The sequence below is a fragment of the Hamadaea flava genome, from assembly GCF_024172085.1.
In the GTDB taxonomy this organism is placed as follows: domain Bacteria; phylum Actinomycetota; class Actinomycetes; order Mycobacteriales; family Micromonosporaceae; genus Hamadaea; species Hamadaea flava.
In genome coordinates, this window is the sequence record NZ_JAMZDZ010000001.1 from 8,799,597 (window position 1) to 8,855,615 (window position 56,019).

Annotated in this window: 54 protein-coding genes (2 of these 54 running past the window's edge); 21 read left to right on the forward strand and 33 right to left on the reverse strand. The window is 70.5% G+C overall.

From position 1 onward, the window contains the following. From HDA40_RS40890 to HDA40_RS40910, 5 genes are all read right to left on the reverse strand, one after another. A protein-coding gene (locus HDA40_RS40890; RefSeq protein WP_253763461.1) for a hypothetical protein crosses the window boundary here: on the reverse strand, nucleotides 1–759 show its 5' portion. Its footprint begins 381 nt before the window's first position; 759 of the gene's 1,140 nt are visible here — the first part of the coding sequence; the start codon lies at nucleotides 757–759; its stop codon lies beyond the left edge, outside the window. Between the two features lie 75 nt (nucleotides 760–834). Beyond that, nucleotides 835–1,278 (reverse strand): cytidine deaminase, encoded by a 444-nt coding sequence (locus tag HDA40_RS40895; protein WP_253763462.1) that lies wholly within the window; start codon nucleotides 1,276–1,278, stop codon nucleotides 835–837. A gap of 127 nt (nucleotides 1,279–1,405) precedes the next feature. Then, a complete protein-coding gene (locus HDA40_RS40900) occupies nucleotides 1,406–2,626 on the reverse strand; it encodes a hypothetical protein (protein ID WP_253763463.1) in 1,221 nt (406 codons plus the stop codon). Continuing rightward, nucleotides 2,623–3,903: a HesA/MoeB/ThiF family protein gene (locus HDA40_RS40905; protein ID WP_253763464.1), complete on the reverse strand. Its 1,281-nt coding sequence runs from the start codon at nucleotides 3,901–3,903 to the stop codon at nucleotides 2,623–2,625. The genes HDA40_RS40900 and HDA40_RS40905 overlap by 4 nt, the downstream gene beginning before the upstream one ends. 85 nt (nucleotides 3,904–3,988) lie before the next feature. After that, nucleotides 3,989–4,147, reverse strand: a complete 159-nt coding sequence (locus tag HDA40_RS40910) for a hypothetical protein (protein ID WP_253763465.1) — start codon at nucleotides 4,145–4,147, stop codon at nucleotides 3,989–3,991. A gap of 146 nt (nucleotides 4,148–4,293) precedes the next feature. On the opposite strand from HDA40_RS40910, the gene HDA40_RS40915 reads away from it, so the two are divergent. Together HDA40_RS40915 and HDA40_RS40920 are read left to right on the forward strand one after the other, a co-directional pair. Further along, complete coding sequence (locus HDA40_RS40915) at nucleotides 4,294–5,814, forward strand: GGDEF domain-containing protein (RefSeq protein ID WP_253763466.1); 1,521 nt, start codon at nucleotides 4,294–4,296, stop codon at nucleotides 5,812–5,814. Nucleotides 5,815–5,964: 150 nt separating this feature from the next. Next, the gene (locus HDA40_RS40920; RefSeq protein ID WP_253763467.1) at nucleotides 5,965–6,549 is read left to right on the forward strand and encodes a hypothetical protein; all 585 of its coding nucleotides are present in this window, start codon (nucleotides 5,965–5,967) and stop codon (nucleotides 6,547–6,549) included. A gap of 99 nt (nucleotides 6,550–6,648) precedes the next feature. Here HDA40_RS40920 and HDA40_RS40925 read toward each other — a convergent pair whose 3' ends face one another. The 8 genes from HDA40_RS40925 to HDA40_RS40960 all read right to left on the reverse strand — a co-directional run bounded on the left by HDA40_RS40925 (nucleotide 6,649) and on the right by HDA40_RS40960 (nucleotide 14,081). Next, complete coding sequence (locus HDA40_RS40925; RefSeq protein ID WP_253763468.1) at nucleotides 6,649–7,296, reverse strand: class I SAM-dependent methyltransferase; 648 nt, start codon at nucleotides 7,294–7,296, stop codon at nucleotides 6,649–6,651. A 69-nt stretch (nucleotides 7,297–7,365) separates the two neighbouring features. Then, nucleotides 7,366–8,148 carry a hypothetical protein gene (locus tag HDA40_RS40930; RefSeq protein ID WP_253763469.1) on the reverse strand — a complete coding sequence of 261 codons (783 nt, stop codon included), beginning with the start codon at nucleotides 8,146–8,148 and terminating at the stop codon, nucleotides 7,366–7,368. 161 nt (nucleotides 8,149–8,309) lie between these two features. Then, nucleotides 8,310–8,543 (reverse strand): DUF6518 family protein, encoded by a 234-nt coding sequence (locus HDA40_RS40935; protein ID WP_253763470.1) that lies wholly within the window; start codon nucleotides 8,541–8,543, stop codon nucleotides 8,310–8,312. A gap of 71 nt (nucleotides 8,544–8,614) precedes the next feature. Beyond that, nucleotides 8,615–10,189, reverse strand: coding sequence for a pectate lyase family protein (locus HDA40_RS40940; RefSeq protein WP_253763471.1), 1,575 nt, complete (start codon nucleotides 10,187–10,189; stop codon nucleotides 8,615–8,617). A 286-nt stretch (nucleotides 10,190–10,475) separates the two neighbouring features. Further along, a complete protein-coding gene (locus tag HDA40_RS40945) occupies nucleotides 10,476–11,987 on the reverse strand; it encodes a sulfatase family protein (RefSeq protein WP_253763472.1) in 1,512 nt (503 codons plus the stop codon). Between the two features lie 43 nt (nucleotides 11,988–12,030). Further along, nucleotides 12,031–12,669, reverse strand: a complete 639-nt coding sequence (locus HDA40_RS40950) for an SGNH/GDSL hydrolase family protein (protein WP_253763473.1) — start codon at nucleotides 12,667–12,669, stop codon at nucleotides 12,031–12,033. Between the two features lie 54 nt (nucleotides 12,670–12,723). Beyond that, nucleotides 12,724–13,209: a cupin domain-containing protein gene (locus tag HDA40_RS40955; RefSeq protein ID WP_253763474.1), complete on the reverse strand. Its 486-nt coding sequence runs from the start codon at nucleotides 13,207–13,209 to the stop codon at nucleotides 12,724–12,726. Then, entirely contained in the window at nucleotides 13,206–14,081 is an 876-nt protein-coding gene (locus HDA40_RS40960; RefSeq protein WP_253763475.1) for a LysR substrate-binding domain-containing protein, read from the reverse strand. The genes HDA40_RS40955 and HDA40_RS40960 overlap by 4 nt, the downstream gene beginning before the upstream one ends. A 336-nt stretch (nucleotides 14,082–14,417) precedes the next feature. Between HDA40_RS40960 and HDA40_RS40965 the strand changes: the two genes are divergently transcribed. The 9 genes from HDA40_RS40965 to HDA40_RS41005 are packed head-to-tail and all read left to right on the forward strand — an operon-like array spanning nucleotide 14,418 to nucleotide 24,736. Next, nucleotides 14,418–15,788 (forward strand): NtaA/DmoA family FMN-dependent monooxygenase, encoded by a 1,371-nt coding sequence (locus tag HDA40_RS40965; RefSeq protein ID WP_253763476.1) that lies wholly within the window; start codon nucleotides 14,418–14,420, stop codon nucleotides 15,786–15,788. An 11-nt stretch (nucleotides 15,789–15,799) separates the two neighbouring features. Further along, nucleotides 15,800–17,314 carry an ABC transporter substrate-binding protein gene (locus HDA40_RS40970; protein WP_253763477.1) on the forward strand — a complete coding sequence of 505 codons (1,515 nt, stop codon included), beginning with the start codon at nucleotides 15,800–15,802 and terminating at the stop codon, nucleotides 17,312–17,314. Then, the gene (locus HDA40_RS40975; protein WP_253763478.1) at nucleotides 17,311–18,303 is read left to right on the forward strand and encodes an ABC transporter permease; all 993 of its coding nucleotides are present in this window, start codon (nucleotides 17,311–17,313) and stop codon (nucleotides 18,301–18,303) included. The genes HDA40_RS40970 and HDA40_RS40975 overlap by 4 nt, the downstream gene beginning before the upstream one ends. A 2-nt stretch (nucleotides 18,304–18,305) precedes the next feature. Next, nucleotides 18,306–19,184, forward strand: a complete 879-nt coding sequence (locus HDA40_RS40980; protein WP_253763479.1) for an ABC transporter permease — start codon at nucleotides 18,306–18,308, stop codon at nucleotides 19,182–19,184. After that, nucleotides 19,181–20,014, forward strand: coding sequence for an ABC transporter ATP-binding protein (locus HDA40_RS40985; RefSeq protein WP_253763480.1), 834 nt, complete (start codon nucleotides 19,181–19,183; stop codon nucleotides 20,012–20,014). Before HDA40_RS40980 ends, HDA40_RS40985 begins: the two co-directional genes overlap by 4 nt. Continuing rightward, entirely contained in the window at nucleotides 20,004–20,843 is an 840-nt protein-coding gene (locus tag HDA40_RS40990) for an ABC transporter ATP-binding protein (protein ID WP_253763481.1), read from the forward strand. The genes HDA40_RS40985 and HDA40_RS40990 overlap by 11 nt, the downstream gene beginning before the upstream one ends. 16 nt (nucleotides 20,844–20,859) lie before the next feature. Continuing rightward, the gene (locus HDA40_RS40995; RefSeq protein ID WP_253763482.1) at nucleotides 20,860–23,550 is read left to right on the forward strand and encodes an FAD-dependent monooxygenase; all 2,691 of its coding nucleotides are present in this window, start codon (nucleotides 20,860–20,862) and stop codon (nucleotides 23,548–23,550) included. 11 nt (nucleotides 23,551–23,561) lie between these two features. Continuing rightward, nucleotides 23,562–24,113 (forward strand): flavin reductase family protein, encoded by a 552-nt coding sequence (locus HDA40_RS41000; RefSeq protein WP_253763483.1) that lies wholly within the window; start codon nucleotides 23,562–23,564, stop codon nucleotides 24,111–24,113. Then, nucleotides 24,110–24,736, forward strand: a complete 627-nt coding sequence (locus HDA40_RS41005; protein WP_253763484.1) for a malonic semialdehyde reductase — start codon at nucleotides 24,110–24,112, stop codon at nucleotides 24,734–24,736. Before HDA40_RS41000 ends, HDA40_RS41005 begins: the two co-directional genes overlap by 4 nt. A gap of 4 nt (nucleotides 24,737–24,740) precedes the next feature. Here HDA40_RS41005 and HDA40_RS41010 read toward each other — a convergent pair whose 3' ends face one another. After that, nucleotides 24,741–25,664, reverse strand: coding sequence for an NADP-dependent oxidoreductase (locus HDA40_RS41010; RefSeq protein ID WP_253763485.1), 924 nt, complete (start codon nucleotides 25,662–25,664; stop codon nucleotides 24,741–24,743). A 77-nt stretch (nucleotides 25,665–25,741) separates the two neighbouring features. Between HDA40_RS41010 and HDA40_RS41015 the strand changes: the two genes are divergently transcribed. Next, on the forward strand, nucleotides 25,742–26,212 hold the full coding sequence (locus tag HDA40_RS41015) for a winged helix-turn-helix transcriptional regulator (protein WP_253763486.1): 471 nt from the start codon (nucleotides 25,742–25,744) through the stop codon (nucleotides 26,210–26,212). Here the strand turns inward: HDA40_RS41015 and HDA40_RS41020 are convergent. Beyond that, complete coding sequence (locus HDA40_RS41020) at nucleotides 26,182–26,985, reverse strand: SGNH/GDSL hydrolase family protein (protein ID WP_253763487.1); 804 nt, start codon at nucleotides 26,983–26,985, stop codon at nucleotides 26,182–26,184. The genes HDA40_RS41015 and HDA40_RS41020 overlap by 31 nt on opposite strands. Before the next feature lie 300 nt (nucleotides 26,986–27,285). Between HDA40_RS41020 and HDA40_RS41025 the strand changes: the two genes are divergently transcribed. Then, nucleotides 27,286–30,099 (forward strand): AfsR/SARP family transcriptional regulator, encoded by a 2,814-nt coding sequence (locus HDA40_RS41025; protein ID WP_253763488.1) that lies wholly within the window; start codon nucleotides 27,286–27,288, stop codon nucleotides 30,097–30,099. A 48-nt stretch (nucleotides 30,100–30,147) separates the two neighbouring features. Here HDA40_RS41025 and HDA40_RS41030 read toward each other — a convergent pair whose 3' ends face one another. Genes HDA40_RS41030 through HDA40_RS41045 form a run of 4 tightly spaced genes read right to left on the reverse strand, consistent with a single transcriptional unit; the run spans nucleotide 30,148 to nucleotide 33,098 of the window. Next, nucleotides 30,148–30,354 (reverse strand): hypothetical protein, encoded by a 207-nt coding sequence (locus HDA40_RS41030; protein WP_253763489.1) that lies wholly within the window; start codon nucleotides 30,352–30,354, stop codon nucleotides 30,148–30,150. Then, on the reverse strand, nucleotides 30,329–30,835 hold the full coding sequence (locus tag HDA40_RS41035) for a S26 family signal peptidase (protein WP_253763490.1): 507 nt from the start codon (nucleotides 30,833–30,835) through the stop codon (nucleotides 30,329–30,331). Before HDA40_RS41035 ends, HDA40_RS41030 begins: the two co-directional genes overlap by 26 nt. Further along, nucleotides 30,832–32,583 carry an ABC transporter ATP-binding protein gene (locus HDA40_RS41040; RefSeq protein ID WP_253763491.1) on the reverse strand — a complete coding sequence of 584 codons (1,752 nt, stop codon included), beginning with the start codon at nucleotides 32,581–32,583 and terminating at the stop codon, nucleotides 30,832–30,834. Before HDA40_RS41040 ends, HDA40_RS41035 begins: the two co-directional genes overlap by 4 nt. Next, nucleotides 32,580–33,098, reverse strand: a complete 519-nt coding sequence (locus HDA40_RS41045) for a TlpA family protein disulfide reductase (RefSeq protein ID WP_253763492.1) — start codon at nucleotides 33,096–33,098, stop codon at nucleotides 32,580–32,582. Before HDA40_RS41045 ends, HDA40_RS41040 begins: the two co-directional genes overlap by 4 nt. Nucleotides 33,099–33,177: 79 nt before the next feature. Here HDA40_RS41045 and HDA40_RS41050 point away from each other — a divergent pair, with 79 nt between their 5' ends. After that, nucleotides 33,178–34,308 (forward strand): AI-2E family transporter, encoded by a 1,131-nt coding sequence (locus HDA40_RS41050; protein WP_253763493.1) that lies wholly within the window; start codon nucleotides 33,178–33,180, stop codon nucleotides 34,306–34,308. 10 nt (nucleotides 34,309–34,318) lie between these two features. On the opposite strand, the gene HDA40_RS41055 is transcribed toward HDA40_RS41050, so the two are convergent. After that, nucleotides 34,319–34,903 carry a DinB family protein gene (locus HDA40_RS41055; RefSeq protein ID WP_253763494.1) on the reverse strand — a complete coding sequence of 195 codons (585 nt, stop codon included), beginning with the start codon at nucleotides 34,901–34,903 and terminating at the stop codon, nucleotides 34,319–34,321. Between the two features lie 41 nt (nucleotides 34,904–34,944). Beyond that, nucleotides 34,945–36,705 (reverse strand): glycoside hydrolase family 15 protein, encoded by a 1,761-nt coding sequence (locus HDA40_RS41060; protein ID WP_253763495.1) that lies wholly within the window; start codon nucleotides 36,703–36,705, stop codon nucleotides 34,945–34,947. A 181-nt stretch (nucleotides 36,706–36,886) separates the two neighbouring features. On the opposite strand from HDA40_RS41060, the gene HDA40_RS41065 reads away from it, so the two are divergent. Then, nucleotides 36,887–37,366 (forward strand): ATP-binding protein, encoded by a 480-nt coding sequence (locus HDA40_RS41065; RefSeq protein WP_253763496.1) that lies wholly within the window; start codon nucleotides 36,887–36,889, stop codon nucleotides 37,364–37,366. Between the two features lie 31 nt (nucleotides 37,367–37,397). After that, complete coding sequence (locus HDA40_RS41070; protein ID WP_253763497.1) at nucleotides 37,398–37,697, forward strand: STAS domain-containing protein; 300 nt, start codon at nucleotides 37,398–37,400, stop codon at nucleotides 37,695–37,697. A gap of 1 nt (nucleotide 37,698) precedes the next feature. Here the strand turns inward: HDA40_RS41070 and HDA40_RS41075 are convergent, their stop codons facing one another. The 3 genes from HDA40_RS41075 to HDA40_RS41085 form a co-directional block, all read right to left on the reverse strand. Further along, nucleotides 37,699–38,517, reverse strand: coding sequence for an Fpg/Nei family DNA glycosylase (locus HDA40_RS41075; RefSeq protein WP_253763498.1), 819 nt, complete (start codon nucleotides 38,515–38,517; stop codon nucleotides 37,699–37,701). A 122-nt stretch (nucleotides 38,518–38,639) separates the two neighbouring features. Then, entirely contained in the window at nucleotides 38,640–40,808 is a 2,169-nt protein-coding gene (locus HDA40_RS42415) for an ATP-binding cassette domain-containing protein (RefSeq protein ID WP_253763499.1), read from the reverse strand. Nucleotides 40,809–40,956: 148 nt separating this feature from the next. Then, nucleotides 40,957–42,399 carry an MFS transporter gene (locus HDA40_RS41085; RefSeq protein WP_253763500.1) on the reverse strand — a complete coding sequence of 481 codons (1,443 nt, stop codon included), beginning with the start codon at nucleotides 42,397–42,399 and terminating at the stop codon, nucleotides 40,957–40,959. Nucleotides 42,400–42,549: 150 nt separating this feature from the next. Here HDA40_RS41085 and HDA40_RS41090 point away from each other — a divergent pair, with 150 nt between their 5' ends. Further along, nucleotides 42,550–43,464 carry a helix-turn-helix transcriptional regulator gene (locus HDA40_RS41090; protein WP_253763501.1) on the forward strand — a complete coding sequence of 305 codons (915 nt, stop codon included), beginning with the start codon at nucleotides 42,550–42,552 and terminating at the stop codon, nucleotides 43,462–43,464. On the opposite strand, the gene HDA40_RS41095 is transcribed toward HDA40_RS41090, so the two are convergent. Continuing rightward, nucleotides 43,404–43,814, reverse strand: coding sequence for a MerR family transcriptional regulator (locus HDA40_RS41095; protein WP_253763502.1), 411 nt, complete (start codon nucleotides 43,812–43,814; stop codon nucleotides 43,404–43,406). The genes HDA40_RS41090 and HDA40_RS41095 overlap by 61 nt on opposite strands. A 24-nt stretch (nucleotides 43,815–43,838) precedes the next feature. Between HDA40_RS41095 and HDA40_RS41100 the strand changes: the two genes are divergently transcribed. Continuing rightward, complete coding sequence (locus HDA40_RS41100; protein ID WP_253763503.1) at nucleotides 43,839–44,546, forward strand: SDR family NAD(P)-dependent oxidoreductase; 708 nt, start codon at nucleotides 43,839–43,841, stop codon at nucleotides 44,544–44,546. Here HDA40_RS41100 and HDA40_RS41105 read toward each other — a convergent pair. The 5 genes from HDA40_RS41105 to HDA40_RS41125 form a co-directional block, all read right to left on the reverse strand. After that, on the reverse strand, nucleotides 44,513–45,628 hold the full coding sequence (locus HDA40_RS41105; RefSeq protein WP_253763504.1) for a flavin-containing monooxygenase: 1,116 nt from the start codon (nucleotides 45,626–45,628) through the stop codon (nucleotides 44,513–44,515). The two genes, HDA40_RS41100 and HDA40_RS41105, sit on opposite strands and share 34 nt — an antisense overlap. Nucleotides 45,629–45,715: 87 nt before the next feature. Then, nucleotides 45,716–47,374: a response regulator transcription factor gene (locus HDA40_RS42420; RefSeq protein WP_253763505.1), complete on the reverse strand. Its 1,659-nt coding sequence runs from the start codon at nucleotides 47,372–47,374 to the stop codon at nucleotides 45,716–45,718. Nucleotides 47,375–47,467: 93 nt separating this feature from the next. After that, complete coding sequence (locus tag HDA40_RS41115; protein ID WP_253763506.1) at nucleotides 47,468–48,982, reverse strand: long-chain-fatty-acid--CoA ligase; 1,515 nt, start codon at nucleotides 48,980–48,982, stop codon at nucleotides 47,468–47,470. A gap of 13 nt (nucleotides 48,983–48,995) precedes the next feature. Then, on the reverse strand, nucleotides 48,996–49,862 hold the full coding sequence (locus HDA40_RS41120; protein WP_253763507.1) for an alpha/beta hydrolase: 867 nt from the start codon (nucleotides 49,860–49,862) through the stop codon (nucleotides 48,996–48,998). Between the two features lies 1 nt (nucleotide 49,863). Beyond that, entirely contained in the window at nucleotides 49,864–50,559 is a 696-nt protein-coding gene (locus HDA40_RS41125) for a TetR/AcrR family transcriptional regulator (RefSeq protein ID WP_253763508.1), read from the reverse strand. 111 nt (nucleotides 50,560–50,670) lie between these two features. Between HDA40_RS41125 and HDA40_RS41130 the strand changes: the two genes are divergently transcribed. Together HDA40_RS41130 and HDA40_RS41135 are read left to right on the forward strand one after the other, a co-directional pair. Then, the gene (locus tag HDA40_RS41130) at nucleotides 50,671–51,651 is read left to right on the forward strand and encodes an extracellular catalytic domain type 1 short-chain-length polyhydroxyalkanoate depolymerase (protein WP_253763509.1); all 981 of its coding nucleotides are present in this window, start codon (nucleotides 50,671–50,673) and stop codon (nucleotides 51,649–51,651) included. A gap of 170 nt (nucleotides 51,652–51,821) precedes the next feature. Next, entirely contained in the window at nucleotides 51,822–52,274 is a 453-nt protein-coding gene (locus tag HDA40_RS41135) for an iron chaperone (RefSeq protein WP_253763510.1), read from the forward strand. A gap of 8 nt (nucleotides 52,275–52,282) precedes the next feature. Here the strand turns inward: HDA40_RS41135 and HDA40_RS41140 are convergent, their stop codons facing one another. The 3 genes from HDA40_RS41140 to HDA40_RS41150 all read right to left on the reverse strand — a co-directional run bounded on the left by HDA40_RS41140 (nucleotide 52,283) and on the right by HDA40_RS41150 (nucleotide 55,855). Further along, nucleotides 52,283–53,038 (reverse strand): alpha/beta fold hydrolase, encoded by a 756-nt coding sequence (locus HDA40_RS41140; protein WP_253763511.1) that lies wholly within the window; start codon nucleotides 53,036–53,038, stop codon nucleotides 52,283–52,285. 32 nt (nucleotides 53,039–53,070) lie between these two features. After that, a complete protein-coding gene (locus HDA40_RS41145; RefSeq protein ID WP_253763512.1) occupies nucleotides 53,071–55,179 on the reverse strand; it encodes a transglycosylase domain-containing protein in 2,109 nt (702 codons plus the stop codon). A 196-nt stretch (nucleotides 55,180–55,375) separates the two neighbouring features. After that, a complete protein-coding gene (locus HDA40_RS41150) occupies nucleotides 55,376–55,855 on the reverse strand; it encodes a VOC family protein (protein WP_253763513.1) in 480 nt (159 codons plus the stop codon). Between the two features lie 147 nt (nucleotides 55,856–56,002). Between HDA40_RS41150 and HDA40_RS41155 the strand changes: the two genes are divergently transcribed. Continuing rightward, nucleotides 56,003–56,019, forward strand: the start of a protein-coding gene (locus HDA40_RS41155) for a helix-turn-helix transcriptional regulator (protein WP_308197813.1). Its footprint extends 772 nt past the window's final position; only the first 17 of its 789 coding nucleotides appear in the window; its start codon is at nucleotides 56,003–56,005; the stop codon falls past the right edge of the window.

Below are 56,019 nucleotides of genomic sequence, written 5' to 3' on the forward strand. Positions count from 1 at the left end.
GAGGCGGTAATCGCCGGCATCGGCGGCTGCGTGGTCGTAAGCCTCCAGCAGGTTGTCCAGGAGCCGCCGCAGCAGCTCGGGATGTGTCCGGTCGACACCCTCGCCCAGGTACATGGCCGGTCGTCGACGGATCACCATCCCGCCGTTCAGGACGATGAGATCAGCGGCATTGAAGTCCGGGCGCGGCCCGTTCGCCAATGCGTACCAGTCGGAACGCTCAGTGGGCAGCCCCAACGCGCTGAGCGTCCGAATGCGAGCGTCCTCCTCCGCATCCCATAGCTCGGCGCGCTCGGCGACGTCACCGGCGAGCATCAGCTGTGCGGAGGTGGGCACCGTGGAAGCGGCCGGCCAGCCATTCGGGAAGCCGGCGCGCAGATACGGACCAAGTTCCGGGCACGGCGCAATCCGGAACGCGTGCGGCAGCGCCATCCAGGCACTCGTCACGATGTCCCGGAAGTTGGGGATGCGCACGCAGGCCGCCTCGATCAAGGCCCACCGCGGTGGCCCGGCGAAATGGCATAGAGCAGGCGAAGCCGCGTCGAGGCCGTAACCCAGTGCTCGGTCGAACGCCCGTGGTGCGAGGCACAGCTCCGCCAACACCTTGTGCGCCTGCCGATCGTCGGCGAGCGTGGGTGCCAATGCGGCACATCCGCGTACGCCGGGATGCTCGTCGGTCAGCCACTCCCGTGGCTGACCGACGGCCGCGCCGAGGTCGAGCAGCGAGGCGCACAGCTCATGGGCCTCGGCGATCGAACGCATGCGGGGATCGTAGACGGACTGAACCGCAGACGAGGCCCGCGATGCTGAAGGATGCGGGCAATTGGTCGGCTTGACTCAGGGTGCGGTGTGCAGGCTCGTCGGCGGCCACTGACCGTCGGCGAACGCCTTCGCCCAGTAGAACGGGTGCACCTCGGCCAGGGTGCGAATCGACCACCCGTCCGGCGCGTCCGAATCGGGGACGGCGACCTGAACGTCCGGTCCCCAGATGGCCAGCCGCTCCTGGCAGATGCCGCAGGGGGCGAGCACCTTCGGCCGGCCGCCAGCCTCGCGGTAGACGTAGACCGAAGCGGTCACGCGCCGATCCAGCGTGTACGCCTGGCAGATCGCGCCGGTCTCGCCGCACAGCGTCACGCCACCGTTGAGATTGTCGAGCCCGACGCTCGTCACGATCTGGCCGTCGTCGAGGTACATGGCGGCCGCGCCGCCGGGCTCGTCGGCGGGCCAACGGCGTTCGAGTTGTGCGACGGCAGCGTCGAAGAGTTGTTGATCTAGAAGCACGCTGGGAGCATCGCAGCCGAGGGGATCGTCGGCAACGCCTTTTCGGCTGGCCGACTTTCGGCTGGGCCGTCATCCGGCTTGCTGGACGATCCGTCCACTGATCTGCGCCGCATGATCGCGCGAGCGTCTACGAACGGACCACGATCTGACGGACCAGCTGCATCGCGGCTCGTACCAGGCCGCGCAGCAGGATCGTCGTCGTCACTGCCATCAGGCACAGGGCTGCCACCCCAGCGGCCCCCGAAGCGCTGAGCACCCCGGCGTCGCGTACCGCATGGACGGCCATGGTCGCGATCCGGTACGTCGACGGCACCCCGTACGCCGAGAAGTACCACACCGTCCACGCGACCCCCGGGAAATACAGGAGCAGATAGATCCGGCCGCAGACGATGTCGCGCCGACCGACGGAGGCCAGCAGCGTCAGATCCGCCGCCGTCGCCCGGCCGATGGACCGCCGCGCCAGCGCACCCTTCGTGTCCCACAGGTTGCGGCATCGGGTCGCCACCACGAACAAGGCATACACGTCGGTACGCATGTAGACCTGAAGCTGCACGACGATGCCGGTGGCCTTCAAGAACAGCAGCGCCCGCAACAGATGTCCGGCCGGCGACGACAGGTCGCGTACCCACAGCAGTTGCACCACCGCGAGGACGCCAACCGTGGCGGCATCCGACAGCATTCCCGCCGACAGCGGCACGATGCGGTCCCGGCGAGGCAGCCCCCACAACGCCGTCAGATCCGTCTGGTACGCCAGACTGAGCAGCCGCCGGCTGATGGTCACCCGGCCCCGGACCCCTTTGGCCGCGGCGGCGAGCACATGCGCGCATTCGTGCACCAGGCCGGACGCCAACCCCAGCAACGTCACCGTGACCAGGCTGACCAGTGGCACCGGGCCTACGATGAGATCGGTGTACGCCAGACGCACCGATGGCACGAGCACCATCGCGACGACGGCGGTGACGGCGAGCCCCGCCTGCACCACGAGTCCCGCCCGGCCGAACAGGATCCGGCCGAGCCGAGCCTGCCAGCGGGCCGGTTCCTCGACATCGGGGACGGGGGCGTCCGCCGCGTCGGCCGGTTGGAGCACACCGGCGGCCACCAGCCCGTCGACGAAGCCCGCGACGTTCACCGGCTGCCCGGCGCGCTGCTCGGCCCGGTCGGCGCATTCGGCGACGTCGACACCGTCCTTGAGCCACAGCATCACCTGGCCGCCGATCTCCGGGACGATGACGTACTCGCCGGTGGCCGCATTGCCCAGCACGTAACCGTCGCCGTCGCGTACCACAGTGATCGCCGCGAATTGTGCCGCCGACGCGACGCGGCCGATCGGCTCCTCCGTCGTGGTCACCGCGCGCCTCCGCGTGCCGCCACGAGAGCACTATCGGGTGCCATAGTGGCGTCGGTGCCCGCGTGCGAGTCATCCAGCGATGTCGTGGCGTTCGTGCCCGCGTGCGAGTCATCCCGCGACGTCGTGGCGTTCGTGCCCGCGTGCGAGTCGTCCGGCGACGTCGCGGCCGCGGTGCCCGCGCCCAGTGGCACGGCCGAACCGGCGCACAGCCCGCATCGCGGATGCCGCGCCCACGACGATCGCGACGTGGTCATGCCGTCGGCCAGCTCGATGACGTTATAGGTGGCCGCGGCGATCGGCGCATCGGTGCGGGTGACGTACCGCATCGCCTCCATCGCCATCAGCCCGGAGATGATCTGCACCACTGGACCAGTGGCTCGGTTGACGCGGGGTGGATCGATGAACACCCCGTCGCGCTGCCACGCCGGCAACTCGGCGGCCTCGTCGGCACGGTTCAGCTCCAGGCACAGCCGGCATGGCGTATGCCCGGGTGAGACCGACCAGTAGGACAACGTCGAGTACGCCAGCCCACCGGCGACGAACGGGATGCCCACGGCGAAGCAGGCCTCGTTGACCAGCAGATGAAGGTCCGCCGGTGAGTCCGCTGCGCAGACGACGACATCGCATCCGGCCGCGAGATCCCGGATGGACGCCACGTCGGCCACGCGCCGCTGCACGGCCGTCACCCGAGTGCCGGGCGAATAGCCCTCGACCCAGTCGCGCGCCGCGTACACCTTGGGTTTGCCCAGTGCGGCCAGGCCGTAGACGAACTGGCGAGCGAGGTTTTTGACTTCTACGACGTCGTCGTCGACCAGGGTTATCTCTCCGACGCCCAACCCGACCAGGGCTTGCAGCACGCCGCTGCCCAGACCGCCGGCGCCCAGCAGCAGCACCCGCGACGTCGCCACCGCGGTGTGGATGTCGGCGCTGGTGCGGTCCATGCGGGCGAACAAGTCGTAGAACCGCAGATTGCTCGCATGGCGGAGCCGGGTCGCGTCGTCGAGCCGATCGTCGCCGCAGGCTTCTTCCAGGATTTCCAGCCCGTCCAAATGATCGAGTGCGGCTGCGATCTCAGCCTCGCTCACCACTGCGCCCCGCGCCGCCATCGCGGCCGGCAGGTCGTTGACCTCGTGACGTCCCTCGGCCAGGACCTGCAACAAAGTCGCGACCGCACCGGACGGATCGTCGAGGTAGATGCGTTCGAGCGCCCGCCGGCAGATCATCACCTGCGAACCGGAACTCTGCACGACGATCGCTTTGAGTCTGGGCCGTCGCATCACGTGCGTCCCTTCGGTGTCGTCCCGTCGAAGTCGCGTACCGGCGCTGTGGGTGACCCAGCCGCGGCCGGATCACCCACGATCGTCACGCCAGCTCGTCCTCGCGCTGGTGGATGAAGGTCGGCTCGATGCGCTCGGCCTTGATGATCGTGATCGTCATGAGGATGCACCTCCTTGCCTGTCGGCGGAATGTGGCGAAGCCCGGATCTACCGGCTCGAAGCGAGAATCGCGGAGCAGGTTCACAGCCGGGTCATGGTTAGTTCACTGCCGCAGTGGACGCCTCGGCGAAGGTTGCGTCGACGGGGATGCACGCCTCGATGTCACTGCGCGGCTTACCGACAACGCATCGGGTAATCATCAAGGCGATCACTTTTTGTAGAGTGGCTCGCATGGCGCGCCCGAATCCTGACCCGGTCGCCGCCGAGTGGGTCACGTTCCGGTGTCTGACCTCGGCCGGCCGCTCCGACGAAGTGTGCGCCCTGGCCGATCGGATCATCGCCGAGAGCGAGGATCCGCTGCGGGTCGGCCAAGCCTTGATCGAGAAACTGGCGGCGATGATCAACCTCGGCCAGGTCGACGATCGGCGCGTCAGCGCGGCCGTTCTCGACGCGATCCAGGGCGCCCTCGGCCGGGCCGCGCCGCACCCTCGGCTGACCGGCGAGTTCTACATCCTGTCGGGATTCGTGGCCTACGCCAACGGATCCATCAGCACGGCCGTCACGCACCTGGTGCGCGCGGAACGGCTCCTACGCCAGATGACCGAGTTGACCGTCGCCGCCGCCGACACGTGGCACGACCTGTCCGTCGCCTACTCGACCCTCGGCTTTCACGGCAAAGCCTTGAGCGCCATGCATCAGGGCCGCAGACTGTGCCGCCGAGCCGGGCTGCCCGAAGCGATCTGCGCCTGCCTGGAGACCACCGTCCGGGCCGCGCTGGCAGAGGATCATCAGGGACGCAGCGACCAGGCGATCGCCGGGCTCGAAGCCGTGCTCCGTTTCGGTCAGGCCCACACCGCCGACCTCAGCGCACTGGACACCGCGTTCTGGGCGTACGCGGCCGCCCGGCTGCCCACCCTGGGCGTACCGGCCACCGAGGTCGTCGTCGCCGAGCACAACGGCGATCCGACGCTGAGCCACCTGCGACACCTCGCCGCGATCTGCGCCGCGATCGCCGCGGGTGAGCCGGACGAGGCGTTGAACCTGCTGGCCGACCCGGCGAGCCCGCTGGACGTGTTCGGCGTGCCCGAGATCAGCCGCCTGCGCTCGCTCGCGTACGCCGCCCGTGGCGACTTCCGCGCCGCGCTGGCCGAGGAACGCGCGGCCAGAGCGGCCGTCGCCACCACCGACCGAGAACTCAAGCAGCGCTACCTCGGCTCGGTCGGCATGAGCCTGGACCAGGAGCGCCTGCGCAAGGTCGCGCAGCAGCACGCCGACGACGCCCGATCGGATCCGCTGACCGGTCTGCCGAACCGTCGCCACCTGGAGACGTTCGTCGCCGCCCTGGCCTCGACCGGCACGCCCGCCGTGATCGGCCTCCTCGACCTCGACCGGTTCAAGGCGGTCAACGACACCCACGGTCACCCCACTGGGGACCTGGTCCTTCAACAGGTCGCGGCCATCCTCGCCCGCAACACGCGCCCCGACGACCTGCTGTCCCGATTCGGCGGCGACGAGTTCGTCTTCATCCTTCCGCAGACCACCCTCGAGGAAGCCGTGCGGATCGGGCACCGCATCACCCAGGCCGTCGCGGCGCACGACTGGCAGACTCTCGCCCAGTCCACTCCGGTCACGGCCAGCGTCGGCTGGTCCCGCCTCGACGACGGTGACCTCGCCGCGGCGCTACGCGAAGCCGACCGGGAACTCTATCGGCACAAACACGCTCGGCAGCACACTGCCGACATCGACCGCTGACGACCGCTCATCCGCTGGTCGATGCGGCCAGCCGACGGATGATCTGCGGCAACTAAGTCGCGAATTCCTGTGTGGACTTTTTCGCTCGACTGGCGTGATCGGCCGGGAACATACACAATGTCCGACGTCCCTCGGCTTTGGAGCGAATCAATGCGCTTGAAGAACACCCTCATCGTCCTCGCCGCCGTCGCCTGCTCGACCCTCTTCATCCCGGGCCAGGCGTACGCGCACACGTCGGTCGTCAGCGGCACCGCGCCGTGCGACCAGGCCGGCAAGCGGACGGTGACCTGGACCATCAAGAACAACTGGAAGACTGAAGAGACGGTGAAGAACCTCTCGCTCAGCCCGAAACCGCTCGGCGAGACCTCTCCCGGCCTGCCGACGACCATCAAGAAGGACGGCAGCTACACCTTCTCCTACGAGGTGCCGGCTGACGCCACCAAGATCACGATCTCCTTCACGGCGCAGTGGCCCGACCACTACGAGGAAGGTGTCAAGGGCTCCATCGGCAACCTGCCGGCGTGCCCGAGCCCCAGCCCGAAGCCGAGCGCGAGCCCGTCGCCGAGCCCGCAGGAGAGCAGCCCGACCCCGGTTCCGCCGAGCCCGACTCCGAGCAAGCCGACCCTGCCGACCACGGGTGTCGCGCTGCCGGCCCTGCTGATCGGCGCGCTCGTGCTGATCGGTGGCGGCATCGCGTTCGCCCTCATCGGTCGTCGCCGCCGCCTGGAGGCGTAAGTGTCAAGCGTTGGCGGCCGGCTTCCCCAGCGGCCGCCAACGCCCCACCTCGCCACGATCAATGGTTGGCACTGTCCGCGCTCACGAAACAGGCCAGAGTCAAGGTTTGCGAGCCAGCAGTTGCACGGCCTTCGACTGATGACCGTTCATCGTGGTCACGCCGATCCGGCGTTCCTCGATCAGGTCGAGATCTTTCAGGAGGCTACGCAGCTCGGTGATGTCGTGATGTCGGCACACCACCCCGTCGTCCGCGGCGAACACTCCGTATGGTGTGCCGAACTGCCGGGCGTACGCGTTGTAGCGGCCCCGGTTCCGTTCGTCGTCCTGAAGGACCATGTCGCTGACATAGAGCAGCCCGCCAGGCGCCAGAACCCGGGTCAGCTCCGCGATGAGCGCCCGCTGAGCGTCGTCGTCTGCGATGCACGTCAGCACCGCGAACAGCAGCACGACATCAAAGCTCGCCGATGCGTACGCCAGCGCAGGCGGGCAATCCAGCACCTCGAACCGCAGTTCGGGCCTCAGCTGGTGACCGCGCGAGATCAGTGCCGGAGACGGGTCCACCCCGGAAACGTCAGAAAAGCCCTGGTCGCTCAGCTCGGCCATGACGCGGCCGTACCCGCAGCCGTAGTCGAGGATCCGGCCGTTCCGGCGCACGCCTGCCAACCATTCGAGGTTCACCGGATGTGTGAATGTCTTCGTGGCGCCGACGCTGTCCCAGTACGCGACCTGATTTCCAAGATCCTCCATACATACACAGCGTACGGACCGCGAAGCTGCCGGTTGGAGCCAGCTGACAGCGACTGGAGTACGACGCCCTCAAGACCAGCGGCAGACGATCGCTGTCGCGTCGTCGCTTACCTTCGCCCGGGGCCACCGGACCCGATCGGGGTCGGACGCCTCGGCTCGCCGGGTTTCGTCGATGACGGCCTGCGGACCGTCGGCGTACGCGGTCTGCAGGAACTGATCCCAGCCCCAGAGCCCGAAGTCGGTCACCAGCAGCGCGGCCCCGTCCGACGCGAGCACCGCGCCCCGCACGTCGTCGACGGTCGCGCGCAGCGCGTGGTAGCCCGCCTCCGGATGCACCTGCGCCACCCAGTAGCCGCCGTCGACGTTGCGATGCTTCTGCTGCTGGGCGATGAACTCCTTCAGCTGCTCGGGCGTCGTGTTCGGGGGGCGGCCGATCCGCGCCGACACTGCTTTCTCCGCCTCGTCGATGACGACTTCCGGCGTACCGCCGATGTCGAGGACCAGGGGCGAGTCGGCGAGCACGAGATAGTCGGTCAGCCGTCCGCGGCGGCGGATCATCGTCACCGTCGTGCACGGCGTCCCCGGATGCGACAGATCGCAGGTGTCCTCATGCAGCGCGCTGACCGCCGTGATCGCCTCTGCGAGGCATTCCGCCAGCTCACGGTCGGAGTTCGCGTACGCGAGCAGTCGCGTCCCCAACTGGCCGACGTACCAGGCGGTCCCGTGGGTGCAGCCGGTGGCCGGGCCTTCCGTCAGCCCGTCGAGGACGACCGCCGTGGTCGGCGTCGCGCCCGCCCAGTCGAGGTTGTCCCGAATCCGGCTGATCGGCTCGCTCGCCAGCTCCACACGCATCCGCCCACCCTACGTCCGCGGCTCGGCGGCGCTGTCCGCTGAAGCGGACGTCCGCAACGCAGGCCGCACGGCTCCGTCGGCGCGTGTGGGTGCAGGTGACAACCCAGGGCGCGCGGCTGACTAGGCCCGTGTGGGTGCAGGCGACAACCCAATGCGGCCGGTCAGCTCGAATGTGTGAAGGCGACGTCCAGGACCGAGTTCAGCACGAGATACCCGCCGAGCCCGAGCACCGCGATCAGCGCACCGGCCGCGTACGCGCCGACGACCCAGACCGCGCCGGAGTTGACCAGCCGGCTCCAGTCGCCGGGCAACACGTCGCGCAAGGCCAATGTGATCACGCCGAGGACCAGACCGCCGAGAGTGGCGAGGAGCACCGTGCGTACGCCGGAGGACATGCCGATCATTGTGCGGCCCGACAGCACCGAGCGGGGGCCGTCGAGTGACGGCCCCCGCCGAGGTGTGCTGGTCAGGAGGCGTACGTCTCGAATTCGCCGACCCGCGGTGTCGCGCTGGCGCTGGTGATCCGGAAGACGACCTTCGTCATCGAGGTCGCGGAGAAGGTGATGGTGCCCGCTCCGCTGCCGGACTTGAGGACCGCGCCGGTGTCGTTGTTGATGACCTGCCAGGAACCGATGGCGCCGACGGCGCCGGAGGACTCGCGGATGATGATCCGGGAGATGGTCTTGGCGGTGCTCCACTTGATCGCGATGTCGCCGGTCGTGCCGCTGGGCGACCAGTAGGTGGCCACGTCGCCGTCACGGACGTTGCCGTAGCTGGTGCCGTCGGCCTTGCTGGAGCCGTCGGAACCGGCGCCGATGCTGAGGTTCGTGCCGCTGGGCGAGCTGGTCGGCGACGAGGTGGGCGTCGGCGAGGTGGTCGGCGACGCTGTGGGGGATGCCGTCTTAGAGCTGGTCGGCGACGCGGTCGGCGACTGCGCCGAGCAGCTGCCGTTGGATTCCAGCAGGCCCTTGTTCGCGCCGGCCGTCTGGCTGACGGTCGACGGTACGCAGCTGGCCGCGTCGAGCTGGTACGAGTACGGGATGCTGACCGTGGTGGTGGACGGCATGCTCGGCCCGGCCGGGTTGGTCTCGCTGCCCGGGCTGGACCAGGTCACGTTGTCCAGAATGTTGCCGCTGGCCTGCCACGTGCCCGCGGCGCTGGTGTAGAACGTGCCCAGGACGTCGTGGGAGTCCTTGAAGTAGTTGTTCTCCACCTTGGCCTTCGCGCCGGCCCGCGAGTTGATGCCGGACTCGTTCAGGCTCACGTACGAGTTGTTGTAGATGTGCGCGATGCCGCCGCGCAGCAACGGCGTACGGGAGTCGATGTTGGTGTAGAGGTTGTGGTGGAAGGTGACGAAGCCGTTGGTGGTGTCGGTCTCGCTCGATCCGATGAGTCCGCCACGTCCGGAGTTGCGCAGGATGCTGTAGGACAACGTCACGTACTGCGTGTTGTCCTTCATGTCGAACAACCCGTCGAAGCCTTCGGCCTCGCCGCCGGACGCCTCCAGGGTGGCGTGGTCCACCCAGACGTTGCGGACGTCGGTCTCCATGCCGATCGCGTCGCCGCCGTTGGAGGTGGGGGAGCCCGACTTCTTGACATTGCGGACGGTCACGTTGCGGATGATGATGTTGCGGGACTCGCGGATGTGGATGCCGAGCTGGTCGAAGATCGCGCCGCCGCCGACGCCGATGATGGTGACGTTGCTGATCTGCTTCAGCTCGATCACGCCGTCGGCTGTGTTGCAGCTGCTGCCGGAGACCTTGGCGGTGTTGCCGTGGTTGATGGTCCCTTCGACCTCGATGATGATCGGGGTGCTGCTGCTGGCCCGGTTGCACAGGGCGGTGTGGATCGCGGTGCCGGTGGTCGCGCGTACGGTCTGGCCGCCTGCTCCGCCGGTGGTGCCACCGTTCTGGGTGGCGTAGCCCGTGGCGGCGCCGGTCGCGGCCGACGCCTGAAGCACCGGCAGGGCCACCCCGACCGCGGCGGCGGCCACTGAGGCGGCGGCGGCCGCGAACCAACGCCATGCGACTGGTCGATTCATCTCTGTCTCGCCTTCGTAGCGGGTGGACTGCGGAGGGGCACCCGGGCGGATGGTCATACCGCAGGGGGAAAGCGCTTTCCGGCAGCTGGACGATATCGGCGCATGTGAAAACGTGTCAACGAAAACCGTGAAACCTGCAACAAACCTGCACACGTGTGGGAGCCCAGTTGCCTAGGACGCTCTACGCGACGCGGCCCTGGTCACAAGATCGGGATTCGGCCTGGTCACAAGATCGGCGAGGCCGGTGGAACGGACCTCGCCGATCAGGCGGCTCAAGCCAGGTGGCTCACGCGGGCACGTGGCCGGCGGTCCAGCACCCTTCGTGGGTGTGGCAGGCCTGGTACGCCGTAAGCGCGTCATGCAACTGCGCCAGGCGGGCCGCCGACAGCTGTCCGGCGAGGTTGGTCAGCTGATACGGGTCGGCGACCCGGTCGTAGTACTCGCGGTCGCCGGTGGCGTATTCGACGTAGGTGTAGGTGGCCGTGCGCAGCGCCGCATAGGTCGTCGGCTTGCCGTTGCGTACGGTCTGCAGGTCGGGGTCGTCGGCGAGCTGATCCGGCCCGTGATGTTCGATCAGCGATCCGGTACGCCAGTTCGGCGCGTCCGCGCCTTGGGCCAGGCCGAGCAGGCTGCGTCCGTCGACGTCGGAGGCGACCGTCGCGCCGCCGATGCGCTGGAAGGTCGGGGCGAGGTCGATGTTCTGGACGATCTCGGGCCGGGTCGATCCGGCCGGTACGCCGGGTCCGGTGACGACCAGGGGTACGCGCACGTCGGTGTCGAAGGCGGTCTGCTTGCCGCCGGTGAGCCGGTATTCGCCCATGTGGAAGCCGTTGTCGGAGCTGAACACGAAGTACGTGTTCCCGGCTACGCCGCTGGTTTCGAGCTGTGCGCGTACGTTGCCGATGAGGCGGTCGACGGCTTGCACCGCCTGGGCGCGCTTGCGGAAGTTGGTGTCGAGGGTGGTCTTCTCGGTGTCGGTGAGCGGGGTGTTGGCCGCGAGCCAGGACGGCGCGCCGGTGGGGAGTTTGTTGTACGCGGGTGTGCGGGGCGCGGTCAGTCCGGGGAAGTCGTCGAGGTCCTGGTCGGCCGGGGTGAACGGACCGTGCGGCGCGAAGGTGGCGATCTCCAGCAGGAACGGCTGGCCGGCGGCGACGCTGCGCTGGATGAACGTCTTGCCTTTGCGGGCCAGCACGTTGGTCAGGTAGTCGGCCGGGTCGCTGCCGTAGTGCACGACGCTGTGGTTCTCGTTGAGGTCGTAGTTGTATTCGGGGTAGCCGTTGCCCGCGACGTGCCAGTCCGACCACCCCGGGGGCACATAGGGCTGGGTGCCGCCCTGGGTGTCGGCGGGTTGGTAGCCGTTGAGGTATTTGCCGAGGAATCCGGTGGCGTAGCCCTGGGCCTGGAGGGCGGTGGCGAAGGTGTGTTCCTCGTTGCCGCGGCCTTTGAAGACGGCGAAGCCGCCGTCCGTGCCGCCGTTGGTGAACACCCCGGTGTCGTGGGGGAACTTGCCGGTGAGGAGGGAGGAGCGCGACGGGCAGCACAGCGAGTCGGTGACGGTGTAGTTGGTGAAGGTCGCGCCGTCGGCTTGCAGCTGCTGGACCTGCGGCATGTATGGGACGAGGTTCCAGGCCAGGTCGTCGGTGAGGACGAAGACGATGTTGGGCGGAGCCGCCGCCGGTTGTGCCTCGGCGGCGAGCCGGGGATCGGGAGTGGTCGCTGACCAGGTGGCGACGATCCCGGCGGCGAGGAGGACGGCGGCGGCCCGGCGGGCGATGCGGGTCCGGTGGCTGGTACGCATACGCACCAGCCTCCAGGAAACTTATAATCTTGTATTTAGCAAATTATGAGGAGGTGATGTCCAGCGCCGCGAGGTAGGCCTCGGCGATGACCGCGTGGCCGGGCAGGTTCGGGTGGATCCGGTCGCGGGCCCAGTCCGCTGAGTCGGTCGACGCGAGCGCGCGGTCGAACGCTTGCTGGGTGCGTACGTGGAGGGCGGAGAACTCCTCGGCGAGGGCTTCGACGACCTTGCCGTAGCGTTCGGTCTCCACGCGCTGCGGTTCGGCCGCGTCGGCTTCGATGATGTACGGGTCGGCCAGGATCAGCCGGCAGCCGGTGGCGTCGACCGCCCGGCGCAGCAGCCCGCGCAGGGTCTGCTCGTATTCGTCGATCGGGACGGCTTCGTCGGCGCGGCCCGTGAAGAAGCGCCAGATGTCGTTGATGCCGATCATGACCGACAGCCAGTCCGGCTGGAGGGCGATCGCGTCGTCGTCCCAGCGGCCGGCCAGGTCGCGTACGGTGTTGCCGCTGATGCCCCGGTTGGTCCAGCGCAGGTGCAGCTCCGGGCGGCGGGCGGTGACGAAGGCCCGGACCAGGTTCACGTAGCCGTCGCCGTAGGGCTCGTGAAGGTCGCGGCGGCCGCAGTCGGTGATGCTGTCGCCGATGAACACTATGTGCTGGCCGGGCTGAAAGAGCTGGGTCATGATCTAGACCCTGCCAGAAGGCGATCCATCGATGCGTACCAGGCAGTGCCCGGTTCAGCCGATGGTCACCTGCGACCAGTCGAGGCCGTCGAGGTTCACCACGATCGCCTCCTGCGTCGTGCGGGCGATCAGCACCACAGCCGCCACGTCGGGGTCGGGGTTCTCCTCTCGGTGCGGCACGTACGGCGGGACGAAGATGTAGTCCCCGGGCGCGGTCTGCACCCGGGTCTCCACCGGTTCGTCGCCCTCGAGGTCGACGAAGACGAACACCGGGGTGCCGGACACGACGAAGATCGCGGTCTCGGACGCGCCGTGGTGGTGGTTGGCCGACTTCGTGTCACCCGGGACGTGGGTCTGGCCCATCCAGAGGTTGCGCGCGCCGACCGTCTTGCCGCTGACGGCTTCCAGTCGTTTCATGCCGGGCGTCTGCGTGGTGTGCGAGATCAGCCCGCTGGGCGCGATGCGGTGCAGCCGCCGGTGGAACGGGTCGATGTCGGCGGGCAGGATCACGCCGCTGGGAGTGCGGGACAGGTTGCTCATGGGGTTCCTTGCAGGGCGAGGGTCGGGGTCGGCAACAGACGGCGCAACGCGCCGGCCGCGCCGAGGGTCAGTTCGGTGCGCAGCCCGCGCCGCGCCCACACGGACAACGCGAGCGGCTGCGGCGGCGGCAGGTCGTCGCGGGGGACCAGCCCCGGTGGCGCCTGCCCGAGGGTCGCCATCAGGCCCACGCCCAGCCCTGCCTGCACCGCGGCCTGCACCCCGGCCAGGTGGGCGGCCTCGCAGCCGACTTCGGCCGGCAGTCCGTGGGCGGCCAAGGTGTCCAATGCTCTGGTACGCAGAGCGCAGGGGGCGTCGAAGGCGACGACGGGAATGGGGCGACCGCCGTGGGGCAGCTGCCATTCGGGTGCGGAGTACCAGGTCAGTTCCAGTTCGCCGACGGTCTGCGCGGCGGGGTCCTCGGCCGGGCCGAGCAGCAGCGCCAGGTCGATGCGTCCGTCGGCGAGTGTTGCTCGTAGTTGGGCGCCGCGGTCGATGCGGAATCGGACCCGCCAGTCGGGGAACGTTCCGGCCAGCGCCGAACTCAGTTCGGGTAGCAGTTGCGCGGCGGCGTGTTCGGTGGAGCCGATGACCAGCGCCTGTTCGGGTTCGACGCCGAAGGTGCGCAGGGTCTCGTCGTGCACGGCGAGCAGCCGCCGGGCTTGGCGCAGCAGTGTCTCGCCGTCGGTGGTGAACCGTGAGCCCCGGCCCTGCCGTTCCACGAGGACGCGGCCGACCGCCGCTTCGAGCCGGCGTACATGTTGGCTGACGGCGGCTTGGCTCAGGTAGAGGGCGGTGGCGGCGCGCTGGAAGCCGCCGCAGTCCGCGACAGCGACGAAGCTGCGCAGCGGGGCGATGTCCAGGACGCGGTTCATGCCTGCTGAGCGTAGGGCGTGAGTGCGGACGGAGTATGAACGATCTTTCACCGTTTTCGAACATCCATCAGGAATCGTGATGGGTCGTCATCACGAACCGTGGTTGGACATTCGCGCTGGTCGGGGGCAAGACTGTTGACCATGAGCCGCGCGACCTCCTGTTGTTGCTGACCCGCTAGAGCCGGGCGCCACCGCCTTCTTTCGCACCGTCGCGAGCACTCCCTTCCTTCGTCCGCTTGGCCTGCTGTGTCGCGGGCCGACGGCACGTCACCTCATCGCCTCCATGCCTCATCGCATCCATGCCTCATCGCATCCATGCCTCCGAAAGGCGTACCCATGACTTCGCGCACCCTGAAACTCGGCGCCGTGCTGCTCGGCGTCGGCGGGCCCGGCCAGCACAACACCTGGCTCAGCCCGGAGATCCCCGGCGACGCCAGCGTCGACATCCGCTGGTACATCGCCCGCGCCCAGCAGGCCGAGGCGGCCGGGTTCGACCTGGTGTTCATCGTGGACAGCCAGTTCATCACGCCCGACTCGCCCAACCACTACCTGAACCGGCTCGAGCCGCTGACGCTGTTGTCGGCGATCGCCGTGCACACCGCCAACATCGGCCTGGTCGGCACGCTGACCACGTCCTACAACGACCCGTTCAACCTCGCCCGCCGGCTGGCCTCGCTCGACCTGATCAGCGGCGGGCGGGCGGGGTGGAACGTGGTGGCCACGGGCGACGGCGGCACCGCCGGCAACTACGGGCGCAAGGAGCACTACGACTACGCCGAGCGGTACGGCCGGGCGTTGGAGCACGTACGCGTCGCGCAAGGGTTGTGGAACTCCTACGAGGACGACGCGTTCCCGCGTGACAAGGAACGCGGCGTCTTCTTCGACCGCAGCCGCCAGCATCCGCTCGACCACGTCGGCGAGCACTTCCAGGTCGTCGGGCCGCTGAACATCCAGCGGTCGCCGCAGGGTCAGCCGGTCATCTTCCAGGCCGGCGACTCGGGTGAGGGCCGCGACCTCGGGGCTGCCGTGGCCGATGCGATCTTCACCCACGCGCAGACCCTCGAGGAGGGCCAGGCGTTCGCCCGTGACATCCGCGCCCGTGCCGCGGCGCTCGGCCGCGATCCGGAGCAGATCATCATCTTCCCCGGGATCAGCCCGATCCTCGCCGACACCGACGAGCAGGCCCGGGAGAAGGAGCAGCAGATCCTCGGGGCGAAGAGCTTCGACCGGGCGCTGGCCGAGCTGGGGCGTCCGTTCGGCTGGCACGACTTCTCCCAGTACGACCTCGACGCGCCGTTCCCCGAGGTGGGCGACCTCGGCGACCGCAGTTTCAAGACGCACGCCAACCGGATCAAGAAACTGGCCCGCGACAACGGATTCACGTTGCGCCAGGTCGTGCAGCATCAGCTCGACGCGCGCCGGTCGCCGTTCGTCGGTTCGCCGCTGACCGTCGCGAACGAGATCGAACGCTGGTTCCGCGCCGGGGCGTTCGACGGCATCAACCTCACCGTCACGGTGCCGAGCGAGTTCGCCCGGTTCACCGACGAGGTCCTGCCGATCCTGCGCGAGCGTGGCGTCGTGCGTGACGCGTACGCGGCGACGACGTTGCGCGGCAACCTCGGCCTGCCCATCCCGGAGAACACCCACACCGTCGCCCGCCGTGCCGAAGAGCAGGCCGGCCGGCTCGAGCTGCCCGTCGCGGCCTGAGGAGACCACCGATGACCATCAGCCGATACAGACGCCTCGCCGCCGCGGCGGCCGCCCTGCTCGCCCTGGCCACCACCGCGTGCGCCGGAACGAACAGCGGCTCGGCCGGCGAAGCCACGTTGCGCTGGGCCGCCGCGCTGCCCGCGCACTGGGACCCCGTCGTCAGCGGCAGCGGCGCTCAGTTCCGCATCCTGTCATTGGCGTACGCGTCGCTGACCGAGATCGACGAGCAGGGCAAGGCGGCCCCGAGCCTGGCCCAGAGCTGGGACTACAACAGCACCGGCGACGAGGTGACCTTCCACCTGCGGCCGAACCTGACGTTCACCGACGGCGAACCGCTCAACGCCCAAGCCGTCAAGCAATACCTGGACCGGGCCAAGACGCAGCAGAACTCGGCCCTGTTCGGCGACCTGACCTCGATCAAGGAGATCGTCGCCGCGAACGACACCGACGTCGTGATCAAACTGACCCAGGTCGACTACCAGATCCCGCTGCTGCTCGGCGAGCGCGTCGCGCAGATCACCAGCCCGAAGGCCGCCCAGGACCCGGCCAAGCTCGACCAGAACCCGATCGGCGCCGGCCCGTTCGTGGTCACCGAATTCGTGCCCGGCTCCCACGTGTACTTCAAGAAGAACCCCGGCTACTGGGACGCGGCGAACATCCACATCGACCGGGTCGAGCTGCACGCCGCACCGGACGCCGCCACCATCGTCTCCAGCCTCCAGACCGGCGTGTACGACCTGGCGTACCTGGATCCGGCGCAGGTCAAGGCAGCCAAGGCCAGCGGCCTCGACGTGGTGTTCCAGCCGGGCTTCAACGCGGCCAACATCAGCGTCAACGTCAACAAGAAGCCGTTCGACAACCCGAAGGTCGTCGACGCGCTGCGGTACGCCGTCAACCGGCAGGAGTTCGTCGACAAGGTCACCTTCGGCTACGGCAAGGCGACCGACCAGCCGTTCCCGCCGGGATACGTGGCCTACGACGAGAAGTCGGCCAACCAGTACCCGTACGACGTGACCAAGGCCAAGCAGCTGCTCGGCGAGGCCGGCTATCAGCCGGGGCAGATCTCGGTCGACCTGGTGATCCCGGCCCAGTCCACCGCGGCCGAGATCGTCCAGTCGCAGCTGGCCGCGATCGGGGTGAAGGTCGCCATCAAGGTCGACCCGAACTGGTCCACGCCGTTCTTCGCCAAGGACCTCGCCCTGTCCCTCTACGGCACGACCGGCCGGGAGTCGCCGGTGCAGACGCTGACCGCGCACTTCGGACCCAACGGCCCGCTCAACCTCAGTACGCCCTACGAGCCGGAAGGCTTCGAAGCCGCCGTGTCGGCCGCCCGCCGGACCCCGTTGGAGTCGCCGGACTACGCGGCCACCCTCCAGGCGGCCACCCGGGCCGGGCTGGCCAGCCGGGCGCTGATCTTCACCTATTCGCAGCCGAACATCTTCGTCAAGAGCAGCAAGGTCTCCGCGCTGCCCGCCATCCCCGGCCAGATCCACTGGACCGGCGTCACCGTGGCCGCGTCATGAGCGCCGCCGGGCTGAGCCGGGTCAAGCGGGCCGGCGTACGCGTCGCGTCGGTCGCGGGCCGGTCGATCGCGATCTTCGTCCCCGTCTTCGCAGTGGCGACCTTCGTGACGTTCGCGCTGCGTACGCTGAGCGGGCTCAGCCCGGCGCACCTGCAACTGGGGGAGTCCGCGACCCCGGAGAACATCGCCCGCATCGAGCACCAGTGGGGCCTGGACAAGCCGTTCCTGACCCAATACCTCGACTGGTTCGGCAACCTGCTCTCCGGCGACCTCGGCACCAGCTGGTTCAACGGCGCCGACATCGCCCGACTGCTCACCGAGGGCGCGGTCATCAGCCTGTCGGTGGCCGGGTTCGCGCTGCTGATCGGCGTAGTGTTCGGCTTCGGCCTCGGCGTACTCGCCGCGTGGCGGCGCACGACCTGGGTCGACCGGGGGATCACCGGGTTCACCACGTTCATCTCGGTCATGCCGTCATTCGTCGTCGGCATCGCCCTGGTCGGGGTGTTCGCCGTCGGCCTCGGCTGGTTCCCCTCCGCCGGCTACGTCCCGGCCGACCGCGGGTTCGGCGTCTGGCTGGCCCACATCACGCTGCCCGCGATCGCGCTCAGCTTCGACACCGTCTCCGACGTCGCCCGGCAGCTACGGGCCGGGCTCGTGGCAGCGTACCGGGAGAACTATGTGACCGGCGCGGTCGTGCGCGGGCTCAGCCCTCGGCGGATCTTCTTCCGGCATGTGCTGCGCAACGGGATCGGCCCGGCGCTGACCGTGCTCGGGCTGAAGTTCCCGAACCTGCTCGGCGGGGCCGTGGTCACCGAGGCGATCTTCGGCATGCCGGGCTTCGGCCAGTTCGCCGCCCAATCGGCGCAACGCGGCGACGTCCCGGCCGTCCAAGGCGTCCTGGTCGTCTCGATCGTCCTGGTCGTGGTGTTCAACCTGCTGGTCAACATCATCCTCGCCCGGGTCACGCCCGCGTCGGCGAGAGGAGTCTGACAGTGGTACGCCGAATCCTGCGGCTCGGCTCCGGCCGGATCGCGTTCACCATCCTGGCCCTGATCGCGCTACTGGCATTGGCCGGACCGATGCTGGCCCCGCAGGACCCGCTGACCGGCAGCGCCGACATCCTCGCCGCGCCGAGCGCCCAGCACTGGCTCGGCACCGACTACCTGGGCCGCGACGTGCTCAGCCGGCTGCTGGCCGGATCGCGGCTCAGCGTACTGGGCGCGGTGCAGGTGACCGTGATGGCGCTGATCGTCGGCGTCATTCCCGGAATCTTGTCGGTCTATCTGGGCCGCGTCTTCGAATGGGTCACGCTCCGACTGGCCGACACGCTGATCGCGTTGCCGTTCCTCGTGTTCGCCGTCGCGGTCACCGCCCTGCTCGGCAACGGCATCCCGCAGGCGATGTTCACCGTCGGCGTCATGGTGTCGCCGCTGTTCTTCCGGGTGTCCCGGGCGGCCACCCTCTCGGTGGCCCGATCGCAATACGTCGAGGCGGCGATCATCTCCGGGGCCTCGGTCGGCTGGATCGTGCGCAAGCACGTGTGGGTCAAGGTGCTCCCGCCGATCGCCATCGCCCTCGCGCACACCGCCGGAGTCGGCTTCGTCGTCGTGTCCAGCCTGACCTTCCTCGGCATCGGCGTACGCCCGCCCGCCCCGACCTGGGGCGGCATCCTCGCCTCCGACCTCGGGTTCCTCAGCTACCGGCCGTGGGCGCCACTGCTGCCCACCGCGTTGATCATGGCCACCGTGTGGGCCTGCAACCTGCTCGCCGACGCCATCCGCGACGTCACCGGCGAAGCCGGCCGAGCCCTGCTCAACCGCCGCACGGCCGCCGCCAACCGAAACCTCGCAGTGGGAAGGAGCGCCTCATGAGCGACACCGTGCTGCGCCTGGACGGCGTACGCGTCCACGACGCGGTCACCGGCCGGGACCTGGTCCGCGGCGTCACCTTCGACCTGACGCCGGGCAAGACCGTCGGCATCGTCGGCGAATCCGGCAGCGGCAAGACGCTGACCTGCCGGGCGGTGCTGGGCATCCTGCCACAGCACTTCACCGTCTCGGCCGGCGTGATCGAGCTGAACGGCCGCGACGTCACCGGATTCACCGCCCGCGACTGGACCGAGGTACGCGGCTCGGCCGTCGGCGCGGTCTTCCAGGACCCCGCGTCCTACCTCAACCCGTCGCTGCGCGTCGGCAGCCAGATCGCCGAAGTGCTGCGCGTCAAGAAAGGACTGTCCCGACGCGCGGCCCGGCACCGGGCGACCGCCCTGCTCGCCTCGGTACGCCTCCGCGACCCGGACCTGGTCTACCAGCAGTATCCACACGAACTGTCCGGCGGAATGCTGCAACGGGTCCTCATCGCCACCGCCATCGCCGCCGACCCGCAGCTGCTCATCGCCGACGAGGCCACCACCGCGCTCGACGTCACCGTGCAAGCCGAGATCCTGGACCTGCTCGCCGATCTGCGCGACCGCACCGGCCTGGCGCTGATCGTCGTGTCCCACGATCTCGCGGTCGTCGCGCAGCTCTGCGACGAGGTCCTCGTCCTGCGCGACGGGCAGGTCGTCGAACAGGGGCCGACCGACCGCATCCTGTTCGACCCGCAGCACGAGTACACCCGGCTGCTCATCGCCGAACACGAGCAGTACGGCCTGGACGCGCTTCTCGAGCAGCACAGTCTGGAGCTGGATCATGTCGGCTGACCCCGTCCTGGCGGTGACCGGACTCGACGTGCACTACCGGCGGCGTACCGGGCGGTTGCACGCGCTCAAGCAGGCCACGCTGACCGTGGCGGCGGGCGAGACCGTCGGCGTCATCGGCGAGACCGGTTCCGGGAAGTCCACTCTGGCCCGTGCCGTGCTCGGCCTGGTACGCCCATCGGCCGGCCGCATCGTGGTCGCCGGAACCGACGTCACCGGCTTCTCGGCCCGGCGATGGCGAGCCCTGCGCCGCCAAGGCGTCCTGCAGTACGTGTTCCAGGACCCGCTGCGCAGCCTCGACCCGGACCTGACCGTCGAGGAGTCGCTGATCGAACCGCTGCTGATCCAGGGCCGGTCCCGCCGCGAGTCCGCCGACCGCGTACGGGCGTACCTGGAGCGGGTGCACCTGGACGAGACGCTGCTGTCGCGGCTGCCCGGCGAACTGTCCGGCGGCCAACGCCAACGCGTCGCGGTCGCCCGCGCGCTGGTCACCGACCCCCGGCTGATCATCCTCGACGAGCCGGTCAGCGCCCTCGACGCCGCGACCCGGGTCCGGGCGCTGGAGTTCCTCAAAGAACTGCGTGCCGCCGGAACGGCGTTGGTGTTCATCTCGCACGATCTCGGTTCGGTCGCCGGGCTGGCCGACCGGGTCGCCGTGCTGTACCAGGGCGAGATCGTCGAGACGGCGCCGGCCACCGACGTGATCCGGTCGCCGCGTCACGCGTACACGCGGCTGTTGGTGAGCTCGGCCCCGACGCTGCGCTCGGCCGCCGCGAACCGGGCCGACCGCGCGGCCCGCCGCCAAGCCCTTCGTGACCTTTTACCTGCCTGACCTGGAAGGAGACCCCGTGAGCGACGTGTCTTTCCCGACCGGCGAACCCCCGGGCGAGCTGGACGTGCTGATCGTCGGCGCCGGACCGGTGGGGCTGGCCGCGGCCGTCGAGCTGACCGCCCGCGACGTGCGGGTCGCGGTGGTGGACGCCGCGACGACGGCCGAGCTGGTCCGGGCCGGCGCGATGGGGCACTCGCCGCGCACCGTCGAGCATTTCCGCCGCTGGGGTGTGCTGCAGGCGATCCGGACCGGCTGGACCTTCCCGCCAGAATGGAACCGCGGCATCCGGCTGGCGACCTCGCTGGCCGGGCACGACCTGGCCGCGACCGGCCGCCGACCGCAGACGTACTCGCTGGCCAAGCCGATCCGCCGACCGCAGACGGTGCTGCAGCAGGCTTTCCTCGATCACCTGACGGTGCGCGACGTGCCGGTCAGCGGCGGCTGGCGGGTCATCGGCCTGTCACAGACCGACGATCTCGTGGAGACGGAGGTCTTCTCGGCGGGGGAGACCCGCACGATCCGGTCCCGGTACGTCCTGGGCGCCGACGGCGGCAGCAGCACCGTGCGGCGGCTGGCCGGCATCGACCGCACCGGCGAGCACGCCGACGAGCGGATGTTCCGGCTCGTCGTGCGGACCCGGCCCGGTGCGCTCGGGCCCGCGCCCAGCGGCACCAACATCGTCTACAACCAGATCGCGTCCGGATTCCTCGCCGCGATCAGCCCTGTCGAGTGGCGCGTGTACGCCGGCCCCTACCCGCTGGACGTCACGCCGTCCGACGAGGAACTGCTCGACGTCGCGCGGGCGGCGTTCGGCGTACCTGACCTCGACCTGTCGATCGCCTCGAAGACGTCGTTCTACCAGGCGACGAGGATCGCGACTTCATTCCGCCACCGCCGGGTGCTGCTCGCCGGCGACGCGGCCCATGTGCGTACGCCGGGCGGCAATCTCGGCGAAGGCTTCGGCGACGTGGTCAACCTCGGCTGGAAGCTGGCCGCCGTCCTCGCCGGGCAGGCGGGCGACACACTGCTCGACTCCTACGACGCCGAACGGCGTACGCACAACCAGCGGGTCGCCGACCACGCGCTCGCGGCGGCTCGGCGTACGCGGGCGCTGGTCGGGCGCATCCGGCAGATCGGCGTGCCCGCCGACGACGACACCACTTCGGCCGGTGCCCTGGCAAGGCAGTCGATCGCGGCGTTGCTGGCCGAGTCGCCGGGCGGGGAAGCGTCGGGAGTCGTGTTCGACGAACGCTACGACGCCTCCGCCGTCATCTCGTACGAACCCGGCCAGCACGACTCCGACCAGCCGTGGACGGCCTCGGCGTACGCCGACGACCCTCGGCCGGGCCATCGGGCGCCGGACGCGTACGTGGACCCGTGGGGCGACACGCTCTACGACCGGCTCGGCTTCACGACCGGCCTGGTCGTGGTGGACTCGAGGTTGACCACTGCAGCACCTGGCCTGGTCTCGGGCTTGACGACTGCCCCCGAGCCGGCGTCGGGCTTCGGCACCGCGCTCGACCTTGCTGCGGCATTCTCGGTCGCCGCTGAGAGTCGCGGCCTTGAGCTATCCATTGTGCACGTGACGCACGGCCCGGCCCGCGACCTGTATCCGCCCGGCGCCTACCTGATCCGTCCCGACCAGCACGTCGCCTGGCGGGGCACGACCCTGCCGCCCGGCGGGGCCGGCGCCGTGCTCGACCACCTCCTCGGCACCGTCGCCGACACGGAGGCCATCACCGACCCAGGCACCGTCACCGACCCAGGCACCGTCACCCACTCGAAAGGCTCCACGATGTCCGACTATCTCGACTTCACCGGCCCGGCCGAACTGCGTACGCGGGGCACCGTGCTCATCGCGCCCGGCCGCGGCGAGAGCCAGAGCAGCTACCTCCGCCTGGCCACGCGGCTGGCCGCCGACTCCTATCGCGTACGCGTCGTGCCCGCGCCGATCGTGGACGCCGACGACGTCGCCGGATCCCTCGACCGGTACGCCTCCGTCCTCGCCGACGCCGTCAAGGGAGTCTCCGTCCCTGTCGCTGTCTCCGTCCCGGCATCGGGTGACCGCGCCGTCTCGGCTTTCGGGGACCGGGCCGCCATTTCCGTCTCTGTTTCCGGCAGCCAGGCCGTCGACTCCGTCGCTGCGTCCGAGGACCGCGCCGATGCCGCCGAGGACGGTCCGGTGCAGCCGCTGGTCCTCGTCGGGGCCGACATCGCCGCCGCGGCGGTCGCCGCGCTGGCCGACCGGGCCGACCCCGAAGCCACGTGGTGGCCGGCCGGCGTGGTGCTCGCCGGGCTGCCCGGATACACCGTCCACGCGGCCACCGGCTGGGACGACGAACTCGACGCGCGTACGCACTGCTCGGTGCACCGCGGCGTGCTGTCGGACGACCCGGCCGTCCAACCCGGTACGCTCGCCGACCCCGTTCCAGCGCGGCTGCTGGATCTGGCGTACCAGACCGAATCGCCGCTGCCGCACCTGATCCTGACCGGCGACGCCGACCCGTACGCCGACCGCGACCAGCTGACCCGCCTCGCGCGACGGCTGCCGCTGGCCCGGCTGTCGGCCGTACGCGGCGCGCACCACGACGTTCTCAACGACCTGCAGCACCGGACCGTCGCCGCCGAGATCGTCTCCTTCCTGGAGGCGCTGCGCGCGAACGAGCCGCTGCGGCCGATCGTCCACAGTGTTCACAGCGCCTGGTGACGGAGGAAGACATGACGACCACGATCTCGCCGGTTCGAACAGTGCCGCAGACCCCCGAACCACCCGAGCTCGGCATCGACCCGCATCGGCTGCTCGGCCTGCTGCGGCGACACGCCACCACGGTCACCGTCGTGACCGCGCCCGGGGGAGCGGGGCTGCCCCCGGCCGGGTTCACCGCCACGTCGTTCACCTCGGTGTCGCTGCGGCCGCAGCTGGTGTCGTTCTGCCTGGACCGCGACTCGACGAGCTGGCCCGCGGTGGAACGTGCTCGTCATGTGGCCATCCACCTGCTCGCCGCCGGGCAGCAGCAGGTGGCCCGGACGTTCGCCACCAAGGGCATCGACCGGTTCGCCGACGACACGATCTGGACGCCTGGCGCGTACGGGATGCCGTTGCTGCGCGGCGTCCTGGCGACGCTGGTGTGCGAAGTGGCCGCCCGCGTTCCGGCCGGCGACCATGCGATCGTCCTGGGCCGCCCGGTGCTGGCCCACCACGGCGACGGCGAGCCGCTGCTCTATCACGACGGCGGCTACCGGCGACTCGACCAGGAGGAGAGCGCGTGACTACAGCGACCGTGGCCTCGACTGACGCACCGGTTTCGCTGGTGTTGAACCGGGAGGGCCAGGATCTGCTGTTCAGGACTGCCCGGACGGCGAACGCGTTCACGGGAGAGCCGGTCACCGAAGCGCAGATCCGGGCGATCCACGACCTGGTCCGGCTCGGTCCGACAGCGCTGAACTCCCAGCCCCTGCGCGTGCTGTTGCTGCGTACGCCGGGCGCACGCGCGCGGCTGCTGCCACATTTGAGCGGCGGCAATCGGGACAAGACGGCGGTGGCGCCGTTGACGGCGGTGCTCGCCGCCGACACGGGTTTCCCGGAGCGGCTGCCCGAGCTGTTCCCGCACAAGCCGCAGGCCGCCACCTGGTTCGGCGATCCCGAGTATCGCGAGAACCAGGCCCGGTTCAACGCCACCCTGCAAGCCGGCTACTTCCTCATCGGCGTACGCGCGGCAGGGCTGGCCGCCGGGCCGATGACCGGCTTCGACGCCGCAGCCGTCGACGAGGAGTTCTTCGCCGACGGCCGATGGCGAACGCTGCTGATCGTCAACATCGGCCGGCCCGCCGCCGAGGCCGCCCGCCAGCGCCTGCCCCGGCTGGCGTACGAGGACGTGGTGCGATCGGCCTGACGCGTCAGCGCGGCAACAGCACCAGCCGACCGCGCAGCCCACCTTCCGCCAGGCGCTCGTGCGCCTCGGCCACCCGGTCCAGCGGCAGAGTCGCCGCTACCCGCAGGCGCAATCCGGCTTGGGCGAGACTGGTGAGCCGAGACCCGTCGGCGCGGATCCAGACGTTGGCGACCCGGACGCCCCGCAGTGGAACGGGTGCGCCGCCGAGGACCGAGACGAACGCGCCGCCACCGCGAACGGCGTCGAGCGCGACAACGCCGAGGCCGGCCGCGTCGATCACCGCGTCGACGCCGCCGCGAACCACCGCGCGGACCGCAGCGGGAAGGTCCTGCCCTCGGGCGACGAAGTGATCGGCGCCCAGGGCACGGACCAGGTCTTCGTCGGCGCCGCCGGCCGCGCCTACCACGCGTGCGCCCGTGGCCGAGGCCAGCTGCACGGCATACCCGCCGACCGCGCCGGCCGCTCCGGTGACCAGCACGGTCTGGCCCGGCCGCAGCCCGGCGAGGTCCAGTGCTTGGGCGGCCGTCAGCGAGTTGAGCGGCAGGGTCGCGGCCGCGACCAGGTCCACATCGTCCGGTAGCCGGCCGACTGCCTCCTCGTCCAGCACCGCGTACTCGGCCTGGGCCTTGCTGGGCAACGCCAGCCGGTCGGACAAACCGGCGACCCGGTCGCCTACCGCGAATCGGGTCACGTCGGCGCCGACGGCGTCCACGACGCCGGACAGGTCCCAGCCCAGGCCGATGACGTCCCGCGCGGGCAGCAGGCCGTTCGCGGTCAGGCCGCCGCTGCGGGTCTGGAGGTCGACCGGGTTGACGGCGGCCGCCGCGACGCCGATCCGGACCTGGCCGGGGCCGGGCTCAGGAATCGGCAGGTCGGCGAGTTCGAGTACGCCCGGTCCACCGAATCCTCTGATGATCACTGACTTCATGTGGTCACCGTATGGAGTGCTACTCTCCAGTGGGAAGTAGGCACTTCGAAGTGCCTGTGCAACCTGGAGGTGCCCGCGTGACGACCCTCTCGGCGGCCGAACGCCGTGCGGCGGAGCGAATCGCGTACGACGCCTATCTGGCCGCCTGCCCGGCCCGCAAGCTGCTCGACCGGATCAGCGACAAGTGGGTCAGCCTGGTGCTGACCGCCCTGGCCGATGGACCCCGGCGGCAGAGCGACCTCGCCCGCTTCCTAGCCGGGGCGAGCCAGAAGATGCTCACGCAGACGTTGCGGGCGCTCGAGCGTGACGGAATCGTCGACCGCACGGTCACGCCGACGGTGCCGATCCGCGTCGACTACGCGCTCACCGACCTCGGCCGCAGCCTGCTGCCCGTCATCGCGGCCATCAAGGGCTGGGCCGAATCTCACCTCGCCGAAGTGGAGTGTGCGCAACTCGCGTACGACCAGGCGAACAGGGAGCCGGACGCGGGGAGAAGGTCCCCGGGTCCGGCTCGTGATCAGCTCGCGGCGGTCCGGAACACCGGGTAGTAGCCGCCGGACTGCCCGGTGGCCATCGGGTGGTAGGAGATGCCGAGCGAGGCGAAGTTCAGCGCGTGCAGCCACTTGTCGCCGCTGCACAGCTGGTGCCCGACGAAGATCGACCGGACGTCGGCGAAGACGAAGCCCTTCGCCTGCGCCGCCGTCTTGGTGATGTTGTCGACGAGGTTGATGCCCTCGTTGATCTTCGCGTGGGAGGTGGCGCTCAGCCCGACGCAGACCGTGTTGAGCTGGTAGAACACCGGGTACGACAAGACGACGACCTTGGCGTTGGGCGCCTTGGCCCGGATCTTGGTGTACAGCGTGCTGAGCAGCCCGGCGAGCGTCGAGTTCGCCTTGTTCTCCGCGGTCTGGACGGCGGCGACGCACTCGGTCGTCCCGTACAGCGCGCAGGTCTTCATGATGTCGGCGAAGCCCATGTCGTTGCCGCCGGCCGTCAGGCTGACCAGCGTCGTGGTGCTGCTCAGCGCGGACAGCTGGCTGCTGGCGACGGTCAGCGTGGTCGCGCCGGAACAGGCGACGGAGACATAGGACGCGGGCGCGTTGGCGGCGGCCCACAGCGCCGAGTACGCGCTCGTGCTGCGTTGGCACGAGCCGCTCTCGGAGGTGTAGTTGCCGGCGCCGACGCCGGAGGAGTAGGAGTCGCCGAGGGCGACGTAGCGGACGGTGGACGCGGCGTTCGCGGGGGTGGCCACGAGGCCGACCAGCACAAAGAGGGTGGTTGCGAGGCTGGCCGTCAGCGTGAGCAGACGCGATCGAGTCAAGGGGGCCTCCGGGTCGGGGGTGAACTCGGTGAACTCGGTCGCATATAGATATCAATAAACCCGGCGGTTGTGAAGATCGTGATGCGCAAGAAGTGAAAGAATTTCCGAGACCGTCCTCAATGGGCGGAGACACGGTCTCCCGGACAAGGCGCTCATGGCTGGGACGCACGCGGTGAGGTGACCCCATAACGCAGCGAAGCGGGCGGCGGCCCGACTCACCCGTGCCACCGCCCGCCGGATTTGCTTGAATCAAACTTGGCGTAGTCGATGGGGACGCGCCGCCGGGGAGGGGAGCCGCCGTTGTCGCAGCTGCGTTTTCAGATTCTCGGCCCGACGATCGTCAGCCGCGACGGGCGCGACCTCGATCTGGGCAGCCCGAAGCAGCGTACGCTGCTGGTCGCGTTGCTCCTGGAACCTCGCCGGGTGCTGCCGATGCGACGGCTGCTGAACCTGCTGTGGGACGACCCGCCCACCTCGGCCACCGCCAACGCCCGCACGTACGCGTACGGGCTGCGTAAGGCACTCGGCCCGGTCCTGCACGCCCGCGACGGCGGATACCTGCTCGACGTGGCCCCCGCCGACTGCGACCTCGGGCAGTTCACCGCCGAGGTGGGCGCGGCCCGGCTCGCCCGGTCGGCCGACGACCTGTCGGCAGCCGAACGCCACTACGAGAAGGCGCTGGGCATGTGGCGTGGCGCATGCGGGGAGGACCTGCCCGCGGACATCCCGTTGCAGCACCAGTTGGTGACCGTCACCGAACGGCGTGCGGTCGCCGTCGAGGAGTACGCCGACCTGCGCCTGCGGCAGGGCCCCGATCCGCGGCTGCCCGAGGAGCTCCGGCAGGCGCTGGCCGACCATCCGACGCGGGAAGGCTTGTGGGCGCTCCTGATGCGGGCGCTCGCAGCGGGCGGCGACACCGCGGGCGCGCTGGAGGCGTACCACCGGGCGCGGTCGGAGTTGGCGGCGCGGCTCGGCGTCGACCCGGGTGCCGAACTGGTCGACCTGCAACGCTCGATCCTGGCGCGGGAACCGGCCGTCGCCGGGCCGTCCGCGACCACCCGGTCCCGCTCGGTCGTCCCGCACGAGCTGCCCGCCCGGCCGCCGGTGTTCGTCGGCCGGGACGCCGCGGTCGCGCAGCTGCTCGGCGCGGTGGCCGATCCCGGCACCCGCCGGTATCCAGTGGTGCTGGGCATCGACGGTCCCGGCGGCATCGGCAAGTCGACCCTTGCTGTCGAACTCGCCCATCGGATGAGCGAGCGCCTCGGCGCCGGATCGCCGGCCGACCGGGACGCCGGCGATGACCTGGGCGGGGAGATCTACGTCGACCTCCATGGCGGGCGCAGCGGTCTGCGGCCGGCCAACCAGGCGGAGGTCCTGGTCCGGCTGCTGCGTTCGCTGGGTGAACCCGAACCTGGCCACGAGGACCTCGAAGGACTGGCGGCCCGCTGGCGCAGCCTCACGCACGGCCGGCGGCTGTTGATCGTGCTGGACAACGTGCTCGACGCCGACCAGGTACGCCCACTGCTGCCGAACGGGCCCGGCTGCACCGTCGTCGTCACCTCCCGGCGGCGGTTGGCCGACCTCGACCTGACCGCCCGACAAACTTTGTCGACATTGGACGTCGACGCGGCGGTGCGGCTGCTCAAAGCGCACGGCGACGCCGACGAGGGCCCGCTGCGGCAGATCGCTTTGCTGTGCGGCGGACTGCCGCTGGCGCTGCGCATGGCGGCCGCCCGGCTGGCGAGCCGCACCGATCTGACGGTGGGGGACTTCGCCCTGCGGCTCAGCGACGACCGCCTGCGGCTGAGTGAACTCGGCTACCGCGACACCGGCGTACGCGCGACCTTCCGATCCAGCTTCGTCGCCCTCGCCGGCAGCGCCGACCCGGTGGATCGGGACGCGGCGAAGCTGTTCTGCCTGCTCGGGCTGTTGCCGGTGTCGGACTGCTCGGCCGAAGTCGCGTACGCCCTCATCGACGCCGCGCATGGGGACGCCAGCGTCGGGCGGCTGGTCGAACTGCACCTCGTGACCAGCGACAACGGCCGCCTGCGGCTGCACGATCTGCTGCGCCTGTTCGCCCGGGAAGTCGCCGACGAACTGCCCCCCGAGGACATCGAACCGGCGATCTACCGAGCGGCCTGGTGCTACGCCGAATCCGCCCGGCGCGCCTGGCTCTGCGTACGCCCACTGGCCGGCCGAATGCTCCCGCCGAGCCCGCTGACTCGGGCCGCCGCCGCCGACCCGCAGACCCGGGCCGAAGGAGTGCGCTGGCTCGCCGAGAACTCCGCGTCGATGCGGGAGCTGTTGTTCGCCCTGCCCGGGCTGCCGTCGGTGCCGCTGTCCGTCGGCGTCGAGATCCTGCGCCATCTGACCAGCCACGACGGGCTCGCCGGGACATTCCGCGACACGGTCGCGGTGGCCGGCCGGGTCGTCGAACAGGCGGCTGCGGGAGCCGATCCGCGAGCCGAGTTGATCGCGCGCCGCCTGCTGGCGATCAACCTGCAACGGCTGCGCCGCTATCCGGAGTCACAGGCCGAGGTCCGGCCCGCCATCGAGCTGCTGCCAGAGGTCGACGATCCGGTCGAACGCATCACCACCCTCAACACCTTCGGCATCTTCCAGACCGAATGGGGCGACCTCGACGCCGCCGAGCAGTCGTTGCGGGCCGGGCTCAAACTCGCGCGTGAGCACGACGATCCACCTTGGACCAGCCTGCTCCTGCACAGCCTCGGCATGCACCAACGCGTACGCGGAGTGCTGGGGGAGTCGATCGAGCTGCTGCGTGAGGCGTACGGCATCCGCCAGGCCCTAGCGGACGAGATCGGTCAGATCTACACGCGGATGCAGCTCGGCAAGGCGCTGTCCGCCGCCGGAGAGGTCACCGAAGGACTGGCCCATCTCGACCGGGCGCTGCTGGTCGCGGAGCGGCTCAACTCCGCGGAACTGGCCCGGGAGATCCGGATCGACCGCATGGAGGTGCTGTCGAGAGCCGGGCGCATCGGCGAGGCGTCCGGCGAACTGCGTGCCGCGCTGGAGGTCTGCCGCCGCCTGGACGACGAAACCCTGCGGGCCGAGGTGCTACGCGAAGCGCAGCGGTTGCGCGTACCGGCGTAGGGACCCGGGCCGGAACGGGGGCGACCGGCCCGGGACATCACCTCACGATCAGCACATGCCGGCCGGGCTCGTCGTGCAAACGCGCTGGCAGGTGCCGCCCGACAGCGTCTTGGTGTAGCAGTAGTGCCGGACCAGGCGGTGACCGGTCTCGCAGGTGTACCAGGTCTGCTCGTTCGGTGCGCAGGCCGCGTCGGCGGTCGCCGTCGGCAGGATCGTGGCCAGCAGGCGGTCACCGAGCTTGGTGATCAGTCGCATGTGGGGACTCCTCATCTGTGCGCCCGGGAGGGTTACCCGGGTCCGGGGACCAGCCAACGACCGCGCCATACATATCGGCGTCCACGGGAGATACACGCCGCGTACCGACGACCCGGCCCAGCACCCGATCTCGCGGGAAGAAGCCGGCCTGCCGGGAGTCGTAGCTGACCGGCCGGTTGTCGCCCAGCAGGACGACGGCGCCGGTGGGCACGACCGTGGTGCGTACCAGGTGCCGGATCGGTTCCGGGACCACGTCGCCCGGGAGTGCCGCGACCCGTTTGACCAGCCATTGCGTCGTGCGCAGCGAACCGCTCAGCGGCGGCGCCAGCCAGCGGGCCGGTTCCAGCTCGTCGGGTCGTTCGACGACGATCACGTCGCCCACGCGCAGGCGCAGGCCGCGGACGACCAGGACGGTCCGGCCCGAGGCCAGCGCGGGTTCCATGCTCGGCCCGCGCACCCTCACGGCGATGAGCGGGCTCATGCCGGCAGGTATCCCGCGGCCTGCGTGCGGAACAGGGTCGCGTACCGGCCGCCCGCGGCGTCCAGCTCCGCGTGCCGCCCACGCTCGACGATCTCACCGGCCTCCAGGACCACGATCTGGTCGGCGTCGCGCAAGGCCGACAGTCGGTGCGAGATCAACACACTGGTACGCCCATCGCGGAGCCCGTGTATCCGCGCGTTCAAGCGGCCTTCGGCCTCGGGGTCCAACCCCGAGCTGGGTTCATCGAGGACGAGGACGTCGGCGGTGGACCGCATGAGCGCCCGGGCGACCGCGATCCGCTGCCATTGCCCACCGGACAGGTAGGCGCCGGCCCCGCCTTCGTCGTCATAGAGGCGGCTGAGCAGGGTGTCGTAGCCGTCCGGGAGACGGCGGATCGCGGGGTCGACGTCGGCCAGCCGGGCGGCCTGCTCCACGCGTACGCGATCGCCGAGCGCCGGCAGGTCGCCGATGCCGATGTTCTCGGCGGCGGTCAGGTCGTAGCTCATGAACGTCTGGAACACCGCGCCCATCCGCCGCCGCACCGTGTCCACGTCGTACGCCCGCAGGTCGACTCCGTCCCAGGTGATCGAGCCCCGCGTCGGCTCATACATTCCGCACAAGAGCTTGACCAGGGTGGACTTGCCAGCGCCGTTCGCGCCGACGACACCGGTCGACGTGCCGGCCTCGATCCGCAGATCCACCCCACGCAGCACCCATGGACCGTCCGGTGTGTACCGGAACCACAGGTCCCGGACCTCCAGCGCCTGACGCAGCGGCGGGCAGGCGTGGTTGCCCGCCGACGGCGGCCGGGGCTCGTCGACGACCGATCGCCAATGCCGGTACGCCCCCAGCTCGGTGTGCAGCCGGGCGGCGGCCGACACGCAGCCGGCGAGCCCACTCTGTACGGCGGCGATCGCCGCGACCGTCAACGCCACGTCACCGGCCGACAACCCCGGCTGCGCGGCGGCCCAGATCAGCCCGGCACCGCCGATGAGCGCGGCGAGCACGCCCAATCCCGTCTGCACGACCAGATCCCGCCGATCCACCTGGCGGCGGTGGCCGTCGGCCCGGCGGCGCTCGGCCAGCATCCGGCCGCGGAAGAACCCGGTGAGCCCGAACAGTCGCAGTTCCACCGCCGCCTGCGCTTCGGTGAGCAGCGACTCGAAGAACATCTCGCGCCGGGCTGCGCCGGCCGTCTCGGTCAGCAGCCGGATGCGGCGGCGGCTCATCGCGAGCTGCCCGGCGACCGCCGGAGCCGAGGCGGCCAGCACCACCGCCGACAGCACCGGGCTCACCGCTGTCAGCGTCATGACGAAGCCGGCCGCCAACAGCCCGGCCTGGACGACGTCGGCCGTGCCCACCACGATATCCACCGGCGCGCGTACGCCGGAGGTGGCCGCGACCGACAGTCGGTTCAGATACCCGGGATCCTCCAGACGGGACAGTCCTGGCTGAGCGCCGACCGCTTCGTAGAGCCGGTCGCGGGCGACGATCCCCGCCCGCCGGTCCAACTCCAGCACCAGGTACGCGCGTACCGGGGTGGCGGCCCAGGCGGCGACCCCGGCCAGCGCCACCCCGACGATCGGCCCCAGCGCCGTACGCCCGGCGGCGATCGCGTCGAGCGTGTCGCGCAGCAGGACGGCCGACACGACCGGCAGCCCGGCCGAACCGATCAGGACCAGCAGGAATCCGGCCAGCTGCGCCGGTCCGGCCGACCACACCAGGGTGGCCGCCGAGCGCAGGTTCACGCGACCCGGGCCGGGCGCGGCACCCCGGCCAGATCGTGACCGGACATCACGACCGTGCCGTCCGCCGCGATCAGGAACACCGCCGGGTACGCGTCCACCCCGAACGTGCCCGTCAGCTCGTCACCCGTACGCGCGACGACGACATGCGCCAGACCGTCGAAGGCGGCGACCTCCTCGGCCACCTTCACCGGGTCCTCGTCGTCGTCGACCACCACGGTCAGCACACGGCGCGGACCCGCCGCCCGGGCATACGCGAGCACCTCCGGCAGCAGCTCCTGGCAGGGCGGACAGCTGGGGGACAGGAACGCGACCAGCCCGGTGCCGTCGAAGCGGCCGCTGAACGACGCGACGCGGTCGCCGGGCCGGCGTTGCTGCCGGTCGACCGGCCCCGTCGCCGCTCGCGCGGTGGTGAGGACGCCCGGCGTACGCAGCCGCCGTGCCATGGCCAGGATCAGCAGCAGGTTGAGCAGGCTGAGCAGCCCGACCAGAACAAGTCCCGCGATCAGAAAGCCCACCCGCGGCACGCTAGGCGGCGGCGGTACAGGGGCGGATACATATGGCGTACATGCTCGGCGTGCGTGCTTGAATGGGACGATGGCAGAGCCTGAGCGCAGCGAGCGATCACTCGCCGACCGTGTGCCGCCGTCGCTGGTGTTCCGGTGGGCGGTCGCCGCCACCGCCGGAGCGTTCGCCGTCGCCGCGGTGGTGCTGGGGCTCTACACCGTCCGCAAGATCCTCGTGCTGGTGCTGATCGCGTTGTTCGTCGCGGTCAGCCTCGACCCGGCCGTGCGCTGGATGGTACGCAAGGGGCTGCGCCGCAGCTGGGCGGTCAGCATCGTGGTCCTGGTCCTGATCGCGCTGTTCGGCCTGTTCGTCTGGTCGATCGTGCCGCCGGTCGTCGACCAGAGCGGAACCTTGCTGAAGAATCTGCCCAACTACGTGCAGACCTGGTCGGACAAGTCAAAGGCGATCAAGGAAGTCACCGATCGATACAACTTGACCGACCGGTTGACCTCGCTCGCGGGCGAGCTGCCCGGAAAGGTGGCCAACGGCGCGCTCGGCTTCGTCCAGGCGCTGTTCGGCACGGTGGCCGCCGGGTTGACCGTGCTCGTGCTGTCGATCTACTTCATGGCCGACATGCCCCGCCTCCAGCGCGGGATCGTGCGTCTGTTCCCAGTCGCGCATCGCAAGCACGGCGCGCACATCGTCACCGTCGTCGTGGACAAGGTCGGCGGCTACATGATCGGCAACATCGTCATCTCGCTGATCGCCGGCGTGGCAGCCTTCATCTGCCTGCAAGCCGTCGGCGTCCCGTACGCCGTCCCGCTGGCCGTCACGGTCGCCATCACCGACCTCATCCCGATGATCGGCGCGACCCTCGGCGCGGTGATCGGCGTCGGGGTGTCGCTGCTGACCGTCGGGATCTGGCCGCGCTCGATCATCGTGCTGATCTTCTTCATCGCGTACCAGCAGTTCGAGAACTATGTCATCCAGCCCCGGGTGATGCGTAACGCCGTCGACCTGTCGGCGGTGGCCGTGCTGGTCGTGGCGCTCATCGGCGGAGCCGTGCTCGGCCTGGTCGGCGCGCTCATGGCGATCCCGATCGCGGCCGCCGTCAAAGTCGTCCTGACCCCGATGGTCCCCGCCGACGACGCCGAAGATACCGGGGGCGACGAGGCCGACGATCCCGGGGACGCCGACGGGGAGCAGCCCGCGGCCGCCTAGCCGTTGCGCGTCACTGGCCGATGCGGCCGTCGATGCGCTCCCGCAGCAGGTCGACGTGGCCCATGTGGCGGGCGTACTCCTCGACCATGCCAAGCACCACCTCGCGCAGCGACAGCGAACCGCCGCCGCTGCCGTGCTTGTTATCGGGATCGTCGGCGACGATGTCGAGGCTCGGCGCCTCGGCGAGGAACCGGGTGGAGAACTCGACCTCCGCCCGCCACGCCGCCCACGCCTCGGCGACGACCTGCGGGTCGGCGACCGCGCCGTCGAAGTCCCCGTCCCGATCGGTCTCCGAGCAGTACAGCTTCGGCACGTCCTGGCGGGCCAGCAGCACCCGGAACGTCGCGCGTTCCATCTCGGCGAGGTGGCGCACGAGTCCCAGCAGTGACATCGTCGACGGCTCGACCGAGCGCCGGGCCATCTGCTCGGCGTCCAGGCCCGCGCACTTCATCTCCAGCGTGAGGCGTTGGCAGCGCAGGGACTCGGCGAGGGTGGTGCGTTCGTCGGCCATCGTGGGGCCGTGCTCGCGGGGATCGTCGTCGGAGGGGCGGCCGTCCTCGGTGAACATGTCGGCGCGCCGGGTTGTGGTGGTCATGTCGCCATCCTGGTCACGGCTTTATGCGTATAACAAGGGAATTAACCGAGACGCAGCGCGGCATTGACCAGGCCGACGTGGCTGAAGGCCTGCGGGGTGTTGCCGAGGTGGCGGCCCACGACCGGGTCGTACTCCTCGGCGAGGATGCCCAGGTCGTTGCGGAGCGTGAGCAGCCGTTCGAACAGGTCCACGGCCTCGCGGTCGCGGCCGATCCCGGACAGCGCCTCGGCGAGCCAGAACGTGCAGGCGATGAACGCGCCTTCGGAGCCGGGCAGGCCGTCCACGCCGCCGTCGGCGCCTGGGTCGTAGCGCAGCAGGAAGCCGTCGTGGCTCAGCTCGCGCTGCAGCGCCTCGACGGTGCCCGCGATCCGGGGGTCGTCCCAGGGCAGGAAGCCGACGCGGGGCAGGAGCAGCAGCGCGGCGTCCAGCCCGCGCGAGCCGTAGAACTGGGTGAACGTGTTGCGGTCGGCGTCGAAGCCGCGCTCGCAGACCTCGGCGTGCACGTCCTCGCGCGCGGCCCGCCAGCGGTCGGCGTCGCCGGGCAGCCCGAATTTCTCCACGGCCTGCACCGCGCGGTCGAAGCCGGTCCAGGCCATCACCTTCGAGTGCACGAAGTGCCGGCGGTCGCCCCGGACCTCCCAGAGCCCGTTGTCGGGCTCGTCCCAGTGGCTCTCGAGATAGTCCAGCAAGGCCCGCTGCAGATCCCAGGCCTCGTCGGTCGCGCCCATGCCGACCGCGCGCGACTGGTGCAGCCCGTCGAGGACCTCGCCCCACACGTCGAGCTGGAACTGGCCCGAGGCCGCGTTGCCGACCCGGACGGGGGACGACTGTTCGTAGCCGGGCAGCCAGTCCAAGGTGTACTCGGTGAGTCGCCGCGTGCCGTCGATGCCGTACATGATCTGCAGATCGGCCGGGTCGCCGGCGGCCGCCCGCAGCAGCCACTCGCGCCAGGCCTTGGCCTCGGCCACGAAACCTGTGCCGAGCAACGCCTGCAGGGTGAACGTGGCGTCCCGCAGCCAGCAGTAGCGGTAGTCCCAGTTGCGGGGACCGCCGGGTTGCTCGGGCAGCGACGTCGTGGCCGCCGCGAGAATGCCGCCCGTCGGCGCGTAGGTGAGCGCCTTGAGCAGGATCAGCGACCGGCGCACCGGCTCCGGCCAGCGGCCCTCGTAGCGGAACCGGGTCATCCAGTCCGCCCAGAACTGCTCAGTGTCGGCCAGCGCCTGATCCGGGTCGACGTGCTTGGGCTTCGGCTCGTGCGACGGCCGGTAGGTCAACACGAACGGCACCCGCTGACCGGCCGACACCGTGAACTCGGCGTAGCTGGTGAAGTCCTCGCCGTACACCTCGACGGGGGTGCTCAGCCAGGCCGCGTCCGGTCCGGCGACCGCCGCCAGCTGGCCGCCGATGTGGCGTACCCACGGCACGATGCGGCCGTAGTCGAACCGCAGCCGCAGCGCCAGCCGCATCGGGACGTTGCCGCTGAGGCCCTCGACGACGCGCACGATGTCGGCGGCCTCACCCCGGGGCGGCATGAAGTCGACCACCCGGACGGTGCCCTGGGCGGACTCCCACTCCGACTCCAGGATCAACGAGTCGCCGCGGTAGCGCCGTCGCGTCGCCGGGCCGCCGTCGGCGGGCGCCAGCTGCCAGAACCCGGCGTCCGGGCCGCCGAGCAGCGCGGCGAAGCACGCGGGAGCGTCGAACCGCGGCAGGCACAGCCAGTCGACCGAACCGTCGCGCCCGACGAGCGCGCCGGTGTGCAGGTCCCCGATTAGCCCGTAATCCTCGATACGCTGCGGCATGCTCCCATGATCCCGGTTCTCCGGCCGGATGCCGCGGCATCCGGCATGTCGTAGTGTCGCGGCCTATCATGCCGGACGCCCCGTGTCTGCATGTTTCGGGCATAAGCGGCAACGCAGGTTAGCGCAGCGGCGTGGCAGGGTAGCAGTCGACCGGACACCCCCCGGCGACTGGAAGGACCGCATGCCCGACTCGCCCGACCGCCCCCTCGTGGACCAGCGTCGCCTGCTGATCGTCGGCCCGTTCAGCTCAGCGGACCTGGAGCCGATCCGGCGGCAGCTCGACGACGAATGCGCCCGCTGGGGCGTACCGCCGCGCACCCGGTCGGTGCTCGCCCTCGTCGCGACCGAACTCGTCGCGAACATCGTCGTGCACTGCGGCGGCGACGGCCGCCTGCAGGTCGCGCTGTATCGAGGGCGGCTGGTCTGCCAGGCGTTCGACCGGGGACCGGGCATTCCGCGCAGCCACCGGGCCGGCTGGCGGCCGCCGTCGCCGTCGGCTCCGAGCGGCCGCGGGCTGTGGCTCGCCCGCGTCTTCTCCGACCGGTTCGCCGTCGACTCCAGCCCGCTCGGCACGACCGTCACCGCCGTGATCGAGGTACGCCCGCCCGGCCCGCCCGACGACCCGCTCGACGAGACCATGGACGCGTACGACGACCGGTGAAACATTGATCAGACCACGTTAGGGTGAAGCGATGTTGAGCGTCGAGATCTCCGGCGATGCCGCCATCACCAGGGTCGCCCTGGCCGGCGAGCTCGACCTGGAATCGAAGGCGCTGCTCGCGCAGGCCGTGCGCGAAGCGCCCGCCGAGGTCGTGGAACTCGACCTGGCCGCACTGACCTACTGCGACTCAGCCGGCATCGGCGCGCTGGTCTCGGCGCAACGCCAAGCGGGCGAGGACGGCCGGGCCCTCTACGTCGTCAACGTACGCGGCATGGTCCAGACGATCCTGCAGGTGTCCGGCGTGCTCACCCAGCTGACCCGGCGCGCCTGAATCACACCTGCTCGACCGGGCACCACCAGGTCGTCCGCGTGCCCACCACGCCGACCTGCAACGCCGCTCCGCAGCGCGGACAGACGCCCCCGGCCCGCCGAGCGGGAAAGAACGACAGCGTATGGACACCGCCGTCGGCCAGGCTGTCGGCCACCGATTCGCGTACGCCGTCGTAGAGCCGGTCGACGTCGTCGGGGGTCAGCTCGTCGACCGGCCGGGACGGGCGGATCCGGGCGGCCCACAGCGCCTGGTCGGCCAGCAGATTGCCGACTCCCGCCAGCGCCTCCTGATCCAGCAGGCGGGCCTTGACGGCAATCGTCCCTCGACTCATCGCCGACTGGAACTCCGGGCGGGTGACGACGGCGGCGTCCGGGCCGAGCTTCTCGACCGGCGGATCGAGGCGTACGCGGCCCAGCCGGCGCGGGTCGATCAGCGCCAGGTGACCGCCGTCGGCGAAGGTCAGCCGGAACCGGGCGAACCGCAGGTCGCCGGGCTTGCGACCGCGTTCCCAGTAGTCGCCGCCGTCCACCTCGGACCCCCGCCGGTCGGCGACCACGATCTTGCCCGACATCCCCAGATGGAAGCCCAGCAGTGGACCCGGCTTACGCGTACGCCCGACGCCTGTGGTCTCGCACCACATGCTCTTGCCGCGCCGGTGGACCGCCGACAGCCGCCGGCCCAGCAACGCCGACCGGATCTCACCCGGCGTATGCGGCCGGCACACGTAGGTGTCGGAGTCGTCGACCTCGGCGATCACCCGGCCGAGCGCGTACCGGTCGATGACCTGGCGGGCGGACTCGACCTCCGGCAATTCGGGCATGCCGATCAAACTAGTGGATGCCGCGCTGGTTCCGTGCTGGATCAGGGTTCTGGGTCGAATCTTGACCCAAGATTCGACCCAGAACCCTGATCCAGTTCCTAACGTGCGAGCGCCGAAAGGCGCTAGTTGCGGCCGGGTTCGAAGCGTCGTAGCGCGAACCGCGCCGCCACCAGCAGCACCGCGATGTGCAGGAGCAGCACCAGCACCGCCCGCCACCAGTTGAACGCGGTCGGGGCCCAGATCGCCTCCGGGAACGGGAACCCGACCAGGTTGGTCGTGGCAGCCCCCGCGGCGAACCCCCACCGGGACGGGTCGATCGTCGAGATGATCTCCAGCGCCCGCTGGCCGGTGATCTCGAACAGGCCACCCGACAGAACCAGCTGGAACATCACGCTGACGACCAGGATCGGCGTCGTCTGCTCCGTCGTGCGTACCAACGCGCTGGCCAACAGGCCGATCGAGGTCGACGCGACCGCGACCAGCGTGGCCGCCAGCGTGATCTCGATCATCGGATCGCCGAACACCAGCGCCGCGGGCGGCTTGGGCCGGCCGAACATCGCCAGGTAGACGAAGATCGCGCACTGGATCGCGTCGATGACCAGGAAGACGATGACCTTCGACAGCAGGTAGGCGGTGGGGGACAGGCCGATCGCCCGTTCCCGCCGGTAGATCGACTGTTCGTTGACGATCTCCCGGATCGCGACCGCCACGCCCATGAACGCCGCGCCGATCACGAACACGACGATGAGCCGCTGCCCCTCCAGCGCGAACCCCTCCGGGTCCGCGCTCAGCCCCTTGTCACCCGGCACCGCCCGGCTCAGCACCGCCAGCGCCAACGGCAATCCCAGCAGGAACGCGGCGTACCCCCGGTCCGAGGCGATCACCGCCAGCATCCGCCAGCACAGCGTCACGAAAGCCCGCAGCGGCGCGCGCGGATGCCGCGCACGATCCTTCATGGACAGATCTTGTACGCCGGTAGGACTGGCCTGCGCCGGTTTGCTGGCATCGGCGAACCGGGTCGTCTCGGCCTCCGGCGCGCCCGCCTGCCGGGGCACCGGCGGATCGGCCACGACGGCGACGGGTTCCACTTCGGCGGGCTCGGCCTCGACGGGCTCCTCCACCGCAGCGGCGGCCACCGTCACCAGTTCTTTGCGCGCGTCGCCGACGCGGGCCAGTTCCTCCGCCACCTCGCCGATGTAGCGGCGGTAGATCTCGGAGTTGCGGAACTCCTGCGCCCAGCGCCGCGGTTCGTTGGTGACCTTGTGGAAGACGTCGGCGTAGTCCTCGGCGCCGAAGAACGGCAGCACCTCGTCCGGCGGCCCGAAGAAGCCCATGTGGCCGCCCATGCACATGACCATGACGCGGTCGCAGATGTCCAGGTGCAGCACACTGTGCGTGACCACGACGACGGTACGCCCACGGTCGGCCAGCAGCCGCAGCTCCCGCATGACCTCCTTGTCCAGGGCCGGGTCCAGGCCCGAGGTCGGCTCGTCGAGGGCCAGCAGCGACGGCTCGGTCAGCAGCTCCAGCGCGACCGAGGTGCGCTTGCGCTGGCCGCCGGACAGCGTGTCGATGCGCTGCTTGGCCCGTTCGCTCAGGCCCAGCAGCTCCAGCACCTCGCCGACGCGCTCCTTGCGCTGCTTGCGCGGCACGTCGTCGGCGAACCGCAGGGAGGCGGAGAACCGCAGCGCCCGCTGCACGGACAGCTGCCGGTGCAGCACGTCGTCCTGCGGCACCATGCCGATGCGGTGGCGGAGCTCGGAATAGTGCTCGTACAGGTCACGCCCGTCGTAGAGCAGCCCGCCGCGCGACGGCTTCTGGAAGCCGGTCATCGCCTTGACCAGAGTGGACTTGCCGCAGCCGCTCGGCCCGATGATGCCGAGCAGGGTGCCCTGCTGCAACGCGAAGCTGACGTCGTCCAGCAGTGTCGCCTTGCCGACATCCACCGTGATGTCGTCCGCCACGAAGGAGGTCGGGCCCTGGTCGTCGTGCTGGTACAGCCGGGACCCGTCGTACAGGAACTCGTGCCGGCCGACGGTGAACCGGTCGCCCGGCTTGAGATCGCCCTTCTGCACGCGCCGTCCATTGTGGTGGACACCGTTGGTGCTACCCAGGTCCACCAGCTGATGACCAGCGCCGACGCGCCTGATCTCCGCGTGCGAGCCGGAGACCCACAGGTCCGGCAGCACGATGTCGTTACCCGGATCGCGACCGATCCGGATTCTGCCCTTGTCGTCTAGCACTGCCACCGGTGTGAGGGCGTCGGTGCCGTCCTGGCCGCTCGAAGTCACCGGCCTATCATGCCGAAGCCGTCAAGTCGGCGTGCCGCGGCATCGGCTGCGGGGTCCGAGTTCGACCGGAACGGCGTGCGCGACCGGCCCGGCTCCCTGCGGCGTGGCGCGCCGTGAGAACCGGGCTCGATCGGTTTGGACGACTCCGTCAGGCGTCGCGCCGCGTCCGCGTACGCAGGAAGACCCCGATCAGGACCGCCGCGACCAGGCACAGGGCGGCGTTGACCGCGATGGCGGTCGTGACCGCGCCCAGCATCGCGCCGGAACCGGTGCGGCTGCCCAGCGAACCGGCGACGACCGCGGACATGACCGGGATGCCGAGCGTGATGCCGACCTGCTGGCTCATCGTCGTCAGACCGGTGGCCAGACCCTGCTCGGCGTCCGGCAGTCCGGAGGTGGCGGTGACCATGAAGCCGACGATGGCGACCAGGTTGGCGACGCCGCCGAGGAAGGTCACCGGCAGCAGCAGACCGATCCATCCGGGCTCCGAACCCAGGAACACCAGCGGGATCGTGGCGGCGGCCTGCACCAGCAGCGCGGCCACGATGCCGGTCTTGGCGCCCACCCGGCCGATGATCCGTGGGCCGAGCAGTCCGCCGGCGACGGTGCCCGCGCCGAGCACCGAGAACGCCAACCCGGCGGCCAGCGGCGAGTAGCCGAGCACGTCCTGCAGGTACAGGGTCAGCAGGAAGACCAGGGACGTCTCGGTGGCGAAGGCCAGCAGCCCGGCGACGTTGCCCCAGGCCACTGTCGGCCGCCGCAGCACCGCGACCGGCACGAGCGGCTGGCGGTGCCGCCGTTCGATCGCCCAGAACGCGGCCAGCAAGGCGACCGCGGCCGCGAGCGAGCCGACCACCCGCGGATCACCCCAGGACGTCTGCCCGGCGGTGGTCAACCCGTACACCAAGGCCAGCAGCCCGAGCGTGACCGTCACCGCGCCGGACAAGTCGAGCGACGGCCGGACCGCCGGGCGGCTCTCCGGCAGGACGCGCAGGGCGATCGGCAGCACCACGACGGCCACGACGACGTTGATGAAGAACGCCCACCGCCAGCTGAGCAGGTCGGTCACGACCCCGCCGAGGATCGCGCCCGTGGTGAACCCGGCGGCGGTGAGCGCGCCGTTGAGACCCAGCGCCTTGTCCCGGCGCGGCCCTTCGCCGAACGACGTCGTCAGCAGCGACAACGCGGCCGGGGTGACGGCGGCGGTGGCCAGGCCCTGCAATGCCCGCGCCGTCAGCAGTACGCCCGGCGTGGTGGCCAGCCCCCCGGCCAGCGACGAGATGCCCAGCAGCGCCATCCCGCCCAGGAACAGCCGACGCCGCCCGAACAGGTCGGCGATGCGCCCGAACAGCAACGTGAACCCGGCGGCGCACAGTGCGAAGGCGGTCGCGATCCACTGCAAGGCGTGCAGCGGCAGGCCGACGTCCGCGCCGATCACCGGCAGCGCGACGTTGAGGATCGAGAAGTCGACGGCGAGGGTGAATCCAGCCGTCAACAGGACGAGCAGGGTGAGCCGGTCCCGGCGGCCCAGCGCCGCCGTGTCCGCTTGCACGGCCGGGGCCGTCGTTTGGATCTGGTCGATGACCGCCATGGCGATCGTGTCCTTCCGCAGTGATGATCGGGATGCGATTCACTCTGCGGCGGACCAAGAGCCCGTGCCAGACCGCGATCTGGCTGGTCAGCGGCTGCCTATCACTGACAGGGACAGGCAGCGCCCGCCATCGCGAGGCACACTGTGATCATGAGCAGCGAAACGACCGGCACCGACCTCGGCGAGTTCCTCCGCAGCCGCCGCGCCCGGCTGTCCCCGCAGGACGTCGGCCTGGCCTCGTACGGCGCTCGCCGGGTGCCGGGCCTGCGCCGCGAGGAACTCGCCCAGCTCGCCGGGGTCAGCCTCACCTACTACACGCGGCTGGAGCAGGGGCAGAGCGCCAACGCCTCGGAGTCGGTGATCGACGCGATCGGCCGGGCGCTCAACCTGTCCGACGACGAACGCGCTCACCTGCACAATCTGGCCCGCCCGCGGCCCGGCCGGCGTCCCCGGCCGCCGCGCCCGCAGACCGCCCGGTCTGGCGTACGCCGGTTGGTGGCCGCGATGTCCGGCGTCCCGGCGGTCGTCATGGACCGGCGCAGCGACGTGCTCGCCTGGAACCGGCTCGGCCATCTGCTGCTGGCCGGACACTACGACTTCGACGCGCCGGACCGGATCGCCGATCGGCCCAACCTGACCCGCATGCTGTTCTGCGACCCGCACACCGCCGACCTCTATCCACGATGGAAGGAGGAGGCCGCCCGCGCGGTCGCCTCGCTGCGGCTGGTCACCGGCACCTATCCCGACGACCGGGAGCTGGCCGAACTGGTCGGCGAGCTGTCGGTGAAGAGCCGGGATTTCGCCGGGCTGTGGTCCCGGCAGTCGGTGCAGAACTGCATGACCGGCACCAAGCAGTTCCGGCATCCCGAGGTCGGCCCGCTCGAGCTGGACTTCGAACTGCTGCACCTGCCCGACGGCAACGGCAGCCGCATCATCACCTACACCGCCGCCCCCGGTACGCCGTCGGACGCCGCACTGCGCCTGCTGGCGGCCACGGCGCCCGCTCAGCCCGCCCCGGGTTCCCAGAGCCCGTCGGTGTCCCCGGCGTCGACCCGGTCCCGATAGACGTCGATCTTGTGATCGATGGCGGCGAGGTTCTGTCGCAGCTCGTCCAGCTGAGTGGCGACCTCGGCGCGGTGCGACTCCAGCAGCGCCAGCCGTTCCTTCTCGTTGCCCCGCCCGGCGGCCACGAGTTCGGCGTACCGGCGGATGGTGCGGATGGGCATGCCGGTGGCGCGCAACCGGGTGCAGATCGTGATCCAGTCCAGGTCGATCTGCTGATAGCGCCGCCGCCCGGTGGCGGTTCGCCCGACCGTGACGACCAGCCCGGCGCGTTCGTAGTACCGCAGCGTGTGCACGCTGACCCCGGTACGCCGCGCCGCCTCGGCGATGGTCAGGCCCTTGACTTCGAGCACGCTCGCAATTCTAGCCTCGTGATCATGACAACCACCCTGATCACGGGCGGGACCAAGGGCCTCGGCCACGAGACCGCCCGCCGCCTGAAGGACGCCGGCCACACCGTCTACATCGGAAGCCGCGACGCCGCCCGGGGCCTCGCCGTTGCCCAAGAGCTGGGCGTACGCACCGTCCAGCTCGACGTCACCGACGACGCCTCCGTCACGGCCGCCGCCCAGCGCATCGCCGCCGACGGGGGACTGGACGTGCTGGTCAACAACGCCGGAACCCAGGTCGAGATGCACGACGGCGGCGTCGTCGGCGCGGACGGACTCACCGCCGAGATGATGCGCCAGACGTTCGAGACCAACGTCTTCGGCCCGGTACGCGTCCTGCACGCGTTCCTGCCGCTGCTGCTGCGTTCGGCGGCCCCGGTCGTCGTCAACGTCAGCAGCGGCCTGGCCTCGCTGACCCGCGTCACCGCGCCCGGCACTCCGGCGTACGCGTATCCCGGGGTGGCGTATCCGGCGTCGAAGACCGCCCTGAACATGATCACCGTGCAGTACGCCAAGGCGTACCCGGGGGTCCGGATCAACGCCGTCGAACCGGGCTTCACCAAGACCGACCTCAACGGCAACACCGGCCACCAGACGGTGGCGCAGGGCGCCGAGATCATCGTGCGGATGGCCTGCCTGGGACCGGACGGTCCCACCGGCGGCTACGTCGACGTCAACGGCACCCTGCCCTGGTGAACCGGCACGGTGACGGAGCGGGCCGCGATCGCCTTCGCCACGTGCTCGGCGTCGCGGCCCGCGCCCTGCACCATGCCGGAGGAGAACGCGTACTGGAAGTGCAGGCCGGTGAAGTAGAGCCCGGGGACCTCCGGCACGACGCCACGCTCGTGCCGGGGTTCGTCGCCGTCGAGCACGGGCAGGTTCACCCACGAGAAGCCTGGCCCGTAGCCGGTGCACCACACGACGTTGTCGGCGGTGATCACCTGTCCGTCGGCGAGCACCGGCAGGCCGTCCTGCACGCCGGTCATCTTCGGCGCCCGGATCACCCCGGCCGCCGCCAGCTCGGATGGCCGGGTCCTGATCAGCGGCCCCCCGCCGGCGCGGGCGGCGGCCCGAGCCTTGCGGCCGATCGGCGTCGCCACCGTCAGCAGCCGGTGGAAGACCAGCCGGAGCACGATCCGGCTCAGCAGTAGCCGGCTCGGCAGCCCGGCGACCCGGAACGGCAGGTGCCCGGTGTCGCGGCCGGCGAGCACGACCTTGTGCGTACGCGCGAGTTCGATCCCGATCTCGGCGCCGGAGTCCCCCGCCCCGACGACCAGGACGGTGCCGGGCTGGAGCTGCCCCGGGTTGCGGTACGCGATCGAGTGCAGCTGGGTGATGCCCGGATGCAGCTCGGCGGCGTACGCGGGCAGCTTCGGCTGCTGCTGGTTGCCCATGGCGACGACGACGTTGTCGGCGGTGAACTGGCGGGCGCCCGCGTCGACGAGGAAGCCGTCTCCGTCCCGCGACAGGGCGTCGACCCGTACGCCGGTCCGCACGTCCAGCTGAAACCGTTCGGCGTACGCCTGAAGGTAGTCGGCCATCTGATCCTTGGTCGGGAAGGCGAACCCGGGGCCGGGGAAGGTCATGCCCGGCAGTCCGTCGTAGCGGGCCGGGGTGAACAGCCGCAGTGAGTCCCAGCGCCGCCGCCAGACCTCGCCGACCTCGTCGTGGTCGTCCAGGATGAGGCACGATCGGCCCAGTTTTCGCAGGTGGTAGCCGGTGGCCAGGCCGGCCTGGCCGGCTCCGATGATCAGCGTCTCGACATGGTTCGTACTCATGCCTCGACGCTATGAGCGACCCGGGTACGCGCGCTTCGGCAGAATCCCGCACGCACGGCGGGACTCGGATGGGGGATTTCCCGCACCCTATGGGTCGATCAACCGCTGCTGGAAGGCGTACGCCGTGGCAGCGGCCCGGGACGACACGCCGATCTTGGTGAAGACGTTGCTGAGGTGCCGTTCGACGGTCTTCTCGGACAACGAGAGCTCCCGCGCGATGGCGCTGTTCGTCCGCCCGGTCGCGACCAGCCTCAGCACCTGCAGCTCGCGCGGGGTCAGACCGTGCGACGGCGGGATCGGGACGCGGCCGAGGTCGGCCACCCGCGCCCGGTCCGGCCTTGCGCCGAGCTGGGCGAAGACCGCGTCCGCCGCCGCCAGTTCCAGGGTGGCGGTGTCCTCGTCGCCCAGCGCTCGGCAGGCCAGCGCGATCAGGACCCGCGCGCGGGCCCCTTCGTAGGGCACGTCGAGGTCCCGCCAGAGCCGGGCGGCCGAACGTAGCTCGGTCAGAGCGGCCGCCGCGTCGTCCTCGGCCAGCAGCAACGCTCCGCGGGCGTGATGAGCCTGGGCGCGTAGCGCCGGAGCCGCGAACTGATCAGCGATCGCCGCCAGCTCGGTCGCCGCCGCCTCGGCGGTCACCACGTCACCGGCGGCCAGTTCGACCTCGACCTGGGCCGGCAGCAGGCGTACGCGGCGCAGGCGGTCCGTGGTCTCGCCGAGGGCCCGCCGCAGCGCCGACCGTGCCGCCGCCGGGTCGCCCTGGGCGAGCCGCAGCAGCGCCAGCCCCGGGCACAGTTCATGGCCCCATTCGCCGGCCGCCCGGTACGCCTGCTCGGCCGCCGCGTAGTCGCCCTGCCGGCGCAGCACCTCCGCCTGCTGGTAGCGCGCGCCGCCGCTGGAGGCCACTTCGGGCGATCGGGACAGGCGATGGCAGGCACGTTCGGCCTCCTCGACGGCTCCCGGCCAGTCGCCGTGCAGCTGGCGCAGCTCCGCGCGATGCACCAGGCATCGTCCGGAGAACACGATCAGGTTGTGATGCTGGTCCAACCAGCCGGTCAGCGCGTCGGTCCACTCCTGCGCCCGGCGGATCTCGGCCATCTCGCTGAAGATCGAGATGACGACGCAGTAGACCGTCCCGGCCGCGATCGGCGAGATCTCGCGGCTCACGACGGCCAGCATCGCCTCGTCGAGGACCGGAACCGCCTGCGTCGCCTGGCCGAGTCTGACCAGCGCGCCGCCACACTGGGTCAGCGCCAGGCCCTGCACATCGGGATCACCCGTGCGGCGGCCGATCTCCATCGCCTGCCGGGCGAAGGCTGCCCCCTGCTCGAAGTCACCCGCCGTGTTGCTGCGGAAGGCGTACGCCGCCAGCATCAGCCCACGTTCGGCACAGTCGGCCGGCTCGGCGGCCAGGAGCGTCTCGGCTCGCGCCAGCCAGCCGCTCGCCTGGCCGATCTCGCCCTGGTTGCCCAGCGCGAACGACGCCCAGAACGCGGCGCGGGCCGCCTGGCGCGGGTGCTGCTCCCGGACTTTCCACTCGTACGCCTGCCGCAGCGCGTCCACGCAGACGGGCAGCTCACCGCGCAGGTACGCGGCCGTGGCGAGCAGGGACAGGTCTTCGGGGCGCAGCGGACCTGCTTCGGCGGCCCGGGACAGCAGTGCGTAGCAGTCGGCCCACGCATGTCCCTGTGCGGCGGCCCGGCCCGCGGCGAGGTTGGGACTCGGATCGGCCTGCTCGATCGCCGCCACGCAGCCTCCACACCCGACGCCGGAAAGAGTCCTCGCAGCTGAAGGATACGTCCGGCGGCCGCCGGACGGAGGCTGCGGCGGCCGTCGGAGGTCCTATTCCGCGACCGGCGGCACGGTGATCTCGCGCTTGAGGATCTTGCCGGTCGCCGTCTTCGGCAGCTCGTCGACGATCCAGACATGCCGCGGATACTTGTACGCCGCCAGCTGCCCCTTGACGTGCTCGCGCAGCTCGTCCGGGGTGGCCGTGGCGCCCGGCCGCAGCACGACGACCGCCACGACCTCTTCGCCGTGCGTACGGTGCGGCATGCCCAGCACCGCCGCCTCGGCGACGGCCGGATGCTCGTAGAGGACTTCCTCGACCTCCCGGGGATAGACGTTGAAGCCACCCCGGATGACCATGTCCTTGGCCCGGTCGACGATCGAGTAGTAGCCGTCGGCGTCGCGGCGGCCCAGGTCGCCGGAGAGGAACCAGCCGTCCACGATGGCCTCGGCGGTCTCCTCGGGACGCTGCCAGTAGCCCTTCATGATGTTGTGGCCCCGGATGGCGATCTCGCCGACCTCGTCGTCGCCGAGGTCGTGGCGTACGCCGTCCTCCCCGGGCGGGCTGACGACCTTCATCTCGACCCCGGCGATCGGGGTGCCGATCGTGCCCGCCTTGCGGGGCCGGTCCGGGTGGTTGAAGCAGGCCACCGGCGAGGTCTCCGACAGTCCATAGCCCTCCAGGATCGCCACGCCGAACCGGGCCTCGAACCGGTGCAGCAGCTCGACCGGCAGCGCCGCGCCGCCGGAGACGCAGATCCGCAGGTCAGGCAGCTCGATGCCGGTGTCGGCGGCGGCCTGCAACAGCGCGCCGTACATGGTCGGCACGCCCGCGAAGACGGTGGCGTGCTCGGTCGCGAGCAGATCCAGCGCGGCCTTCGGTTCGAACCGGGCGATGAGCACCAAGGTCGCTCCGACGGCCACGGCCGTGTTGAGTGCGACGGTCTGGCCGAACGAGTGGAACAGCGGCAGCCCGCCGAACACGACGTCGGCCGGGCCGAGGCCGAGCAGCGTACGCGCGGTGACGTCGACGTTGCGGCTCAGGTTGTCGTGGGTCAGCTCGGCGCCCTTCGGCCGCCCCGTCGTCCCCGACGTGTACAGGATGACGGCGGTGTCGTCCCCGGCGCGCCCGGCCACTTCCGCCACCGGGTCATAGGTGGACAGTTCGCGGGCGAACCGCTCCGGCTCGATGATCAGGCTGACGCTGTCGGCCCGGTGCGCGCCCTGGGCCGCCTCCTCGGCGAAGGTGTGCCAGGTGAACATCCCCGAAGCGCCCGAGTCGTCGAGGTAGTAGTCGATCTCGCGGGCCTTGAGCAGCGGGTTCATCGGCACGACGACCGCGCCGGCGCGCAGGATGCCGTAGTACAGCACCGCGAACTCGGGCACGTTCGGCAGCATCAGGCCGACCCGATCGCCCGGCTGGACGCCGGTGAGCCGCAGGTAGCCGGCGACCCGGGCGGCGGCGTCGTCCAGCTCGGCGAAGGTGAGCGTACGGTCGGCGAGCTTCACGGCGATCTGGTCGGGGAACTTCGCGGCCGACGCGGTCAGGTTCTCGGCGAGGTTGGTCATGCGTGCTCCTCCTTCACTCGCCGCCGGTGATCGCGTGCGCGATCGTCTCGGCCGGCTTCGGATCGGTCAGGATCGTGTAGTGGTTGCAGTCGGGGATCAGCTGCGACGTCAGCGAGGTCGCCGCCGTCCAATGATCGACCACCGGCTGGGGGAGCAGCCCCGGTTCCTGGCCGAACATGCCGCGCGGCGCGTACAGCAGGGTCGCCGGGATCGTCAGGGCGGCCAGGTCGTCGCCGAACGACGCCGCGTGCACCACCAGGTCGCGGCCGTCGGCGTAGACCGCCTCCGGGTTCACCCGCGAGCGGATCGCGCCGGGCTCGCCGACCGCGTCATAGCGCACGTACGCGGTCAGGTCGTCGTTCCAGGCCGCGCTGAGCGCTGGATGCTGCTGGAAGAACTCGAGGTACGCCTGCTCGGACGGGTACGTCGTCTTCAGCCGGGCGATGGCCGGTCCGACGGTCGCCTCCAGCACGGCGTCCGGGTCGACGCCCACCGGGACCGGCAACGGCAGCCCGCCGTCGACCAGCACCAACCGGGTGAACAGCTCCGGGGTGCGCACCGCCGCCCGGAGCGCCGCGTACGCGCCCAGCGATTGGCCGGCCAGCACCATCGGCGTACCGAATTGGGAAGCGACGACGGCCAGGTCCGCCGCGTGCTGGTCGATGCCGAACGGACCGGGGGCGTGGTCGCTGCCCCCGCGGCCCCGCAGGTCGACCGCGAGCAGGCTCCAGCCGGCGGGCAGCGCGCGGGCGACCGCGGCGAACGACATGGCCGAAGCGGTGATGCCGTGCGCGGCCACGACGAGGTTGTCGCCGTCGCCGAAGCGCAGTACGCGCAACGCCCCGGCCGAGCCGGGCAGTGCGATGTCCAGTGGCTGCATGTCAGCGTTCCTTGTCTGCCGGAGAAGTGGATGCCGGGGAGGTGGATGCCGGAGAGGTGGCGCCGACGACGCGCAACGCGAAGTCGGCGTAGGACTGGGCGATCTGTTCGCGGCGGTACGGCTGATCCGGCCCGAACCAGCTGGCCACCCGTACGCCCATGGCGCTGACGGCCGCCGTGGCCAGGTACGCGTCGGGCACCTGGAACACCCCGGCGTCGATGCCGCGCTGGACGACGCCGAGGGCGAGCTGCTGGGTCTGTTCGCGCAGCGCCAGCGACGGGGCGGCCTGCGCGGGGGACAGCGCGTGCAGCTCGGCGTTGGCCACCAGGGCCAGCAGGGGAAAGTCGGTGTGCACGTAGACGTGCGCGGTCACCAGCGCGCGCAGTTGCTCGGCCGGTCCGGCCGGCGCGTCGAGGACGGCCTGCTGGAGACGCTCGTGCATGGCCTGGTGGCCGAGCAGCACCAGCTCGGCCAGGATGTGCTCCTTGGACGGGTAGTGCGCGTAGAGCGTCGCCGAGTTGATCCCGGCGGCCGACCCGAGGTCGCGGATCGACGTGCCGTGAAAGCCCAGCTCGGCGAACAGCTGCAACCCGCCCAGCAGGATGCGGCCGCGCGTGCCGCCGGGCGTCACGCCCTCGGGCAGCTCGACCTTGACGGCGCTGAGCCGACGCGGCTCCCAGCGCGGGGTGGTGGCCATTTCTGCGCTCCCAAACTCCGTACCGATCGATTGGTTGACATCTTGCCAAAGCTGGGGCCATAGTGCTGCCAACCAATCGATTGGTAGATCGTAATCGAGAGGAAGGCGCACATGTCAACCCCGTCCCTGGCCGCGCCCACCTGGTTCCGGCTCGGCTCCCGCACCCTCCGCCTGACCCTTGCCCTGTTGCTGAGCCTGCTCGGCGTCGTGGTCGTGCCCCCGGCCGCGCACGCGGCGAGCGGCTCCTACTTCGCCGGCGCGTACGTCAGCCTCTTCGGCTCCCGCGACTATCACGGCTACGTGCCGTCGGCGTACCGGGCGGGCACGCCCATGCCGCTGCTGGTCGCGCTGCACGGCTGCACCGAGAACGACGTCGGCTTCGACCTGCTGTCCGGCTGGAGCGCCGAGGCCGAACGGCGCGGCTTCATCGTGGTGTTCCCCGACCAGAACAACCTGGCCAACCCGGCCGGCTGCTGGAACTGGACGCTGCCCACCAACCAGCATCGCGGCTGGGGCGAACCGGCCATCATCGCCGGGATCACCAACCGGATGAAGTCGGCCTACACCGTCGACCCCAAGCGGATCTTCGTCACCGGCGTCTCGGCGGGCGGCGTGATGGCCAACATCATGGCCGTCACCTACCCCGACCTGTACGCCTCCGCGTCGATCCTCGCCGGCTGCGAATACGAGTGCGACATCCTGCAACTGCGTACGCCGGAACAGGCCGGCCTCGACGCGCTGGCCGAGATGGGCAGCCGCGCCCGGCCGGTGCCCGTCGTCATCTGGCAGGGCACGGCCGACATCGTCGTCCCGCCGTCGACGGCGTACCGGATCGCCGGGCAGTGGACCACCGTGGGCCACACCGACAACGTGGCCGACGCCGTCCAGTACGCCCAGGTGCCCGGCGGCCGCACCTACACCCATCTGACCTACCGCACCGCGTCCGGCCAGTCCCTCGTCGAGCAGTACATGATCGACGGCGCCGGGCACGCGTACCCGGGCGGATGCGCGTGCAGCCTCTACGGCGACCCCGCCGGACCTTCCGCCACCACCATCACCTGGGACTTCTTCCTCACCCACCCCAAGCCCTGAGCCCTTCCGCTGAGCGTGATCGTTGCGCCGGCCATGCTGTGTCGGACGGCGAAATGCCCGTTGATGCCGCCTGGCCGGCGCAATGATCAGTTTCGGAGAAGCCGCCGCGCCGGCACCCTCCCTAGCCTTAGGTTCGACAGAAGCAAGATGCACAGGGAGGAAGCCGAACGATGGCCACTGCGAAGAAGGCGACCAAGGCCGACAAGTCCTACGACGGCTTCAACGCCGAAGAACGCGCGGCGATGAAGGAACACGCCAAGGAGATGAAGGCGGCCAAGGCGGGCGCCGACGCCGAGGCCGAGGTGCTGGCGAAGATCGCCGAGATGGAGGGCACCGACCGCGCGATGGCGGAGAAGATCCACGCGATCGTCAAGAAGCACGCCCCGGAACTGGCCCCGCAGACCTGGTACGGGCAGCCCGCGTACAAGAAGGACGGCAAGGTCGTCTGCTTCTTCCAGGCCAAGGCCAAGTTCAAGACGCGGTACGCCACCTTCGGCTTCCAGGAGGCCGCGCAGCTCGACGAGGGCGGCATGTGGCCGACCTCCTATGCCCTGACCAAGCTCACCGCCGCCGACGAGAAGCGGATCGCCGAACTGGTCAAGAAGGCGGCGGGCACCGCTTAGGCCGGAGGTCAGTGATCGCCGAGCCAGCCGGCGATGGTGGCCGCCAGCCAGCGGCCGTGCGACAGATGCAGGTCGTGTCCGCCGTCAATCTCCACGAAGCGACCGCGCGGCAGGGCGTCGGCCATCTGGCGAACCAGGTCCGGCGGGCAGAACGGATCGCCGGTCCCGGCGATCAGCAGCGCTGGACAGGTGATCTGAGCTGCCCGGGACCGGCTGACGTCGCCGCCCGTCTCGATGATGGCGGTCATCGCCGCCGCCCAGCTGCTCGCCATGATCCGGGCTTCGGCCACGCCGTAGTTCTCGGCCAGGTACGCGGCCAGCGGCTTGAGTTCGTCGGGCGGATCGTCCAGCAGGTCTGCCAGTCCGCGGAGCGACTCCGGGGACGCCACGATCTGGCCGGCGGCGCCCCAGGTCAGCACCGACAACGCCCGAGCCGGTTGCAGCGCCGCGATGAGCAGCGCCTCCTCCCCGCCGTCGCTGAAGCCGACCAGATGGGCGACCTCGACGCCCAGCTCGTCGAGCAACCCGAGCAGCAGCCGGGCGTCGTCCAGGTAGTACGTCGGCGGGTAACGCCGGGGCTGCGGCTGCGACCTTCCGGAACCCGGCAGGTCGACGGCGATGACCCGGAACCCGGCGGCGAGTTCGGCGTGCAGCCGGCGCAGGTCGACCACGCTGCCGCCCCAACCCGGCATCAGCACGACGGCGTCGCCGCGACCGGCGTCCTCGTAGTAGATCCGCTGGCCGTCCGGCTCGTACCAGGTCATCGCGTCCTTTCGCGCCCGCCGGGTCGCCGCGGCTAAGGGGCGACCCCGTTGGAGAGAGGGAAATCGTCGCGGCCGACGTGTGCCGGCCCGGGGAGCTTCTCCTTCGGCAGCTGCCTGGCGACACTGTAGCCGGAGACCACGCCGGACCAGATCCGGAACGACGCCGACGCGGTGATCGAAGCCTTCGTCTTCGGGTCGATCACCGGATACGTGCCCGCCGCGTTGCCGGCCCACACCGCGACCGTGATCTGTTTGGTGAACCCGACGAGCCAGGCGTCAGAGTTGTCGGCGGTCGGGACGGGCTGGCCGGAGGCGTCCAGTCTCGTTCCCTCCCACGCGCCGCCGACGGTGGCGATCTCCCGGCCGCCCACCGTGGCGCCCCAGTTTCGGTCGGCGGCCGCCCGGGTCATGGCGTACGTGACGTCGTCGGCGACCGTCCGGCGCATCACCTGCTGGGGTTCGAGCTTCACGCCCGCTTTCTGCACCACGACGTACTCGCCGGTGGCGGGGTCCTTCTTCTCGACCTTCGCCACGAAGTGCGGCTTGTTGTAGATCCCGCCGTTGGCGATCGTCGCGACGCCGGCCGCGTTGTCCAGCACCGTGATCGGGTACTTTCCGTAACCGACCTGCCGGTCGAACGGGCTTCGGTCGGTGGGGTCCTGGAACCGGCCGTCGGAGATCATCTCCTTGCCGTCGACGTTCCACATGCACTTGACACCCGCCTGGTACGCCATCTTGACGACCGACCCGGGACCGATCTGCCGGGCGATCCAGTAGAACGGCACGTTGAAGGACTTCACGAAGCTGTCCTCCAGCGTGCAGTAGTCCCTGCAAGCGGTGTTGGGTACGCCGCTGTTGCCGACCTTGATCTTGTCGTCGGTCGTGAACGGCATGGCCTTCCAGTGCGACTGCAATGACGCGCCCGCCTCCAGGGCCGCCGCGAGCGTGTACACCTTCATGGTGCCGCCCGGCGGATGCCCGCCGATGAGAGTGCGGTCGGCTGTGTTGACGCCCGCCTGGTCCAGCTCCATGGCGTCGAGGCCGCCGTAGTACGCCAGCACCGCGCCGCTGGTGTGGTCGAGGACCACCCCGGCCGCCTCCAGATCCTGCTGGACCTTGCCGTTCGTGTCGCGTACGACGGTGCGGCCATAGAGCTCCGAGCCCTTCAGGTCCGGCCGTGCCGCCTGCTCCAGCAGCCGCTGCGCCTCGGGATCGATCGTCGTGGTGACCCGATAGCCGCCGGACCTGAGGTCGGCCGGCTCGATGCCCTGCGCCTTGAGCTCCTCGTACACGTGGTTCACGACGTTGCCGGTCGCGCGGCCCACGCCTTCACCGGGCTTGACACGCAGACCCCACTCGGCGGACGGGGTAACCGTCGCGTACGCCCGGAAGGTGGGGAACTCCAGTGTGGACTTCTCCGCGGCGGTGATCCACTGCCCGACCATGTTGGCGAGCACGTAGCCCCAGCGGTCCTTGGCGTCAGCCGGGTGCGCCTCCGGATCGAACGGGCTCAGCCCGCCGCCGCTGTCGTAGGGCTGCTTGAGCACCGAGCCGAGCACGGCAGCCTCCGCCAAGGTCAGATCCTTGGCGGACTTGCCGAAGTACGCCTGCGCGGCGGTCTCCACCCCGACCGCGCCCCGGCCGAAGTCGGCGCTGTTCAGGTAGAACCCCATGATGGAGAGCTTGTCGTAGCGCTCCTCCAGCTTGCGGGCGAGCACCGTCTCCCGGGCCGAGCCCATCTCGGCGGCGACGGCGATCCGCACATACAGGTGGGTCAGCTCCGAGCCCCGGAACGAATCCTCGAAGAAGTCCTTGTCCTGCCCGGCGATCAGCGCGTTACGGACCTTCTCGGGGAGGGCGGCCATCGGCACGTCCACCCGGTTCACCGTGCCGAGCTGCGCGAGCTGCGTCTTGCCGTCGGCGGCCATGATCGCGGTGGCCTGGGCCGGGTGGAAGTTCTCGGGAACCAGGACGTCCACGCTGTCCACGTAGTACGAAACGCCGATCAGTCCGCCGCCGACCAGGACGACCAGCGTCGCGACCGACGCGGCGAGCACCTTGAGCCCTCGCCTGCGCCGTCGGCCGCCGCTCTTCGAGTCGGTCTGCTCCGCGCCGTCCTGCGCCTGCTCGTTCGAGGTCATCCCACATCCCGTTCCGCCGTGACAGTTCACGCGCCGAGATGCCAGACGCGCGAACCGGTGTCGATGGTTGCCGGTCGGCGTCAGCGTACGGAAGACGACAGCGTTGCGAGGCCCCGTCGGAGTCGGCCCACGCGTGCACCGTCGCCGGTGGTACCGGCGACGGCGGTCAAGCGCTACCGGGATGATCCCGTCGGGCTCAGCCCTGCTGCTGTGCCGCCCACTCGGCGACGCGGCGGGCGCTCTCCTCCGGCGAGAGGTCTTCGACCCGGGTCATGATCGTCCAGCGTACGCCGAACGGGTCGCGGATCGAGGCGTACCGGTCACCCGAGACGAAGGTCATCAGCGGCTCGCGTACCGTCGCGCCGGCCGCCTCAGCCCGCGCGACGAGCGCGTCGGCGTCGGCGCAGTAGAGCCCCATCGAGTAGCAGTCGTCGTCGCCCGCGGGGCCGGCGACCAGGTGATACGCCGGGGTGGGCTCGCCCAGCTGGAGATGCCCGTGGCCGAAGTCGAGGTCGGCGTGCACGACGACCCCGCCCATCTCCGTCACGTCGGCGATCTTCGCGCCGAAGACCTCCTCGTAGAAGGCCACGGCCTTGCCCGCGTCCGGGACTGCCAGGAACGGGGTGAGGCTGGTGTGGCCGTTGGGAATGCCGTTGGTGGTGTACTGACCGTTCATGCCCTCGACGCTAGGCGTGGGCGGGGGTGGGCGGCTTGGAGATTCCCGCCAGCTTGGCTCACCTGACCTGCTTCGTCTGCGGCCTGCTTCGTCGGCGGCCTGCTCCGGCTGCCGGGCCACGGCTCCCGGTCCCGGTAGGCTCGGCGGGTGACCAGCAAGGACCG

Bases quoted from the DNA above. Each gene is read 5' to 3' on its own strand.
- HDA40_RS40905 (WP_253763464.1), bottom strand. From the start codon at position 3,903: ATGCGACGGCCCAGACTCAAAGCGATCGTCGTGCAGAGTTCCGGTTCG.
- HDA40_RS40915 (WP_253763466.1), top strand. From the start codon at position 4,294: ATGGCGCGCCCGAATCCTGACCCGGTCGCCGCCGAGTGGGTCACGTTC.
- HDA40_RS40920 (WP_253763467.1), top strand. From the start codon at position 5,965: ATGCGCTTGAAGAACACCCTCATCGTCCTCGCCGCCGTCGCCTGCTCG.
- HDA40_RS40925 (WP_253763468.1), bottom strand. From the start codon at position 7,296: ATGGAGGATCTTGGAAATCAGGTCGCGTACTGGGACAGCGTCGGCGCC.
- HDA40_RS40930 (WP_253763469.1), bottom strand. From the start codon at position 8,148: ATGCGTGTGGAGCTGGCGAGCGAGCCGATCAGCCGGATTCGGGACAAC.
- HDA40_RS40935 (WP_253763470.1), bottom strand. From the start codon at position 8,543: ATGTCCTCCGGCGTACGCACGGTGCTCCTCGCCACTCTCGGCGGTCTG.
- HDA40_RS40940 (WP_253763471.1), bottom strand. From the start codon at position 10,189: ATGAATCGACCAGTCGCATGGCGTTGGTTCGCGGCCGCCGCCGCCTCA.
- HDA40_RS40945 (WP_253763472.1), bottom strand. From the start codon at position 11,987: ATGCGTACCAGCCACCGGACCCGCATCGCCCGCCGGGCCGCCGCCGTC.
- HDA40_RS40950 (WP_253763473.1), bottom strand. From the start codon at position 12,669: ATGACCCAGCTCTTTCAGCCCGGCCAGCACATAGTGTTCATCGGCGAC.
- HDA40_RS40955 (WP_253763474.1), bottom strand. From the start codon at position 13,209: ATGAGCAACCTGTCCCGCACTCCCAGCGGCGTGATCCTGCCCGCCGAC.
- HDA40_RS40960 (WP_253763475.1), bottom strand. From the start codon at position 14,081: ATGAACCGCGTCCTGGACATCGCCCCGCTGCGCAGCTTCGTCGCTGTC.
- HDA40_RS40965 (WP_253763476.1), top strand. From the start codon at position 14,418: ATGACTTCGCGCACCCTGAAACTCGGCGCCGTGCTGCTCGGCGTCGGC.
- HDA40_RS40970 (WP_253763477.1), top strand. From the start codon at position 15,800: ATGACCATCAGCCGATACAGACGCCTCGCCGCCGCGGCGGCCGCCCTG.
- HDA40_RS40975 (WP_253763478.1), top strand. From the start codon at position 17,311: ATGAGCGCCGCCGGGCTGAGCCGGGTCAAGCGGGCCGGCGTACGCGTC.
- HDA40_RS40985 (WP_253763480.1), top strand. From the start codon at position 19,181: ATGAGCGACACCGTGCTGCGCCTGGACGGCGTACGCGTCCACGACGCG.
- HDA40_RS40990 (WP_253763481.1), top strand. From the start codon at position 20,004: ATGTCGGCTGACCCCGTCCTGGCGGTGACCGGACTCGACGTGCACTAC.
- HDA40_RS41000 (WP_253763483.1), top strand. From the start codon at position 23,562: ATGACGACCACGATCTCGCCGGTTCGAACAGTGCCGCAGACCCCCGAA.
- HDA40_RS41010 (WP_253763485.1), bottom strand. From the start codon at position 25,664: ATGAAGTCAGTGATCATCAGAGGATTCGGTGGACCGGGCGTACTCGAA.
- HDA40_RS41030 (WP_253763489.1), bottom strand. From the start codon at position 30,354: ATGCGACTGATCACCAAGCTCGGTGACCGCCTGCTGGCCACGATCCTG.
- HDA40_RS41035 (WP_253763490.1), bottom strand. From the start codon at position 30,835: ATGAGCCCGCTCATCGCCGTGAGGGTGCGCGGGCCGAGCATGGAACCC.
- HDA40_RS41050 (WP_253763493.1), top strand. From the start codon at position 33,178: ATGGCAGAGCCTGAGCGCAGCGAGCGATCACTCGCCGACCGTGTGCCG.
- HDA40_RS41055 (WP_253763494.1), bottom strand. From the start codon at position 34,903: ATGACCACCACAACCCGGCGCGCCGACATGTTCACCGAGGACGGCCGC.
- HDA40_RS41060 (WP_253763495.1), bottom strand. From the start codon at position 36,705: ATGCCGCAGCGTATCGAGGATTACGGGCTAATCGGGGACCTGCACACC.
- HDA40_RS41065 (WP_253763496.1), top strand. From the start codon at position 36,887: ATGCCCGACTCGCCCGACCGCCCCCTCGTGGACCAGCGTCGCCTGCTG.
- HDA40_RS41070 (WP_253763497.1), top strand. From the start codon at position 37,398: ATGTTGAGCGTCGAGATCTCCGGCGATGCCGCCATCACCAGGGTCGCC.
- HDA40_RS41075 (WP_253763498.1), bottom strand. From the start codon at position 38,517: ATGCCCGAATTGCCGGAGGTCGAGTCCGCCCGCCAGGTCATCGACCGG.
- HDA40_RS41085 (WP_253763500.1), bottom strand. From the start codon at position 42,399: ATGGCGGTCATCGACCAGATCCAAACGACGGCCCCGGCCGTGCAAGCG.
- HDA40_RS41090 (WP_253763501.1), top strand. From the start codon at position 42,550: ATGAGCAGCGAAACGACCGGCACCGACCTCGGCGAGTTCCTCCGCAGC.
- HDA40_RS41100 (WP_253763503.1), top strand. From the start codon at position 43,839: ATGACAACCACCCTGATCACGGGCGGGACCAAGGGCCTCGGCCACGAG.
- HDA40_RS41105 (WP_253763504.1), bottom strand. From the start codon at position 45,628: ATGAGTACGAACCATGTCGAGACGCTGATCATCGGAGCCGGCCAGGCC.
- HDA40_RS41115 (WP_253763506.1), bottom strand. From the start codon at position 48,982: ATGACCAACCTCGCCGAGAACCTGACCGCGTCGGCCGCGAAGTTCCCC.
- HDA40_RS41120 (WP_253763507.1), bottom strand. From the start codon at position 49,862: ATGCAGCCACTGGACATCGCACTGCCCGGCTCGGCCGGGGCGTTGCGC.
- HDA40_RS41125 (WP_253763508.1), bottom strand. From the start codon at position 50,559: ATGGCCACCACCCCGCGCTGGGAGCCGCGTCGGCTCAGCGCCGTCAAG.
- HDA40_RS41130 (WP_253763509.1), top strand. From the start codon at position 50,671: ATGTCAACCCCGTCCCTGGCCGCGCCCACCTGGTTCCGGCTCGGCTCC.
- HDA40_RS41135 (WP_253763510.1), top strand. From the start codon at position 51,822: ATGGCCACTGCGAAGAAGGCGACCAAGGCCGACAAGTCCTACGACGGC.
- HDA40_RS41140 (WP_253763511.1), bottom strand. From the start codon at position 53,038: ATGACCTGGTACGAGCCGGACGGCCAGCGGATCTACTACGAGGACGCC.
- HDA40_RS41145 (WP_253763512.1), bottom strand. From the start codon at position 55,179: ATGACCTCGAACGAGCAGGCGCAGGACGGCGCGGAGCAGACCGACTCG.
- HDA40_RS41150 (WP_253763513.1), bottom strand. From the start codon at position 55,855: ATGAACGGTCAGTACACCACCAACGGCATTCCCAACGGCCACACCAGC.